Raw genomic sequence first — 51,110 nt, 5'->3', positions numbered from 1 at the left:
CCGATGCCTACCCACACCACCCACGAACACTGCCGAACCTGCGGAAAACCATCAGCCCACACTGCGGAAAAACACTGCCAAACCCGCCGAACAAACATTGAAACAAAACAAGGTGTATGCGATGCTGTTCCCGGGCCGTGGCGTGGTCGAGAGCGTGTATGGGCAGCCGGACCGGGGCATGTGCATCGCGAACTCGGCCGCGTGGGCGTCACGTTGCGGCTGCTGCATGCGGAGTACGTGGATTCATGCCGGACGGGCAGGGTGCCGTTCACGGGGTATGACCGGTTCTGCAAGCTGTACGCGGATTACGTGCGGCGTCCGGGCGTGACCTCCCGTGTGGAGCGCAAGGCCGGGCGCACGGTCGAGGTCGATTGGGCCGGTGCGGCCGTGCCGATCCACGACCCGGCCGCCGGCGTGGAGTCGAAGGCGTGCCCGTTCGTCGGTTGCCTGTCGTCCGGCCGCTACTCGTTCGTGTGCGCGACCGGCGGCATGCGCGAGTCCTCGTGGCTCGACTGCCACGTGCGCATGTTCGGGTATTTCGGCGCGGTTCCGGCCCGGATCGTGTGCGACAACCTCAAGACCGGGGTCATCAGTCATCCCGGGGGACGGCGAGATCGTGTTGAACGACCATTACCGCAACCTCGCCGAGCACTACTCTGCGGCGGTGCCGCCGGGACGGGCGGGGAGGCCGAGGGACAAGGCCAGCGGCGAGAACCTCGTCCTGCATGCCGAACGCGCCGTTGTCGGCGCGATGCGCGACCGGGTGTTCGGCTCGCCCGGCGATCCGGACCGGGCGATCCGCGACTGGCTCGACGCGTACAACGCCGCCCCGTTCCAGAAACGCGAGGGCAGCAGGCTCGCCTGTTCTCGTTCGTGCCGCGCTGCCACGAGGAGTACGGGTCCGCATAGTAGGTCAGCATGCCGAGCGCCTCGTCCACGAGCAGGTGGCAGGAGGACTCGGTCCCGTTGTCCCAGCTCCGGTCGATGCGCGCGGGCACGGGGATCCGGCTGTAGATGTCGTATGTGTGTTCAATTGATAGCGTTCTGAACGACCCTTCAGACAACGAAGTCCAAAAACGTCACCACCCCCGACGCCGGGCCGAGCGCGAACAGCCGACGGGCGTCGACGTGACAGTCCCCGCCGGGGACCGCCGGGCCGACGGACGCGGCTTCATCACGCGGAGCGTCGACGGCACGCGCCGCGCTGTCAACATCGGCAGGCAGAACGCGGGCGGCTCGTGCGACTCGAGGTGATCCATGGCGTGATCAGGATCTTCGATCCCGCCACCGGCGAGCTTCTCGTGGACCAGAAGCTCAACATGTCGCGCGACTACCAGCGCCGCCGACCGTTGCCGGCCGTCAACAACGCCCCGAGACAATGCACCTCAAAAGAGCTCTTCTCTTGCTGTCTCAACGACTCAACCGTGAACAATCGCCCATGGAAACAGCAATAACACCTCAAATGCTACCTGCTCTTTCTTAATGCTTTTAAAGCGAGAACAGTCGGATAGTAGCCAAAACCAACCAACAGGGTCAAGACATTTTCTTTCAAAGGAGCCTTTTTCCTAAGGTAAAAAAAGAATGTAATTAATACTCCATTATTATATTGATGAAAATATTTAGCTTTATCAGATATATTAACCGATTTACAAATATGCACACAAGCCTGTACTTTAGCTTTAATTAGATCAAGCTTAAGAAACTCACGAAGAGATTGAAAATCATAAAGCAGATCAAAAACTTCCCGATGAACCTCAACAGAGTCCCGTATATCGCCAATTCTCATTGTATTTTGTAAACTGTTAGTCCTATCACTAAGATAGTAGTATTTGCAATCCGGACTAAAAATTATCTTCTTAGAATTCAGTAAGGCTTTATAGCAAGGCACAAAGTCCGAGCATGTCTTTTGCAAAGGAAAACTATTGGATTTAAATAGAGATTTTTTAAAGATTTTACCCCAGAGCGAGCCAAGAACGGAATCACATGTTAGCATTTCTTTAAACAAAACTTCTTTATCAACGGAAAAATCTTTACTAAATTTATCAAAATGTGATTCTATGTTTTTGTCGGAAGTAATTTTTACCCAATCACATAATACGACGTCAGCACAACGCTGAATAGCAACATTTGAAAGGTTCTCTATATAATTATCACTAAAAGAATCATCAGGATCAATAAAAATAATATATTCACCTAGCGCAACATCTATTCCAACATTTCGCGCAGCCGCAACACCACTGTTATTTTGATGGATCACTTTAAAAGCATTTCCATCACACATCGTATCCAAAAATTCACCAGATCCATCTATAGAGCCATCATCAATAAAAATATATTCGGTATCTTCTGCCTTCTGCATTCTAATTTGCTCAAACAAATGATGTAAATAATCTCTAACATTGAACACAGGGACAATTACTGAAACTTTCATTTTATTCCTTCTTTATAACTGATTGATATTTTCACAGACTTATAACAGCAAGATCCCTTTATTATAAGGGCACCAAGTCCTGCTGCACAATGCTAATGAATAGAGAGGCGATGTCCTTGTCAAGCACGTCACAGCCAACCTCATGAAGCAGCACGCATTCGGCGAATTATTCTGGTTCGCGGATGACTGCTCGGCACGACTGCTTGGCAATCGTGCCGGCACCGCTGCAGGCAAGCGGGAGCTGGCACAATAGCGAGCATCGGACCAACTTATTTCTGGTACTCCACGCCTGCATCCAGCCACCCCATCGGCGTCTGATCGACGCCGAGCTGGGCGTTGGCAACGGCCTTGGGCGATGTGGTTATGTCAAAGTCATAAGTGACTGACTGACCGGAGGGAATGTAGGCGACACTCGTGAGGAGGCTCTTCCCGTTGAGCTTGGCCTTCTGGGCATTATCGGTCACCTTGCCAGTGCCGGAAGCCTTGAGGTTGGAGATGGAACCGCCTGCTGGACCATAGAAGAGCATTTTCTCCACGGCGGTGCCGGCGCCGGCAATATCTGTATTGCCTCCCACCAGATACCACGAATACCTGCTGAGGTCACTTTCTGGAATGGTATTGGTCATGGTGAAACTGACGTGATAGTTCTGAGACCCATCTGCGTTGGTGCCAGTGCGGGTAACGACGGTCTTGCGCTTGATGTACCAGTCAAGCTTGGAAGGATTCTGCTCGTTGAGGTAAATACCCACCTCCGGGTGCTCTTCACTGGAGGGGGAACTCTTGGCGAAGCCGGCATCCTGGAAATTCTTGGCCTCGTCCTCGTGGAACGTGTACATGTACAAGTGCCGCTGCTGCGCCAAAGACCCCAGTGACTGCACCATCTTCATCATGGTGCTCACCTTCATACTCTTGAACATGTTGTTCATGGCCGCTTTGGCCACGTACTCGAAGTAGTAATCCTGTTTGGAGATCGGCACCGTCTTGTAAATGGTATTGAGCAGGTATTCGGCGGTGTTGTCGCCGGTGAGGGTCACACCGTTGTCCAGCTGGATGTTGCCGCTGATCTTCACCATCTCCTGAATGAAGACGGGATCAATCATCATCACACCGTCAACGGTACCATTCGAATAGGCTGAATAATTCCAGATCTTGCGAATGCGTTCGGCAACCTTGTTGAAATCCGGATTCGCGCCAGTATCGCGGATATCAAAGCTGAAGGCCAAAGGGCCATCGAACACGCTCTGTTCATCAGCCGCACCACCATAATACAAGCTGATGAACTTCGTATTCGGGTGGAAGTCGCCCACCTCGATCTTGCCGCCGTTCGCGGTCATGGTGCCCAGCGACCCCACCAAACCGCCACCCGAACGTGCCTCGGACGTGGTCTGAGCGACCACCACGTATGTACGCGCTCCGTTCACCCCCAGAAACTGCGGCAATATCTGCAAGGTGTTGTTCACATCCTGAATCGTCTGCGCGATCTGCGTGAACTGCCCAACGCTCTGGTCGTAGGCGCTCTTCACCTGCGGCACAGTGGGCTGCGGCAGCGCTTCCAACTGCGCCAACTGCTGCTGGAGCAGCGTATTCGTCTCGTTGAAACCGGCCTGCGCGTCCACAATGGGCTGCAGATTCACCTGACCGTCCCCGTTGCTCAGAGGCGTACCAAGCAGCGTCTTCATCACGTTGGACAGTTTGGGCAGCGTATCCGTCACCACGGCATCCACCACGTCGGTCATGCCCTGCACGGTCTGGATGTCCGTGCCGTACTTGGGAGCCTTGGCGGCATACTGCCACAGGTCGCCGTGCGCAATCTCCTTGGCGGCGGCGGTATGAGCCTTCACCTGAGGAATCAACTGATCCAAGGAGCCCGCGGACTGCAGATCCTTCATGTTCTGCACGTCCTTGAGCAACGCCACGGCCTGCATCTCATGATCCTTCACCTGCATGGCCTGCTGGTAGAACCGGTAGCCCACCCAGCCGGCGGCACCGGCCGCGCACAGGATCAGGAACAGCAGCACCAGCAACGTGTTGCGAATCGGATGATGCTTCCGAAGCAACGGGGAATTGGCGGGAATGCGTGCATGGGAGCCGTATCCACGGTGGGATCCAGAGCTAACCCCTCGAACCGAATGTGCAGCCATACGTTCCTCTCCGGCCTTGCGTTCCTACGTCCAACTTATCCATTGTCCGCGCAGGAGCGGACCGGTAGGGGGAATCCACGGGATTCTCCACAATTCCGCCCGGAACCGCAACGCTCATTCGGGGTTCACCCCACCTGCATGGTGGCGAGGAGGGCCTTGTGATCGGAGCCCGGGACGGTGACGGTTTCCAGATCTCCCATCGTCACGCCACGATCGTGAACGATATGGTCGATCTCGATTACGGACGGAACGGTTACGCCGTGGACCTCCATGCTGGACGGGTACGTGAAATGGTAGCCGCGGCCCGCCTGCTCGGAGGCATCCACGAACCGGTCGCCCAGCAGCTCACGGAAACGGGGATGATCCCACGTGGAGTTGAAATCACCCATGACCACGTAGGTCCAGTCATACTCCTTGAGACTGCCGATGGTACCCAGCCCGGCACCCCACAGGTCCTGCTTGCCGCGCGTAGGCGAGTTCGGATGGGCGGACACAAACCGCACCTGCTTGCCGCCCATGGTGACCGTACCGGCGGGCATGGCAGAGGTGTCGATGGCGAGCAGATTGGAATCCGGCCGAGACATGGCCGCCTTGGTGTACAGCACGTTCACGCCACCGTTGTCGTTCGCGCCCGATTCGCCCACCACACGATGCGGCAGCAATTTGGATATGCCAGCATCCTTGAGCCGTTGCAGCAGATCGTCGTTCACCTCCTGCAACGCCAGCACCTCAACATGCTCGCGCTGCACCAATGCGACGATCGATTCAGCGTCCGCCTTGCCCTCGCGCGTGTTCAGCGTCATGATGCGCGCATATGCGTCTTCCGGGGCTATGGATTCTGCGGCGACGGCAGACCTGGCCGCATCGGACAGCTGCGCCGTCGGAACGAAATAGCCCATATGCCACGTGAGCTGCAACGCCACGCATGCCACCGAGACGGCGGTCAGCAACCAGCGCCGCCACCAGAACGCAAGAACAGCGATCGCGGCGGAAACAAGCCCCGCCACAGGCAGGAACGCGATGAGCTCCGGCAGCGCCTGCCCGTCCATGTCCAGCCCGGGAATGACGCGAATCGACATGAGCGCAGCCAGCGCAGCCGTCACGACCCACAACCAGAACGACAGGAAACCGTGCTTGCCACCGCGCAGGAACCAATTGCGGCGGCGGGGCTTGGCGGCAGTATGGTCGGGGACGGCGGGTGACGGCATGGGGTATTCGCTCGATTCGGCCGGGACCGGAGGCATAGGCACTGCCGCCGGCCGGGACTGTGGGTAGGCAGGCTGCGGCGGGTACGCGGGCTGCGGGGAGGACTGTACCGGAATGGGACGCGTGGGCATGGGGTCCGGCGATGCAGCGACCGGCATGGCCTGTGTGGCTTCTTCATCGGGCGGGACCGCAATGGGCGGCAGCGACTGGGTCTGCGCGAAGTCGTGCACCACCGGCACGGTGGGCTGGTCCGGCAGCACGCGTTCCGTGGGCATCGGCCGCGTCTGCCACACGCCATTGAGCTCGTCGTCGATCGGGGACATGGCACGGGTCTCGGCGATGCCGTCCTGCTCGGCGGACACGCCAGTCTGCGGAGCTTGCTGGGCGGACCGGCGTTCCTCCTGCTCCCGTTCGGCGCGCTTGCGCTGGAAATCGAACTGAAACTCGGTCATTACGCTCCTTGCCGACTCATTCCCCGTGTGAGCGCCAAGCATAGCGCATGCCAGCACATTGCTGCGCGGCCGAGCATGCTTCTTCGCACCATATTTTCGATTCGTGTGGCGGTAATCCTCGCCTTCGGCGAGTACGCCCCTTGCCATTGCGCCGAATACCAAGCCTGCTTATCCCGCAACGACCACAAAACCACCACACGAATCGAAAATATGGAACGGGCCGGATCCCCTTATTGCAGGAATCCGGCCCGTTAGCTCAAGCATTGGCCTTACTTGATGATGCGGTTGTCCGCAACGTCCTTGAGATGCTTGCCGTAGGGGCTCTTGCCATACTTCGCTGCCGCCTCGAGGAGCATGTCCTTGCTGATCCAAGCGTTCTCGTACGCAATTTCCTCCGCCACGGCGATGGGCAGGCCCTGCGCGCGCTGCACGGTGCGCACGAACTCACCGGCCTCATACAGGGAGTCCATGGTGCCGGTGTCCAGCCAGGCATAGCCACGACCGAGCGTCTGCACGTGCAGGGAACCGTCTTCGAGATACATGCGGTTGAGATCCGTGATCTCCAGTTCGCCGCGAGCGGAGGGCTTGACTTGCTTGGCGAACTCCACCACGCGCTTGTCGTAGAAGTACAGGCCTGTCACCGCATAGTTGGATGCCGGATGCTCCGGCTTTTCCACAATGCTCACAGCACACTTCTGGTCATCGAACTCCACCACGCCATAGCGCTCCGGGTCGTCCACATAGTAGCCGAACACCGTGGCGCCCACACCATTCTCCGCCTTGCTGACGGCATCCTTGAGCTGCTTGCCCAAGCCATTGCCGTAGAAGATGTTGTCGCCCAGCACGAGGGCGCACGGTTCGCCGCCGATGAACTCCTCGCCAAGAATGAATGCCTGAGCCAGGCCGTCCGGGGAGGGCTGCACTTTGTAGCTGAAGCTCACGCCGTACTGCGAGCCGTCGCCGAGCAGCTTCTCGAAGTTCGGCAGGTCCTTCGGCGTGGAGATGATGAGGATGTCACGGATGCCCGCCATCATAAGCACGCTCAGCGGGTAGTAGATCATGGGCTTGTCGTACACGGGAAGCAGCTGCTTCGAGGTGACGGTGGTCAGCGGATAGAGACGGGTGCCGGAGCCGCCAGCAAGAATGATGCCTTTCATGGTGTTTTCCTTCAGTCCTTGAAATATCTGCCTATGTTTGCCCGGTTTACTTGCCGAGTTCCCCGTCCACGTATGCCGCGAGGGATTCCTCCCAATCGGCGGGCGTGTAGCCGGCGGCTTCGATCTTGCCGAGGTTCAGCGCGGAATGCACCGGGCGCGGGGAGACCGGAGCCTTGGCGTTGGCAAAGTACTGCTCGGTGGAGATGGGCTCCACCTTGCCGCCGTTGCCGTTCGTGCGTTCAAACACGGCGGCGGCGATTTCTGCCCACGACTTGACCGCGCCGGAACCGGTCAGGTTGTAGGTGCCGTAGGGGGCGACGGAGTCGAGCAGGTGGAAGATGGCTTCGGCCATGTCCCGCGTGAAGGTGAGGCGACCGAACTGGTCGTTCACCACGGTGACGTGGTCGAGCTTGTCGGCCGGGTCAGCCACGCGGTTGGACAGGGCCATCATGGTCTTGACGAAGTTATGGCCTTCTCCGATCACCCAGCTGGAGCGCAGGATGTAGTGCTTCGGCGCGTTGGCAACGGCGATGTCGCCCGCGGCCTTGGTCTGGCCGTAGACGCCCAGCGGCGCGAAGGCTTCGTCCTCGGTGTGTTCCTCGGCGGTGCCGTCGAACACGTAGTCGGAACTGATGTGCACGAGCGTGAGGTTGTGCTCCTTTGCCGTCTTGGCGAGCAGCGCCGGCCCCTGCGCATTGGCCTTCCACGCGATCGGGCGGCCCTCCGCGGTTTCGGCCTTGTCCACGGCGGTGAAGGCGCCCGCGTTGATGATGGTGCCGTACAGCGACCAGTCGTACCTGGCGTAGGCGGCGGGGTCGGAGAAGTCGAACTCGTCGATGTCCGTGTATTCGAAGCCCTGCAGGTTGTGCGCCTCGGCATATTCGCGGATGGCATGGCCAAGCTGCCCGTTGCAGCCGGTCACCAGCGTGCGGCGCGGGGCCATCGGCTTGGCGTCCTTGAGCATGGGGTGGTGCAGATCCGCCTCGGAACGTTCGGACTGCTCCAGCGGGATGGGCCACTGGATGTTGAGTTCGGGGTCGGCGAGGTTCACGAAGGTGTAGGTCTTCTTCTGCTCAAGCGACCAGTGCGCATTCACCAGATACGTGTAGACCGTGCCGTCTTCAAGGGCCTGGAAGCTGTTGCCCACGCCGCGCGGCACGTAGATGGCCTTGGACGGGTCCAGACGGGTGGTGAACACCTGCCCGAACGTTTCTCCCGGGCGAAGATCGACCCACGCGCCGAAGATCGAGCCGGCCGCAATGGAGATGTACTTGTCCCACGGTTCGGCGTGGATGCCGCGAGTCACGCCCTTGACGGCGTTGAAGCTGATGTTGTTCTGCACCGGCCCGAAGTCCGGCAGGCCCAGCGCGGTCATCTTGGCGCGCTGCCAGTTCTCCTTGAACCAGCCGCGGTTGTCCCCGTGCACCGGCAGGTCGAACACCAGCAGGCCGGGGATGTTCGTTTCCGTGACCTTGAGTTCCTTTTCAAAATCCATGTTGCTACCTTCCGCTGTTTTCTGCGATCACTGGCCCTGCGCCTTGTAGCGGGCTTCGGTGGCGGCCTTGGCGGGCTCCCACCATGCGCGGTTCTCGGTGTACCAGGCGATGGTCTTCTCGAGTCCCTTCTGGAAATCCGTGTGGGTGGGCCTCCAGCCGAGTTCGGTCTGCAGCTTGGTGGAGTCGATGGCGTAGCGGCGGTCGTGGCCGGGACGGTCCTTGACCCATTCGAAGTCGTCGGGGTCCTTGCCCATCACGGTGAGGATGTCGCGCAGCACGGTCAGGTTGTTGCGTTCGCCGTTCGCGCCGATCAGGTACGTCTCGCCGATGCGCCCCTTGGTCAGGATGCTCCACACGGCGGAGGAATGGTCCTCGGTGTGAATCCAGTCGCGCACGTTGAGGCCGTTGCCGTACAGCTTGGGCTTGAGTCCGTCGAGGATGTTGGTGATCTGGCGCGGGATGAACTTCTCCACGTGCTGGTACGGGCCGTAGTTGTTGGAGCAGTTGGAGATGGTCATGCGCACGCCGAAGGTGCGGTGCCAGGCGCGCACGAGCAGGTCGGAGCTGGCCTTGGTGGAGCTGTACGGGGAGGACGGGTGATAGGGGGTCTCCTCGGTGAACTTGTGCGGGTCGTCCAGGGCGAGGTCGCCGTAGACCTCGTCGGTGGAGACGTGATGGTAGCGCACGTCGTACTTGCGGGCCGCCTCGAGCAGGCGGAAGGTGCCCTCCACGTTCGTCTTGAGGAACGGTTCGGGGTTGGCGATCGAATTGTCGTTGTGGGATTCGGCCGCGTAGTGCACGATCGCGTCGTGCCCCGGCACCAGCTTGTCCAGCAGCTCGGCGTCGCAGATGTTGCCGTGCACGAACTCAACGCGGTCACCGAGGATCGGGCGGATGTTCTCCAGATTGCCCGCGTAGGTGAGCGCGTCCAGCACGGTAACGTGCACGTCCGGATGGTTGTTGTAGACGTAGTGGACGAAGTTCGAGCCGATGAACCCGCAGCCGCCGGTCACGATGATGTTATGGGGAGTGAATACTTCTTCTGCCATGGCTCGTATTCTACGGCGTCGGGTGCCCACCATGCACCCCTGCCGGGAAGACGAACAATGCGGGAAGATGAACAAATTGTGAAGACGGGACGGGAGAGGGGATTGCGCTTGACGGGGAAGCTCTGCAGCGTAGAGTGGTGAGTACGCAGGATTCAACAAGTGAGTTGTCTGGGGAAACCTGCGCCAAACACTATTCGCAACGAAGAGAAGCAAGAATAAGGGGGATTCCACCCATGAAGCAGACATCGTTCAGCAAACGCGCGGCGGCAATCGTGGCCGCGGCCGCTACCGTGTTCACCGTCGGCATCGGCGCGCAGGCCGCGAACGCCGCCGGCTCCGATGACACCGCCGGACTCAAGCCCGTAGCGCTCAACGCCGCCAACTTCCCGGACGAGAATCTGCGCAAGGCCGTGGCCAAGACCGACTACAACAGCAACAACGTGCTGGATGTCAACGAGGCAAAGTATGGCGTCAGCGTCAGCGTCTATGACGCACCCGTCAAGAGCGCCAAGGGTCTGGAACTGCTGCCCACGCTGCGATACCTCACGCTGAACAGCACAGGCCTGACCAGTCTCGACGTGGCCAAGAACACCAAGCTGGAATCGCTGAACGTGGGCGACAACAAGCTCACCACGCTGAACGTGACCAAGAACCCGGAACTGACCAGCCTCATCGTGGACGGCAACGCGCTGACCGGCATCGACCTGTCCAAGAACACCAAACTGGAACGTTTCTCCGCCTACAAGAACAAGCTCGCCGCACTGGACGTGACCAAGAACGTCAAACTCACCAACCTGTATGTGACGGACAACAAGATCACCACACTCAACGTGGCCAACGCCACCGCGCTGACCGATCTGAGCGTCTCCAAGAACGCCCTGACCTCTCTGGACGTGACCAAGAACGTCAAGCTCACCAACCTTGACGCGACCAGCAACAAGCTCAGCACGCTGGACGTCTCCCACGCGGACGGGCTGAAGTACCTGTACGTCAGCAACAACGTCCTCACCTCGCTGGATGCGGCCAACAGCCCGAAACTCGAATACCTGAGCCTGAGCAACAACCCGCTTGTTGCGCTGAACCTGCCCAAGAGCCTCCAGAACGCCACGAACAAGGTGCACACCAACAGCAATCTCACGCTGAAGCTCCCCTACACCGGCGCTAGCGTGGACCTTGCCAAGGTGGCGCCCGGCTTCGATGGCGCTAAGGCTCAGGGGCTTTCCGGCGCCAAGCTCAACGGCACCACGCTGACCGGCCTGGTCAACGGCTCCGTGGTCTACTACCAGTACGATCTGGGCGGCGACAAGAAGCTGCCCGTGCAGATCACCTTCAGCACCGCCACCAAGACGCCGACCGCCGGCGACTACGTGCCGACCAAGTGGATCTACTTCACCGAGAACCCGACCCTGAGCCTGGACAAGGACGGCAAGCCGGTGGCCGGCAACATCAAGGTCGAGCTGTTCACCGACGGCACGGGTTCCAAGGCCCTGACCGCCGCCGACTACGAAGTGACGATCACTGCCGATAAGTACGGCTACACGCTGACGGTGATCTACAAGGCCGACAAGTCCCTGACCGCCACCCGCTACTTCGAAAAGAAGGACGTCAAGCCGGGCAACAACGGACAGCAGCCCGAGCAGCCGGCCCCGACCACCCCGCAGAATCCGACCACCCCGGAGCAGCCCGCGCCTACTGAGCCGCAGACCCCCGCGGAACAGCCCGCGCCGACCACCCCGCAGACCCCGGCCGAGCAGCCCACCGTCAACAAGACGGACACCAACAAGACGGATACCGTCAAGAAGGACGACAAGGCCAACAACACGACCGTGAAGGTGGAGACCACAAAGACCAAGAAGACGCTGGCCTCCACCGGCGCCAGCGTGGCAGTCTTCGTGGTGATCGCCCTCGCGCTCGTCGCCCTCGGTGCCGGTCTGATCGCCGCCCGCAAGCGTTCGACCCGCCGCTGAACCAGCCGACGGTCGAATAACGCGGCATAAATACCGAAGCAGGTTCTTCCCGATGCGGAAGAACCTGCTTCTTTGCTGCACGGCCGATGCAGAACAGCCCGATTCTCACATCGAATTTGTAAACTTTGAGGAGCTACCCCCCCCGCATTCGACCATGCCGATGAAGTAGCGATATACTCGGGCCTATACCTGTGAGAAGCAACGAAGGGACCCAGAAAGTGACCGGGGAGAGCAATACCGCTCAGCCAACGGCAGAGGCATTGGAAGACATGCCCACCGTTGCCATGCCGCAAAGCAAACCTCGCACGGCAGGCACACCTCCCGCACCGCCGTTCGTACCGCCGCCCACCTTCTTCGACGGTTCGTGGACGGACCCCAACAGCGACTCTCAGGACGCTCAGGGCAAAGCGCGCATTCGTTCCTACCGCCCCTCCGACCGGCCGCAGATCGTGCATTGGAGGTACGTGTTCAACGCGGCGCTGATCATGCTGGATGTCGCCATGATGCTGCTCGCATGCGTCATCAGCATGATCCTGCAGCCCGGCATAGGCAACACGATCGAAGGCGAGTTCGAACGTCACGGATCACTGATCGTGCCCCTCATCTTCGCCGGCGTGTGGGTTGCCTCCCTGTGGGTGGCCCAAAGCTACCGCATCCACACCATGGGCGAGGGCTACGCCCTGTATACGAAGATCCTCAATGCGGCGCTCATCTTCTTCGTGGCACTGTGCACCATCGGATACCTGTTCGGCGTGGACTTCCCACGCCTGTTCTCCGTACTCGCCACCATCTTCGGATGGCTGTTCACCATGGTGGAACGCTGGCTGATGCGACGACTGCTGCACAAGAACCGCATGAGGGGTGAGAACTCCTATCCCACCGTGATCATCGGCTCTCCGGCAGGCATTCGCCGAGCCATCAACAATCTCACCACCACCCCCGGCAACGCCATGGGGTACCGCCCCGTGGCCGTGTGCCCCATCACCTCCATCACGCTGGAGGCCGATCCGGACGCGCCGCAGCATCTGGCGCCGGTGCCGTTCGAGCCGTTGAACGAGGCGAAGGCGGCGCTCAAGGTGCTGCCGCTCAACTCGCGCATGCCGCAGATGGCCAAGAAGCTCGGCGCCAACGCGGTGCTGGTGACGGACGTGATGACCCGCGATTCCGAGACGCTGCGCACTCTCTCCCTGGCCGTGGAATCCATGGGCATCGAGCTGGCCATCGCCGCCTCCGTGGCGGACATCAGCGGCGGGCGCATGCAGCTGCGCAACAACAGCGCCATGCCCATCCTCACCGCATCGCTGCCGCAGTATTCGTGGCCCACCCGCTGCGTCAAGCGCATCATCGACGTCGTCTGCTCGTGCCTGGCGCTGATCGTGGCGGCGATCCCGCTGGCTATCGTGGCCGCGCTGGTCAAGATGGAGGACGGCGGTCCCGTGATCTACAAGCAGAACCGCATCGGACAGTACGGCGTGCCGTTCAAGGTGTACAAGATCCGTTCCATGCGCGTGGACGCGGACAAGATGGACGTGGCGCTGGCCCAGAAGGAGGGTAAGGAGCACGGCATCCTGTTCAAGTCGAAGGACGATCCGCGCATCACCAACATCGGCCGATTCATTCGCAAGACGTCCATCGACGAGCTGCCGCAGTTCGTGAACGTGCTCAAGGGGGACATGAGCATCGTGGGCCCGCGCCCGCAGCAGCAATACGAGGTGGACCAGTACGGCACCCTGTACTCGTCGCGTCTGCTCGTCAAACCGGGCATCACCGGTCCGTGGCAGATCTCCGGACGCTCCGACCTTTCGCAGGAGGAGGCCGAATATCTGGATGTCTCCTACGTGGAGAACTGGTCGGTGACCACGGACATCGCCATCATGCTCAAGACGGCCGGTGCGATCGTGCACGGGTCGGGCGCGTACTGACGGTTCGCCGCCCCGGCGTCTCCGCTTGTAGCGCTTCGCCCGTAGACTTGCCATCCAGTAGCGCATCAGCGCACTAGCGCACGCGCATGGGAGGAAGCATGGAGACCGCCAACACCAGAGCCGCTGTGGACTGGCACCCGAACAGACATCGGATTGCTGCGGTACTTGCCGTCGCCGGCACGCTGCCCGCATGCTTCGCACTGACGGCCTCCTATACGGATGAAACCGCGTTCATCGACCTCGATCACGTCAAGGCGGGGATCTATCCCTATCTGGGCGCCAACGGACCGGCGACGGGCATGCTGCTGTGCTTGACCGTCATGCTGCTGGAATACTGCGGATTTGTGGCGTTCGGACGCTGGAAGGCGAAGGGGACGCCAAGGGGAACATCATCAGGGCAAGGCTGGTCCGTGGCGCTCGGATTGATTCTGGCCCTCACGCTGACGATTCCCCCGCACAACGTGACGCATCAGGCATATTCCCAGCTGGCTTCGGCCGGCTCTCCCCCGGCCGTGGCGTCCGAGTACTGGACCGCATGGTACTGGCTGTATTACGGGCTGCGCTATGCGGGATTCGCCATGCTCATGACGGCCGTGGCGACGCTGGCGCTGCGAGGGGCGACCGGGGCGATTGGGCGCGCGGAGCGGGAGATGGCTCCGGCGGCGGAAACGACCTCCCGTCAGCGCGGGCAGCGGCTCGCCAACCGCGTGCGCACGCTGTTCCGTGAGATGTCCGCACAGCATACGGTGACGCTCGGCGCGATCGTGTTCGCGGGCTGGCTACCATGGACCGTCCTCGTGTGGCCGGCGAACATCGCCGCGGATACGGTGGCGCAGCTCGTCTGGATGCGCACCGGGCAGGCGTGGGATCCGTCCACGCACGACTATCTGCCCGGATACGCGCTGAGCGACCAGCATCCGTGGCTGGATTCGCTGATCTACGGTGCGTTCGACCGATTCGGCCTGTGGATGGGCTCCGAGGCGTGGGGGCTGTGGCTGCTCGCGTTCCTGCAGACCGTGCTGTGCGCTCTAGCGATCGGGCTGACGCTCAACTATCTGGGCGGCGTGATGCGTCTGGACTGGCGGTTCTGCGCGGCGGCCACGGCATTCATGGCGCTGGTGCCGATCTACGGACGGCTCATGATGTCCGTGGTCAAGGATTCGACCGCCATGCCGTTCTTTCTGGTGCTCATGGTGCTGGTCATGGAGTACATTCGCCGCGTGCGCGCAGGGATCCCTCTGGGCCCGTGGCTGATTGTGGGGCTGATTGCACTGAGCGTGCTGTGCGGACAAATGAGGAAAATCTCCACCGAGATTCTGCTCGGCACGTTCATTGTGCTGGCGGTGGTGCTGGCGAAGCGCCGGCTGACGTCGCTGGCCGTGGCAGTGGTTCCGGTGGCGATCGGCATGGTCATCTCCGCCATCGCACTGCCGGCGCTGCACGTGGCACCGGGAGGCAAGCAGGAGATGATCGCGATCCCGTTGCAGCAGACCTCCGCGTTCATGGTGGCCCATCCGGAACGGTTCAGCGCGGGCGACCGGGCCACGTTCGACCGGGTGATCACCTGCTCCGTCACGGATCTGGACAACTACCTGACGTGGAATCCGTGGGACGGCAAGGAAATCGGCGGCTCGGACGCCATCAAGGACCGCTGCTTCAACCGGGATGCCGGCACCGGAGACATCGTCGGTTTCCTCGGCCTGTGGGCGAGACTGACGGCGACCGATCCCGTCACTGCACTGGCCGCCACCCCATGGCTGCGCGACCCGTTCGTGATGGGCCCGGTCTATGACGAAGGCTGGTACGTGCGCTGGGGCTGGGAGGAAATGGGCAGCAACATGATTCTGCCCGAGTACGCGAGCACGTGGACGGAAGCCGAGGTGAGCGGCCCGCAAAAAATCGGATCCGCACTGTACGCGCTGTTCGAGGGAATGCCCGGCATTTCCCTACTCATGCGCGAGAACCTGTACACCGTGTGGGTGCCGCTGTTCGCCGCGGCGTGCTGCTTCGTGGCCGGAGACGGGGAACGGGGCAGGAAACGACGGTGGCGCAATCTGGCGTACCTGACCCCGTGGGTGCTGACCATCCTGTCGCTGCTGGTACTGCCCGGGCACCAGACGCGCTACACGTGGACGCTGGCGTTCGGGGTGGCGATGATCGCCGCGGTACCGCTGATTCAGGGGCCGGAACAGGACGTGCCGTACAGGAAGGAAAGCCCGAATCGGGACGGCCGGAACAGGCTGGAACATCGGGAATCCTGAGCCACAACCGCGCGCGACACGCCCATTTGGCAAGATAGCGATCGCATGTTATCTTAAAGAGGTTGCCCGAGCTTCGGCTCAGTGCACTGGAGGATTCGCCTAGTGGTCTATGGCGCACGCTTGGAAAGCGTGTTGGTGTAACAGCCTCACGAGTTCGAATCTCGTATCCTCCGCCATCGCCCTTTTCCCACCCAAAGGAAAAGGGCTTTTTCATTGTCAGGAAAACGCCAATACCGATTCCGTCCGGCGCAGTGACGGAGGCCTGACACCAGTTACAGGAGATAGCCGCCGGTGGACAGGTAGGCCGTCGCGTCAGCGGTCAGCAGGATGGCAATACCAATCAGCACACCGTGCAGCACGCGGTTGAACATCGTCAGGTTCCGCGCCTTCCACTCGTCCAGTCTGGCGGCGAGCGCGTCGAGGCGATTGCATTGGATGGCGGCGTACACGACCATCGCCAGACATTGACTGACCACGAACCATAGGGTCAGCAGCAGCGCGGCCGTGACGACGCTGCGCGATTCCCCGCCGATAAGCATCACCGCGTAGAACGTGGGATCGGTAAACGAGGTGACCGCGAACACGAAACCCATGGCGACATGCCCCAACACGCCTCTGCGGACAGCCTCCCGCGGTTGTTTCTTCTCGCGCTTGGGGCCGGCGAAGACCCTCTTCGTCACCCATATCAGGATGACGATGGATACGGCGAATTCCGCGATCGCCCAGAACCGGCTGTCGTCATCAGGCAGGATGCTTTGCAGAGCGTCGGCCGCCGCAGCTCCCATCGACGCCGCAAGCACCGTGCCGACAAGGATCGTGGACACCGCGAAGGACAGGAAGAACAACGTGATGCGAGACTTCCTCTCCCCGCGCAGTCTCATCGACATCATGTACACGGCGGTAATGGGATCGATGCCGAGTACCCCCAGCCCGATTGTGTTCAACATCCGGTGAATCAACGCGCTTCCTCCAACTTCTCGACCTTGCGGCGGAAGGAATCAAGATAGCGATTCACCAGTCGCAGTATCGCTTGTCGGTCCTCGATCGGCATCTCGTCGAACACTTCGCTCTCGGCGCGTTCGACCGGCAGCACCTGCTCGCGCATCACGCGCTCGCCCTGCGCGGTCAGATGCATGCGCATCTCCCGGCCCTCACCTTGGCGCAGTTCGATCAGACCGTCCTGCACCATCCTTCTGACGGACGAGTTCACCGTCTGCTTGTTCAGACACGCATACCGGCACACGGCGGTCTGGGTGCACCCCTCCCCCAGAACCAGCATCGCCTGCAGGATGCCGTATGCGCTGTCGGACAACCCGCGAGCGGCGGCTATCTCATGGTAAAGCCCGTCGATCTGCCGGTTCAGCCGATCGAACTCCCGTAAGGTCTCGTTCTGCCTGAATTCCACGATCACGCCTTCCGCTCATATTTCGAGTATGAAATCATACTCACAGAATAGTATGATTTCATACTCGCGTCAACATCCCACCACAATCAGCACCAGCAGCGCAGGAGCCCCGTTCCGGCGCGGCCATGACGACATCCCGCCCAACCGTCATTGCAAATCACGACGTCTTCTGGCAATCTGTGGCATACACAGGTCCGCAGCAATGTGAGACTTCCAAGAGCCGGGGGTAATCCCCCGGCATTTTTCATTTTCGGAGAGATGCTATGGCTGAAAATCTCGATCTTCGCCGACGAGAGCGGCGAGCAGGGATTCCAGTCCAAGTACTACGCGCTGACGCTGGTGTTCCATGATCAATCCGATCCCGTCACCCCCGTGTTCGCCGCATACGAGCAGCCGCTCCGCAATGCCGGCCTGCCGGATATCCCCATGCACACTTCCCCGTTGCTGAACGGGCATGACGACTATCAGCGGCTCGGCATCAGCCAGCGCAAACGACTGCTCGCCTACTTCATGTTCAGCTGCGCAAGCTGCCTGCACAGTATGTGACATTGATCTACCGAAAAGCAGACTATGCGACCTTGGACCAGCTGGGCGCACGCATCAAACGCGATATCGTCAACATCGTGTTCGACCATCTGGCGCTCTTCCAATGTTTCGACGCCATCAAGGTGTACTACGACGGCGGACAGAGTCTCATCACGCAGGCCATTCACGGCGCAATCAAATACGCGCTCTCGAAGCAGGCCATCGTCTATCGCAAAGGCTTGCCGACCGACTACCGGCTTGCACAGGTGGCAGACTTCATCTGCACCATCGAACTGACCGCACTCAAGTACGAGAATCACGAACAGACCGCGACCGACGAACGCTTCTTCGGATCGACACGCACCTTCAAGAAGAACTACCTCAAGAAGGTGCGAAAGCACCGGCTGGCAGCCCGGTAGATCCTTTTTCAATCCGCACTCAGTTCATCGCCATCGTGCCGGAGATCAGCTTGTTGGTCTTCGCCATGGCGCGGGTCACCGGCGTGTAGAGCGTGAACCCGATGAGCAGGGCGATCGCCAGATAGACGCCCATGCGTCCCATCTGCTCCCAGTAGACGTTGCCGTAGAACCCGCCGACGGTCTCCCTCAGCGCGGTGATGCCGTGCGAGAACGGCAGATAGGGGTAGAGCTGCCTGAACCCGCCCGGAAGCATCTCCACGGGGAAGGTGCCGCCGATGCCGGCGAGCTGCGAGACCATGAGCGCCGCGCATACCGCCTTGCCGACCGTGCTGAACACGGCCGCCAGCGTGTAGACGATCGTCGAACTCACCAGTGACGACCACCACAGGCACAGCATGAACAGGAACGGGTTCTCCGCCTGCGCGCGTAGGTACAGCAAATCCCCGAGTCCCAGCACAGTCGTTTGCGCCAGCGAGAACGTGACGAAGGTCAGGCCGCGTCCCAGATACAGCTGCCATGGTTTGGGATGGTCCAGCGAGGCGGCGGTCTTGCCTGAAACGTTCGCCTTGAGGACGATGCCGAGGAACATAGCGCCTACCCAGATGGCCAGCAGCGTGTAGAGCGGGGTCATCGCGGAGCCGTTGTTCGCGATGGGGTACACGGCTATGCGCTTCGTCGTCACTGGCGTGGCCATGGCCAGGGCGATGGTGTCCGTGGGCTGGGAGAGCAGCTTGCGCACCTCGTCCACGCCGCCGGAGGCTAGGGCCTCGTCCAGCTTGTCGGCGGTCTCGCCGAGCTTCTTCGATTGCTCGAGCAACGTGTCATGAGCCGTGTTGATGTTGGCCGTCAGCTCCTTGATATTGGCCAGCGCACTGGTCGAGCCACCGCCGGCCCCACCGGTTCCGCCAGTCACATCGGCGAGCGCCGCGGTGGCGTCGTCGACCAGTGCCTTGGCATCCGCACCGGTCCGCTGGGCGGAGTCGGTCACGTCGGCGAGCGTGGCGACGACGTTGTTCTGATACGACGTGTTCAGATCGCGGATCGACTGCGCGCTGGCCTGTGCCTGGGAGGCGATGTCCTTGCCAGCGTCGGTGATCGATTGCCCTTTGGCTTCGGCTTGGTCCGCGGCTTCGTTGATCTTCGTGTCGGTGTCGTTGAGTCGTTTGAGGGTGCGGTCCACGTCGGCGATGGCCCGGTCGATTGCGGCCTTGGCCGGTTCCGTGTGCAGTGTCTCCCTGATGGAGACCAGTGTGCTGCGGTATTGGGTCAGGCTCGTGATCATCGGTTTGATGCGGTTCGTGGAGATCGCACGCAGGGACGCGGCGGTGTTGTTTGCTCCGTTGGCGGGTTTGCCCAGTGCCTCTTGGGCGTTGTCGCCGACGGTGTCGAAGGCGTTCGCCGCGGAATCGAGTCCGTTGGTCATGTTCGCGTTGATGCGGTCGATCGACGTGGACGCGTTATCAAGCTTGCCGGCGATGCCGTCCGTGTCGACGGCGGAGGATCGCAACGACTGCTTCGTCCGTTCCATCGACTTGCCGGATGCGTCGAGCAGGGATGCCGCGGAATCGGCGAGACCCGCGTAGCTCGAGGCGAGGTCGGCCGCATCGGCGAGGTCGGTCGATTGACGCCGCAGATTGGCGCTCAAGGCGCTGATGGATCGTGTGCTCTGGTCCGTGTCGAGATAGGAGGTCACGGAATCAAGCGTGCCGGCGGCGGCCTGGGCAACGGCCGAGGTGAGGGTGTCGCTGATCTGCTGGCGTACGGTGGAGGCACCCTGGTCGGTGACGGTGGAGCCGATGGGGTTCTTCTTGGGATTGGAATAGTAGACGAGCTGCGCCTGCCGCGCCTTGGTCTCGTCCGCCTTCGCGGAGTCCGCGGCCCCTTCGTTCAACAGGGAGAACAGGTCCGTGCTGAAATCCTCGGGAATCACGATGGCCGCGTAGTATTCGCCGGATTCCACGCCGCTCTTGGCCTCATCCTCGGTCACGAACGTCCAGTCGAGGCTGTCGTTCGCGCGCAGGGCGTTGGCGACCTGATCGCCCACGTTGACCTTCGCCGGCAGCAGGTCGCCCTGATAGCCCTTGTCCGAGTTGGCGACGGCGACCTTCATGCCGCCGGTGTTGCTGTAGGGGTCCCAATTGGCGTAGATATTGAACCATGCGTAGAACGACGGCATGAGAATCAGGCCGATGGCGATGATGAGCGCGATCACGCTACCGCGGATGCGCCGCATGTCGGTACGGAAAATGGTCCATACGTTCCTCATCAGTGGACATCCTTTCCGTTGGCATTGATCTCATTGGTATTGACATTGACATCGTCACCGGCGTTCCCCGCGGCATGCCGGGCGACGCTTCCGCCAGCGTTTCCCATGATGCCGCCGACCATCACGGCACGCCCGGCGGCAACGACGGAGCGCAGCAGGCTTTCGGCACCCATCGTGCTGTCATGCGCCTGTCTTGGCAGGTGAAGGTGGATGTATTCGAGGACTATCAGCGCGACGTCCACCACCAACACCACTGCCAGCCACGCCACCAGGAACCCAATGCTCGGCCCGACGACCATCATGGCCATGAGGAACACGACGGGGACGACCCAGATGAGATGGAATCCGATGCGCACCAGATGCGGGTACAGACGCTCGAACTTCCTCGCCCGGCGTCGTACGCCGGCGCCCCAAGTCGGGTCGGCGAGCATCTTGCGCACGGTGATCATGACGTTGCGTTCGGAGCCGACGATCTCCAGTCGTTGCGCGTTGACCAGATCGGTGTCCGCCAGCTCCCGGTTGAACAGGTCGTTGAGATTGGCGAGCGCCGGACGGCACAGCATCGCCATGAGCAGAAACACCACGGCGAATGTGGAGAGCTGTCCGATCCGCATCCAGAAGTCCATGCCGTGGAAGCCGCCGATCGACTCGCGCAGCGCCTCGACACCATACGTGAACGGCAGCATCGGATACAGCAGCTGGTAGAAGCGGGGCATCATCTCGATCGGGTACATGCCGCCCGCGCCCGGCACCTGCAGGATCAGGAAGATCACGCTCAGCGCCATGCCGATATGGCGGAACATCATGACCAGACTGTAGGCGATCGATATGTAGGTCATCGAGCACACGATGGTGCCGAGGTAGTACGCCCACGGCACGTTGCATTGGATGCCGATGACGAGGTTGCCGGATGCGATGACGATGCCCTGCAGCACCGCCACGACCATGAGCAGCAGCCAGCGTCCGAGGAACGCCTGCCTGGGCGTGAGTGCGTCGATGCCTTCCGAATCGGCGTCGTTGCGTATCAGGGTGAGCGCCACGAACGCGCCCGCCCAGCATGCGAGGTTCGTGAAGAACGGGGCGATGGCGGTGCCGTAGTTCCTCATCGGATAGTACTCGCGGGTCTCCAGTCCAACCGGGGATGCGAGGAACGAGGACACCTGATCGGCGTCCACATGGGCGAGCCCCTTGACGCCGGCCCATGCGTCGCTCGCACGCAGGACAGCGAAATCGGCCTGCGTGCGTCGCACCGATGCGCTCACGCGATCGAGGGCCTTGCCCGTCTGACCCATCACCTTGGACGCCGATTCGAGGGTCGTGTCGAGCTGGGCGAGATCGGCATCGATGCGGTCGAGCGATTCCGCGGTCCTGCCCACGGTCCCGGACAGGCCGACCAGCTGGGTGGAGATGCCGGTGAGAGCGGTATCGGCTTTGGCCAAAGCGTCCGAGGAAAGGCCTGTGAGATTGTCAGCTTTGCCGTTCAATGCGTTCAGGGAACCGGAGAGCTTCGTGCCGGCAGCCTGCATCGCCGAGGGGATGCCGTTGTTCAGTTGCCTCATCGCCTCGATCTGTGCGGCGAGATCGCTCTGATGCTGTTTCGCCTGGGCGAGGGCGTCCGAGCCCGCGAGCTGCGGGTCGGATTCCATCGCCTCGATCGCGTCTCCCAACGCGTCGTTCGCGGATTCGAGCGTGGACAGCGAGGCGTCAACGCGGCCGGAGATGTCCGCCGCATTGCCGTTGACGGTGTCCGACATGCCGTCGATGCGTCCTTTCAGGGAGCCCGCTCCGGACTGCACCTGTCCGATGGTCGTGTTCGTGGACTGCTGGAACGCCGACAACCCGCCGCGCGCGGAGCCGACGGAGGATGCCGTGTCGGAGATGCTCGCGGAAAGGGTGTCGGCCCGTCCGGCGATGCCCGTCATGTTGTGGCGGGCCTTCGCGATCGCCGCCCGCGCATCGGTAATGGAGGACTGCGCGTCATCGGCTTTTCTGCGGGCCGCCGTGATGCTGGATTGGGCTTCGTCCAGTTTGCCGTCCAGCTGGTTCGCGGTCCCGTCCAACTGGGCGTTCATCTTGCCGGCCTCCTTGGCGAGCGTCGTCGTGACGGTCTTGCTCACGGTGGAGACGAACGATGCGTTGATCTGCTGCTCGAGGGCGCTGGCGCCGGACTGTGTCACGCGTGGCGCAAGCGTGTTGACCTTCTCATTGACGTAGAAGGACAGTTCGGGCCGCGTGAACTCACCCTGCAGCACGCTGGTCAGGTCCGCGCTGAAATCCTTCGGAATCACGATGGCCGCGTAGTATTCGCCGGATTTCACGCCGTTGACGGCGGCGGACTCGTCCACGAAGCGCCATCCCAGATCGTGGTTGTCCTTCAGGGCGTCCATGGTCTGGTCGCCCACGTTCATTTCGGAGCCGTTCACCATGGTCCCAGCATCGTTGTTGACCACCGCGATCGGCACGTTGCCGGTGTTCGCATACGGATCCAGGTTCGCCGCGACGTTGAGCCACGAATACAGTCCCGGCACGAAGCACGACGCCAGAACGATGAACACGGCGAAGGGCACCGCGCAGATGCGCTTTACATCGCGGATGAAGACGCGCAACACGTTATGCATGATATCCGTCCGTTCCCTTGTGAATTCACTTGCCGACCGTCACCGCTGCGACGGATTCGCTGGGACCTGCGACGATTCGGAGGCCGATGCGCCGATATTCCTGGCGAGCATGGCCAGCCCTATCGCATGAGTGTTATTGGACGCAATCCTGACCACAAGGTCGATGGATTCCCTGCGCCCGCGCCGATACCATTCCTTGAGCGCGCCGACGATCCCTGCCGTCAGATACACGAAGTGGTAATCCCGCACAGTTTCGGCCGTTCGTTCGTCTGCCGTTGGGCTTTCCAGATTCACCGGATTCGCCTGCGTTGCGGAAAGAGGGTCGATGAGCTCGTTGCAGTACGCGCCTATGGCGTCGATGAGGTCGCCGGAGAGCGCGTCACCGGACTTGCCGACCACCAACAGGGATGTGGATTCGTTGGCCGCGGCGAACTCAAAGACCTCATGGATGAGCGGCTCGTAGTCGTCCTGGAGGATCTCCGCACGATGACGGGCGATGATGTCCTTGTACGAGTCGATGAGTTCGCGTTTGAGCTGGTCGAACAGAGCGTAGATGTCCGTGTAGTGCACGTAGAACGTCGCCCGGTTGACGTCCGCGAGACGGGTGAGCTCCATCACCGAGATCTTGTTGAGCGGCTTGGTCTCCAGCAGCTTGACCAATGCGTTCTGCAGCATCACCCGCGTGCGGCGCGATCGCCTGTCCATGGGCTTGCCGGACTGCCCTTCGCCGGATTCGTCGATGCCCGTCTGAGTGTCCGCCTGCATGCTCACCTCTGCCATTGCGTGCCTCCAATGCTTCAATCCATCACGCCACGCCGGCCGAGGATGCCGGGATCCTCGTTTTGTGCGCGGCCTGTTGTTTAGGCGACATCATAGCGGATGCTCTTCGACAACTGTCGACAAACAATGCAACTGTCGAAAATTAGCGCCTCGCTCATCGGAACAGCATCGCCCCCACGCATCCGGAAGCCGCGGGTCAATCCCCAGACAGCGCTTTCACCACCATGCGACACGCCGAAGAGAGCGGCAATTTGAGCGGTAAGACAACGCAGCCTTCCTGGCACGGCGACGGCGACATTCGGCTGCCGGACTGGGAGCAGGCCGACGTGTCCGCTTTTGCATGATCGGTCCAACCTGTGGGCCCGGATGGATTCACAGGTTGGACCGACCGGACGCGTTGCATAAGCGCCACAACAGCCCCATAGGCGTATCCTCGCGCAAAGGACCCTCGGCCGCGGCTTTCGGCACCGGCCGGGACACCTTACCAGCGCACGGAGATGCGTTCGCCGACGTGCGCGTCCGCAGGCGCGGCCAGCAGCTCGTCCACGATGGCAATGGCATAGTCGGCATAGCTGATGGCGCTTTCTCCATCCGCGTTCGTGGTGAATTCCTCGCCGCCCAGCACGTACTTGCCCGTACGCGGGCCGTCCGCCCGGAAATCGGCGGCGGGAGAGACATACGTCCACTTCACATCGGAGCGTTCACGCAGCTCGGCCAGCGATTCGCCCATCGCGGTGGCAAGCGGCTTGAACGCCTCCGGGAAGCCCTCGGATTGGCTCAGCTGCAGCGTATGCGCCCGATCAAGGTACAGGCTGCCCGCGCCGCCGACCACGAGCAGCCGGACGTCGGTACCGGAAAGGATGTCCGCCAGATGCTTCAACGACGCGGAATGCTGCGGCAGGGTCTCCGGCGCCCACGTACCGAAGGCGTCGACGACCGCATCGAATCCGGCCAGATCATCGGCCGTCAGATCGAACAGATCCTTGGACAGAACATGCTGCGCGACGGTCTTGTTCTCACCGCGCACGATTGCGGTCACGTCGAAACCATGATCGATGGCTTCCTTGACGATGGCTCGCCCGGACTTGCCGTTGGCCGCGATGACTGCGATGCGCTTGCTCATGGTGTGCTCCTTATTCATCAATCAATGCTTTCCGTCCGCCGTGCATCGAGCGATATTGCACGATGCCGCGCCGACATGCTTCACAATAGTGAAGTACCTTCTTTAAAGGAAGAAGGCACTATAAAGTGCTATAGTTACCTAAAAGGAACTATTGGATGATTCCAACGATGAGGGAAGGCACAATCATGGTCGATGTGAACACACTTCCGGCGTGTCCCGTGGAAACGACACTCACGCTGATCTCCGACAAATGGAAGATTCTCATTGTCCGGGACTTGCTGGACGGCACCAAACGCTTCAGCGAGCTGCGCCGGTCGATCGGGCACATCTCGCAGAAGGTGCTCACCTCGAATCTGCGGCAGATGGAGGCGGACGGGCTCGTGCACCGCGAGGTCTACGCGGAAGTGCCGCCGCGCGTGGAATACTCGCTGACCGACACCGGTCGCAGTCTCAAGACCGTCATCGACGCCCTGTGGAATTGGGGCGAAAACTACAAGGCCGGACTCGCAGCATAAGCGCTGCAATGGATTCGCCCGGTTTGCGGATCTGCATGGGCGGCCGCACAGCCGCCCGAAAAAAGAAGAACCCGGCGGGAGGAAAGCCGCCGGGTGAGAGAGAAGAGAGAAGAAGGGTTCAGTTATGGGGTTCTGCGGGAACCTCGCCTGCGGTGCTATCCGCTGACAACATCCATATAACCGCCAGTTCCTTGGCGAAACGATGCGGGAACCTCAAAAAATCCTGAAAATCAGAGACCTTCATCGCAAATTTGTGAATATGCGCACCTGAGCAGTCGAATTCGGCAGAAACCCAGCTCCCAGATGCGCATCATCACAAATTTGCGATGATGCGCATCTGCAAAAAGGCCTACCTGCCTTCCTCCTCGGCGAGCTTGGCCTTCGCGGCGGCAAGACGCTGCGCCTCGGCCTCGCGGCGGGCGGCCAGCGCGGTCTCGAAGCGGTCGAGCTCCTCCTGCACGGCCTCCTGCGGGATCTTCGCAAAGATCGGCGTCGGCTTGGCCACCGGGGCACCCACCTCGATCGGCTCGCTCTTCCACGGGTGCACGTTGACGCCCAGCTTGTAGTCGCCGGTGATGACCGGGTAGCGGAATCCGGGCTTGTCCAGATCCTCCACCTCCTCGAGGCGCGGCAGCGGGGAGAACGTGCCCTTGCCGCCGAGCGCCTCCCACACCTTCTGCGCGGAATGGGGCAGGAACGGGGCGAGCAGGTGGTTGGCGTCGGACACGGCCTGAGCGGCCACGTGCAGCACGGTGCCCAGACGAGCCGGGTCGTCCTTGATCTTCCACGGTTCCACGGCGGAGATGTACTTGTTGATGTCTCCCACGATGCGCATGGCCTCGCCCAGCGCGGCCTTCTGGTGATGCGTCTCGATGGAATGGCCGACCGTCTCGAACGCGGCGGCGGACTCGGCGAGCAGCGCACGGTCCTGATCGGTCAGGGACGCCTCATCCACGGCCGGGATCTCGCCGAAGTTCTTGGCGATGAGGTTGGCCACGCGGTTGACGAGGTTGCCCCAGGAGGAGGCCAGCTCCTCGTTGTTGTGACGCACGAACTCGGCCCACGTGAAATCGGAGTCGGAGGACTCGGGGCCGGCCACGGAGATGTAGTAGCGCACGGCGTCCACGGGGTAGCGGGCGAGAATGTCCTTGACGTAGATCACGATGCCGCGCGAGGACGAGAACTTCTTGCCCTCCATGGTCATGAACTCGCTGGCCACCACCTGCTCGGGCATGTTGAGCGGGCCGAGCGGGCCGGTTTCGCCGCCCTTGGAGCCCTGACCGTTGTAGGCGAGCATCTCGGAGGGCCAGATCTGCGAATGGAAGGTGATGTTGTCCTTGCCCATGAAGTAGTAGGCGGGCGAGGCGGGGTCGTTCCACCACTTGCGCCACGCCTCCGGGTCGCCCTTGCGGCGGGCCCATTCGATGGAGGCCGACAGGTAGCCGATCACCGCGTCGAACCACACGTAGAGCTTCTTGTTCGGGTTGTCGATCCAGCCGTCCACCGGCACGGGGATGCCCCAGTCGATGTCTCGCGTGATGGCGCGGGGCTTGACCTCCTTGAACAGGCCGATGGAGAAGTTGATGACGTTGGTGCGCCACCCCTGACGGGTCTTGAGCCACGCGAGGTTCGCGTCGGCGAGCGCGGGAAGGTCGAGGAAGAAGTGCTCGGTCTCCTCGAAGCGCGGGGTTTCGCCGTTGATCTTGGAGACGGGGTTGATGAGCTCGTCCGGGTCGAGCTCATTGCCGCAGGCGTCGCACTGGTCGCCGCGGGCGCCCTCGGCGTGGCAGATCGGGCACTCGCCCTCGATGTAGCGGTCGGGCAGGGTGCGGCCGGTGGACGGGCTGATGGCCACGCGCTGGGTGCCCTTGTAGATGTAGCCGTTGGCGAGGCACTGCTTGAAGAGCTCCTGCACCACGTGCTCGTGGTTGCCGGTGGTGGTGCGGGTGAACAGGTCGTAGCTCAGGCCGAGGTCGCACAGGTCCTTGGCGATCACGCGGTTGTAGCGGTTGGCGAGTTCCTGGGCGGTGACGCCTTCCTTCTCCGCCTCCACGAGGATGGGGGTGCCGTGCTCGTCGGTGCCGGAGACCATCAGGACGTCGTTGCCCTTCATGCGCTCGTAGCGCGCGTAGACGTCCGACGGCACGCCGAAGCCGGCGACGTGGCCGATGTGGCGGGGGCCGTTGGCATACGGCCATGCAACGTTCACAAGAATATTCGTCATAGCTACCGATTATCGAGCGCGGTGGCGACACGCGAGGGCCGGCAGTTATCCACCGCGACACGAGTTATCCACTTATCCACCGCGAGCGGGGCGCGGCTGGACCGGCGGCGGATTCGGCGTCTACCGTGCTGAGCCATGAGCACCTTCACCGCCAATCCCGCCAATCCATCCATCATCGACTCCGACGAGCTTCCCGGCCCGCTCGGCGCCTCCGCCCTCGCCCGCATGGGCATCCTCGTACCGCTGGACGGAACGGGCGGCTATCTGGCAACCCAAGCGGACACCGTGCACGGGCGCGCGGCCATCATCCAGTCAATGCTGCCGTCCTCCGCGATCGCATGCGCCACGCTCGCCCTCTGGGTATGGATAGGCGGCAACTTTCCGCCAAACCTGCAGATCATCTCCAGCTCGCACTTCCGGGCCACGGTCTACGGGCGACGCATCCGGACGTTCGACCGCAAGCTCGACGAACGCGAACTGTCCAGGCTGGGGCGCCTGTGGATCACATCCCCCGCACGCACCGCCTGCGATCTGGCCTGCGAGAACCCCGCACGGTTCAAGGAAATCAACGTGATCAACTCGATCGTGGAGCTTATCCGCGAATTCGGCGTCACCGTGGACGAATGCCTGCAACTGCTGTGGAACAAACCCCGCTGGCCGGGCCACGCACGGGGCATCGACCTCATGCAGCGCATAGGCGAGACGCAGCCGGACCTGCGCAGGCAAACCTGAGGAGCCAATACCAGCCACCCCAGAGAAAGGAACGACCATGACCGAACCCGTAGCCGTACTGCCGCAACGCGAACGCACCGGCCAGAGCCCCGAGGCACCCGACCGGCGAACAGGACGAGGCCGACACCGCCGCACGCACGGCACCGGCCCCGCCAACGCGCGACTGATGGTGCTGCAGACCAACGCCAACGCAAGATTCTCGGAAGACCGGCCATCCATGGTGGAACCTCCCGCCCCGCCGATGCGATTGACCGCAGCCGTAGCCTGCGACCCGCAGACCGATGAAGCCGTGCTGTGGCACATCGCCCGCACGGCACCGGAACTGCGCCGATGGCTCGTGGCGAACCCAAAATCCAGTCCCGAGCTCCTGGAATTCGTGGCACAGGCGGGAGGACCGGGCGTGCGCGAGGCGATCGAGGTGCTGCTAGATCTGCTGCGGCGGGCGTAACGGCAAGTGCAACGCAGCTAGGCCTTCATCTCCAGCACCGCGGAATACACCTGCTTGCGGTTGGCGAGCGAACCGTCCGGCAGCGGATGCTCCTCGATCACCTGGCTGATGGCCTCCTTGATGCGCAGGCCGTCCTCCAGCGCACGATCGATCGACAGCACCGCCAGATCCTCCACGCTGAGCGAACTCGGGGCGGAGGCCCGGGCTTCGTCGTCGGACGCGCCCGCGATGACCAGCACCATCTCGCCACGCGGCGGATCGACCTGCACGGATTCACGCACCGAGGCGATCGTTCCGCGGCGCACCTGCTCGTAATCCTTCGTCAGCTCACGGCACAACGCCATCAGCCGGTTCGGGCCGAACACCTCCAGCAGGTCGTCCATGGATTCGGCGATGCGGTGGGGCGTCTCGTAGAACACGATCGTGCGGCGCTCCGGCTGCAGCATGCGCAGATGCTGCATGCGCTCGGAATGCTTGCGCGGCAGGAATCCCTCGTAGCAGAAACGGTCTGTGGGCAGGCCAGAGATCGCGAGCGCGTCCAGCACAGCGCTCGGGCCCGGCGCGCAGGTGACCGGCAGGCCGCGTTCGATGGCCCGGCGGACGATCGCCATGCCAGGATCGTTGATGGTGGGCATGCCTGCATCGGACACGACGGTCACGCACGCGCCGGCGGCAACCTGATCGAGCAGCGCATCCGCCTTGCCACGCTCGTTATGGTCGTGGTAGGCGACGACCCGGCCACTCACATGCACGCCGAGCCGATTCGCCAAATCGTACAGGCGACGGGTGTCCTCCGCAGCCACGATGTCTGCATCGGCCAGCAGCGCAACCAGACGGGCCGAGGCATCCCCCACATTGCCGATCGGAGTCGCAGCCAGCACCACCGTCCCGCGGGGAACGGTGACACCGCGGGAATTCGCAGGGGATCCGGCGGGCTCGGCGGATTCGGCCGCGGGCTCGGCGGCACAGTCCTCGCCCATCTCCGGGACACTGGATTCGGCTGTAATTTGTAATGATTGCTCGGCTACGGTCTGCATGATTCCTAGTATCCCCTAATCTGGGGTCTGATGAAGTTAGGGCGCGTTAATTCTTGGAAAACCTCGGCATCCGCCGCTCAGGCGCGGATATTCGGCTGGGTGCTGCCGCTGCTCATGGCCGCGTTCGGCGGGCTGCTGCGATTCATCCGCTTGGGCGAACCGCGGGCGGTCGTGTTCGACGAGACCTACTACGTCAAGGACGCCTACACGATGCTCATGACCGGCGAGCCGCGCGACTGGCCCAAGGACATGGGCACCACCGCCAGCGGGGAAAACCGGATCAACGCGATGTTCGCCGCCGGAGACACCGACCACTGGCTCAATTCCGCCGAATATGTGGTCCACCCGCCGGTGGGTAAATGGTGCATCGCACTGGGGCTCAAGATGTTCGGCGGGGCCGGCAACCCGTTCGCCTGGCGTGCGGCGACGGCCATCGCAGGCACGCTCGCCATCCTGGTCCTATGCCGGGTGGCGCTGCGACTGTTCCATAACCTGCCGATCGCGCTCATGGCGGGATTCCTGATGAGCGTGGACGGGCTGGGCATCACCATGAGCCGCACCGGGCTGCTGGACGTGTTCATCATGATCTTCACGCTGGGCGCGCTCTCGCTGCTGCTCATTCACCGAGACTGGGCGCGGCAACGACTGCGGGACGCCTACGAGCGGGACAGCCGTAGCCGGGACGCGCACTGGATTCCGGGGCGCGGCGACCGCTGGATACTCGACGCGCACGGGCCGTTCATTGCCCTGTCGCCCTGGCGCGTGGGAGCGGCCGTGCTACTGGGACTCGCCACCGGCGTGAAATGGTCGGGCACATACTTCTTCGCCGTGTTCTGCGTGATCTCCGTGCTGTGGGACGCGTGGGAGCGCCGGCAGGCCGGCTACCGCGACTGGCTCGCCACCGGCATATGGAAGGACGGTCTCGCCGCAGCGCTCTACATGGTACCGATCTACGGGCTGACTTATCTGGCCGGCTGGACGAGCTGGTTCATCCACCCGGACTCCTACATGCACAACTGGGCGGCCACACACCCCGGGCGAGGCGTCTCCTGGCTGCCGGAGGGGCTGCGGTCCTTCGTGGAATACCACCGGCAGATGTGGGAGTTCCACACCACACTCACCGCGCACCACGACTACATGGCCAACCCGCTCACATGGCCCCTGCAAGTGCGGCCGACCAGCTTCTACTGGGAGGACCATCTGCGCGGTAATCCAGGACTGTGCGCACTCAATCCGAGCGGACGCTGCGTGGCGGCGATCACGTCCATCGGCAACCCCTTCCTGTGGTGGCTTGGAACGCTGTGTGCGGTGATCGGCATCATCGTGGCCGTGTTCGTCAAGCGCGGGGACTGGAAGATCTGGGCCGTGCTGGCCGGGTTGCTCGCGGGCTGGCTACCGTGGGCGCAGTATCTCAACCGCACCACATTCACGTTCTACGCGATCGTGATCCTGCCGGCCATGATTCTCTCGATCTGCTACGTGGCTGACTGGCTGCGCGGCATGCTCTCCGCACGGGCGTACCGGGTGACGTGCGGCGTGGTGCTCGCCGTGATCGCCGTGGCCTCCGTGTTCTGGTACCCGATCTGGACAGGCATCCCGGTGCCGTACGAGTTTTGGCTGTCCCATATGTGGTTCGACTCATGGATATAACGATCCACGAGTCGAACCACATATGGGACCGTCGTCGCCTTGGTGGCGACTCATGGACCTGACGACGCCAATGCCCGGTCTTCCGGACCAAGCCCGATTCCCGAGCCAAGGCACGATCGGTCTCCGTTGCGCGTTCGGGCGCACCCCGACCATGCCGCGGTCCAAGACGCCCCGCGGTACGCCTTTTCTGCACTCGTGGGGGACTTTTCGTCGTCTGCGGGCAGGTATCTGCGTTCGTGGGGGACCTCCGCACGTCACAGGAGTGCACTGATCGAGGAGGATCCCGCTAAAACCGCACTGCTGCGTGCATAGCGCATCCAGCCAACCCCACTTCGACGCGAACGAAGTACCCCATGAACACAGATACCTGCCCGCAATGCGCTGAATCTTCCCCACGAAAGCAGATGCCCAACACGGACGACGGCTGCCCAGTGCCACCGGGCCGCTCTATGCCTGCATTAAGGTTTGTGAGGATTTGGGTGGGCCAGCAGGACGCGATTGAGCCCGGACCCGACGAACTGCTAGGGTGGTGTCCGGTTTAGGACAATCACACAATCAAATAGCAAGGATCTGCACAACTCATCATGGGATTCGTCAACTTCATCCTCGAACTGCTCAAGGACCCGCGCGCCGCCATCGCCAGCTGGATCGCGATGGGCGTGGCTCCCACGCTCGGCTTCATCTTTCTGATCGTGTTCATCGAAACCGGCGTGGTATTCTTCCCGTTCCTGCCCGGCGACTCGTTGCTGTTCGCTGCCGGCTTCTTCGCGGCCCCCGACGCGGCGACCGGCGCACCCGGCTCGCTGCCGCTCATGTTCCTGCTGCCAACGGTCTGGCTCGCCCCCATTATCGGCGACCAGTGCAACTACTTCATCGGCCACTTCTTCGGCCGCCGCATCATCGCCTCCGGCAAGGTCAAGGCCATGACGCCGGAGCGCATTGCCAAGACCGAGGGCATGATCGAAAAGTGGGGACCGCTCGCCGTGTTCCTGGGCCGGTTCTTCCCCTTCATCCGCACGTTCATGCCGTTCATCTCCGGCATCTCCGGCATGCGCTGGAGCCGCTTCACCCCGTTCTCGGTGCTCGGCGGCCTGACCTGGTCCACGCTGTTCACGCTGCTCGGCTACTTCTTCGGCGGCATTCCGGCCGTGCAGGAGCATTTCGAGCTTGTGATCGTTCTGATCCTCGTCATCTCCCTGCTGCCCACCATCATCGGTCTGCTCAAGGCGAAGTTCGGCAAGAAGAAGTCGGCCGATGCGGGCGACACGGCCGCCGGCGTCAAGCCTTCCACGGTCGACTCCCAGCTCGACCTCATGCAGGCCGGCATGACGAACCTCGAAGGTGACGGCATCGGTGCGGACATCGGCAAGACCGCACGCCACCGTCGCTGAACCGACCGGGACCGCAGTCTCCCGCGCAGGCGGTTTCGGCATTATGAGACACGCCGAAACCGCTTGTTTTCCGGCGTGTCTCGCAAATTGCCAAACCGAAGACGCTGTACTAAGCTAGCGAGAGTTGTCCTGCGAAGCAAGGCAACATCCAATGGGGCTGTAGCTCAGTTGGTAGAGCGCTTCGTTCGCATCGAAGAGGTCGTGGTTTCGATTACCATCAGCTCCACGAAGAACCCTCCGGATTCCACCCCGGAGGGTTTTTCTTTGCCCGAAAACGGCTCGAGTTGCGCCGGTTCGAGCGTCAGCGGTACTTGTAGAACCCCTCGCCGGCGTTGATGCCGGTTTTGCCTTCGTCGATGTACCGCTTGAGCATGGCGGCGACCTTGCCCTGCACGGTGGTCGGATCGGCGGCGCGCGGGTCCAGACGGCCAATGTTGTAGGCGGTGGTCAGACCCACCACGTCGAGGATGCGGAACGGGCCGAGGGGCGCGCCGGTGGCCAGCTGCCAGGTCTTGTCGATGGTTTCCACGTCCGCAACGTCGTTGGCGAGCAACGCTTCGGCAGCGGACAGGAACGGCACGAGCATGGAGTTGAGGATGTAGCCCGGCTGCTCCTTGCGCAGTTTCAGCGGAATCATGCCGATCTGCTCGGCGAAGGCGACCACCTCGTCAAAGGCGGCGGGGTCGGTGGCGGGAACCTCCTCGGCGCCCGGATGGCCCATGATCTCGGCGGTGTTGTTGCGCCAGATCTCGTTGGCGAAGTGCAGCGCCAGATACTTGGCCGGGCGGCCGGTGTACTTGGCGAAGGCGCTCGGCAGCATGGTGGACGAGTTGGTGACCAGCACGGTTTTCTCCGGCAGGTGCTTGGCGAGTTCCGTGTAGAAGGCGATCTTCTCCTGCGGGTTCTCGGCAATGCATTCGATGACCAGATCGGCGTCGGCGGCCGCCTCGTCGTAGCTGGTAGTGAGCGTCAGGCTCTCGTACGCCCGCTCGACCCACTCCTTGAGCGCATCAAGTTCCTCCGGCGTGGCGTCCTTGGGCGCCAGACCGCGGCAGTAGGCGGCGGGATTCGTCTTCATGGCCTCGAGCGTATTGAGGTAGATGCCCTTAAGCCGCTCGAACTTCGGCCTGGCGCGATCGATCGAGCCTTCCGAGCGCAGCCATACCTTGACGTTGCACCCCTTATATGCGCTCTGGAAGGCAATCTGGCTCCCCAGCACGCCGCCGCCTGCGACCACCACATTCTTGATGCCCATAGCTATCCTCCTTTGGATTCGGACACGGGCGACGGATCCCTGTTGATCCGGGCGTCCCGCTACCTACAGGCTACCCGCGGAGGCAAGACATGCCCAGCGTGTTTCCACGCGTTGTTGCGGCAGCCCGTCCGTCCGGCAGTTCGGTCGCCCGGTCGCGGCGGCGACGGGGAAGTTGCACGCCTTACAGGGTTGCAAGCCTGCGCGTCACGAACCCGTCGAGCGTGGCCGGAGTCACATCGTCGTAGTCGTGGATCGAGGCGAACTGGGGGCCGCCGGTCGAGTCGGTGCGCGTGTAGCCGGTCAGCGCGATGGTGGTGGCGCCGGACGCGGCACCGGCCTGAAGTCCCACGCCGGAATCCTCGAGCGCCACGCAGCGGGACATGGCATCCGCATCCGCCGGGTCGATGCCGAGCTTGCGGGCCGCCGCCTGGTACGGCTCCGGGGAGGGCTTCTTGGCGGTGTTGTCGTCGCCGCACACGTAGGCTGCAAAGACGCCGTCGCCCGCCTGCCGCAGCACATTCTCCGCCATCATGCGCGGGGATGCGGTGACCAGCACGTTGGGCACCCCGGCGGCCGCGAGCGCCTTGACCAGTTCGAGTGCGCCCGGGATCCACGGCAGTCCGGCGAATTCGCGTTCCTTGACGTATTCGATCATCTGCCGGCCGATCTCCTCGACGGGCAGCCTCGTGCCCGCCTCCACGAGCATCTGGGCGACCTTGGGCACCGGCGTACCGGACATCTTCCAGCCCAAGTCCTCGCTCCACGTGCCGCCGTTGGCCGTGGCGATGGAGATTTCCGCCTCATGCCACAGGGGTTCCGAGTCGATCAGAGTGCCGTCCAGGTCCCAAAACACCGCGCGAAGCTCCATCGCATGCTCCTTCCAGTTCACGAGTTGAACGGCTCGAAATCTTGTGAACCGGACTGCGTGTTCGTTTTTCCGGGCCGTTGCGCAAGATCAAGCCAATATCGAGTATCGCATATGTTCGACTGTGGGCGATTCCCGGTTCACACGATCGTTCGGCAAAAATCTCGTGAACTGGAAATGAAGTAGTACGGCACTTCGAACAGCAACATGCAGGCCCAACCGATCGCGCAGGCAAAGCTGATGCCGTACATCCCAAGATGCGGGATGAGCAGCCACGTGAACGCCGCGCGCAGGGATGCCTGGATGAACGTGGAAACCAGCGTGACGGACATGTTGCCCATGCCGCGGAAGAATCCCTGAATGCCGTTGGTGAACGAGGGGAACAGGTAAAACAGTGCCATGGTGGTGAGGTACTGGCAGCCGAGATCCACCACGCGCGTCTGGTCGGCGGTGACGAACAGGCGCATGATTGGCCGGTTGAGCAGCAGCACCGTAAGGCCGATGATCACCCAGTAGGCGAATTCGAGACGCAGTCCGGCGCGGAAGCCTGGACGGATGCGGTCGGCCTTGCCGGCGCCCCGGTTCTGCGCCACGTAGGTGGTGATGCCGTGGGAGATGCTCTGCTGCGGCGTGAACGCGAAGTCGTCCACGCGGGTGACGGCATTGAAGGCGGCGATCACGTCCACGCCGAGCGTGTTCACCGCGCTTTGGATGATGAGCTTGCAGACGGGTTGAATGGACTGCTGCAATGCGGTGACCGAGCCATACTTCCAGATCACGCCCAGCAGCGTGCGGTCCACCCGCCATTCGTCCCGACGCACCCGGAAATGCGGCATGCGGCGGATCATGGCCGCGGCGGTGGCGAGAGCGGCGAATCCCTGGGCGAGCACGTCCGTCAGGGCGGCCCAGTCGATGCCGAAGCCGAGCCAGCCGATGCACACCGCGTCCAGCGCGGCGTTGAGCCCGATCGTCACGCTCAGGTAGGTGAGCGGCGTCCTGGAGTCGCCCGCGCTTTTGAGGGCGGCGGCCAACGCGTTGTAGCAGTAGGTGAACGGCACGCCGAGGAAGACGATGCGCATGTAGGTGCCGGTCATGGCGAACGCCTCGGACGGCACGTTGAGTACGGTGAGCAGCGGACCGGCGAAGGCGATGCCGGCCGCGGCGATGAGGACCGAGGCGATCAGCCCGGTGATGAGCGTGGTGGCGAGCGCACGGCGGAAACGCCCGTAGTCGCGCGCGCCGAAGCATTCGCTCATGAGCACGCCGGCACCCATGGTCAGTCCGGAGATGCCCAGAATGAGGAGGTTCATGACGGGGCTCGCCATGCCGGTGGCGGCGAGCGCCTCCTTGCCGATGAACCGGCCGACGATGATCGCGTCGAACGCGTTGTACGACAGCTGCAGCACGTTGCCAAGCACCAGCGGCACCGCGTAGCTGACAAGATGCCCGGTGGGTTTGCCGGAAGTCATGTCGATGACAGCCATGCGCGCCCTCCATCCGGTACGTCCATACAGTCCTTGCTTCCCTTACGGCACATGAGCGTAGGCGCGGTTGCCTTCGGGAGCGCCGGCGTTGCCCGGATTTTCACGAGAAAGCCGGAGTCCCCGCCACGAAGGGTGAAACGCGGCGGGGACTCCGGCTTATATGTTCCGTTGGGAACGATCCCGGTCTGGCAGGAGCCGGGAGGCGCAATCCGCGGTTACTTGGCCGTGGACTCACCGAGCTCGGCGGCGTCCTTGGCGTGACGCTCGGCCAGCTCGGCCTTGATCTGCGGTTCCATCTTCTCGAAGCGACGGTAGAAGCACATGATCACGCCGACGATGACGTAGACGATGACCGGCAGCCAGATGAAGCAGAAGCTGATGGCGTCCTGCGCAGACTGGGACTGCTGCTCAAGGTTGGCATCGTAGCCGGCCGCGCCCATGATCTCCAGCGGCAGGAAGGCGCCGAAGCCGGAGCCGACCTGAATGCAGAAGGCGGAACCGACGGCGGTCAGGAAGCCTGCCGCGTGGATGCCGGTCTTCCACTCGCCGTAGTCGACCGTGTCGGCCAGCATGCCGAACGGCATGCCAATGGCGATAGCGGCGCCGATCACGCCGACGGTCCAGAAGGCCACCAGCAGCGGGACGTTGGTGCCGGCGAGCGGCATGAGAGCCTGGCCGAGACCGCCGATGATGAGGCCGATGAGCATGGTGAGCGTCTTGTTCTTGGTCTTGTTGGCGATGATCGGCATGGCGATGGTGCCGAGCAGGCCGATGACCTGCACGCCGTTGAAGATGGAGGTCAGGTCGCGGTTGTTGAGCACGTACTGGGCGTAGTAGGTGGACACGCCGTTACGGGTGGACTGGGCGATCCAGTAGATGAGGAACGCGATCACGAGGATGATCCACGGCCAGTTGCCCTTGGCGGCCTTGAGGGAGTCCTTCAGCGGGATCGGCTTGTTGAGTTCGGGGTGGTAGTTGTGCTCGGTGAGGTTCTTGAAGGAGAACAGGAGCAGGATGATGGCGACGATGCCCCAGATCGCGGTGACGATCATGAAGCCGGTCTTGTCGCCGCCGCCGAAGTGCACGCCGAACCAGCCGACCAGCGGGATGGTGAACGACGAGGTGATGAAGGAGCCGATCTGGCCGCCGGCCATGCGGAAGGAGTTGGCGTTGTTGCGCTCGGTCGGGTCGTCGGTGAGGTTCGGCAGGATGGCGGTGATCGGGGTCTGGATGCCGGTGTAGACGGCGCCGGCGGCCAGGATGTAGGTGATCAGCGCGTACCAGAACTTGGGGGCGCCGTCAGGCAGGCTCGGCGCGGTGAACGCGATGAACACGGTCACGGCGAACGGGACGCACAGCCACAGGAACCACGGGCGGGACTGCCCCCACTTGGTGTTGGTGTGGTCGACGATGGAGCCCCACACCACGGCGGAGATCGCGTCGGCGAAGCGGGCGACCAGCAGGATGGTGCCGGCGCCCAGCGCACCGGCGGCCGGGATGTGGAACACGTTGGTGTAGAAGTACATGATGTACGAGGAGATCGTCACATACAGCAGGTTGCCTGCCATATCGGTGAAGGAATATGCGACCTTCTCCTTCGTGGTGAGTTTGATCGCCGAAGCGGTCTGGGTTGCTGCGCTCATAATTCCCTTCTTCGTTGATTGCCGGTTTATGAGATTCGGTTGGATTTGGCTGGATTGTGGTTATAGGGCCCCTTACCCCGTGGAGGAGGGGTTCCATGACACGGGGGAAGGGGGACGAATCTTGATTTGTCGGGGCCTAAGGGACGGCTCAGAAGTCGGAGTCGAACCAGACCTGCATCTGGCCCACCTCGCGGTTGGCCCACGCGTAGTACGGCACGAGCTTGAGGTCGTAGGACTTCTCCCCCACCGGATGCTCGCTGACGTCCGCGTACAGCGGGAAGTCGGCGTCGTCATGCGTGCGCTTGACGGCCGGCAGCGTGATGACCTCCACGCCGTCCAGCTCGCCGAAGTGGTATTCGGCCTTGGCCTTCTCCGCGCTGTGGCTGTCGAGGCGATAGTTCCACAACGGGGCGGAGTTGTCCGCCTCCTCGGCGCAGAACACGATCGGCCCGCGCATCACGGCCACCTTGCCCACGTCGTGGCGGGCGAGGGTCTTGGAGCGCATGAACTTCACGGCCATGTCCAGATCGAGCGCGATCTCGGTGGTGCCGGCGGTCACCTCGATGGACACGAAGCCGTTGTCGACGGGCAGGCGACGGGCGTCCTCACCGTTGACGGTCATCTCGTGCTTGGAGGCGGACCAGGACGGGATGCGCACCAGGAACTCCACCGGATCGGCGCCTTCCGGCACGGTGACGGTGAACTCGATGTGGCCGTCCCACGGGAAGTTGGACTTCTGGGACACCTTGACGCCGTCGAAGAACTCCGCGTCGTTGGCGATGAACTGGTGGGCGACGATCTCGCGGCGGTCCTCGTGCACGGTGTACAGGTAGCGGTCCACGGAGGCGATGAGACGCGCGATGTTGGCCGGGCAGCAGGCGCAGCCGAACCATTCGGCGCGGTGCATGAGCACGTGGGCGCGGTCCGGGTTGTGACCGGACGCCTCGGGGTCGGCCTCGAGGGCGTTGACGTAGTAGAAGTGCTTGCCGTCGAGCGCGATGCCGGCGATGGAACCGTTGAACAGCTCCTTTTCCAGCACGTCGGCGTATTCGCCCTTGGTTTCGAGCTCGAGCATCTGGCGGGCCAGGAAGCTCATGGCCACGGAGGCGCAGGTCTCGCCGTACATGGTGTCGTTCGGCAGGTCGTAGTCGTAGGTGAACGCCTCGCCGATATGGGTGGAGCCCACGCCGCCGGTGATGTACATACGACGGCGCACGATGTTGGCCCACAGGCGCTTGGCGGTCTCCTCGAGGTCCTTGTCGCCGGTCAGGCGCGCCACGTGGGCGACGCCGGTGAGCATGTAGCCCACGCGCACGGCGTGGCCTTCCGCGGTCTGCTGCTCGCGGATCGGGCGGGCGGTCTGCGTGTATTCGTGGGTCCAGCCGCGCATCTGCGGGAAGATGTCGGTGGAGCCGTCGCCGATGGCGGCGTTCTGCTTGTCGTAGAAGCTCGGGTCCTTGCCGCGCACGTCGATGAAGAACTTGGCGAGGTCGAGGTACTTCTGCTCGTGGGTGGCCTCGTAGAGGCGGGACAGGGCGAGTTCGATCTCCGGGTGTCCATCGGCGCCGGGGATCTTGCCGTCCTCCTCGCCGAAGTTGGCGTCGAGGCAATCGGCCATCTTGCGTGCCACGTCGAGGGCCTGCTCGTTGCCGGTGACCTCCCAGTACGCCACGGCGGCCTCGATGTAGTGGCCCATGACGTACATTTCGTGGGACTGCTGGATCTGGCTGAAACGTTCGCGGTTCGCGAACGCGCCGGACTTGATGATGTACGGGGTGTCCAGATAGCCGTCCTCGCGCTGGGCGCGGGCGATGAGGTCCACCAGATTGTCGCACAGCGCCTTGAGCTGCTCGTCGGGCTCGTACGCCAGAGAATAGGCGGCCTCCTCAAGCCACTTGTACACGTCGGAGTCCTGGAAGACGAAGCCCTTGAAATCGCCCTGCTCGTCGCCGGCGGCGATGCGCAGGTTGCGCACGGCGCGGCTGTAGTTCGGGTCGATGTCCTGCTTGGCCCCGGAGGGATCCTGGGGGATGTCGATCTTCTGTTCGTCGTTGATGACCGCCCACTGGTAGGGGATCACTTCCTTGGCGACGTTTTCGCGATACCTGCGCCAGAATGGCGAGGTCACTGTCACCTTGGTGCTCATCCGTGCCGTCCTTTCCACGTCGATCGGTAGCGTTGCATGTTTTTCGCTCGGGGCCGGCTCCAAGACTTGCAGCTGCGCAACTCCTTGCCCCTGAACCGGCTTACGTTGACGATGATATGGAGGCGGTGCGCGGCGCATTCGCAGGTCGCGCGAATGGGAAAATTTTCCCTCCGCGTGTGCGGAAGGTGTATGCTTCACGGCATGAAGGGGACACGATCGAACACGGAACCGAACATGCAGGCGGACGCCGCGGCCGCGGCCCCGGCCGGCAGACGGCCCACGCTGGCGGACGTGGCCGCCGCGGCAAACGTATCCGTCGCCACCGTCTCGAAGGCACTCAACGGCACCGGGCGACTGTCCGCACAGACGCGGCGCGAGGTGCAGTCGGCGGCACGCGCACTGGGATACCGCAAATCCACGGCGGCCGGGGAACGCCAGCGCTCCGGGCTGGTGGGACTCATCACCTCGGACTACAACGGCCGTTTCGCGCTGCCCCTGCTCACCGGCGCGGAAAGCACGCTGGGCGCTTCCAACCATGCGGCGCTGCTCATGAGCTCGCACGGACGGCCGTCGCTGGAGCGCAGCCACATCGACCAGCTTGCGGCCCGTGGCGTGGACGGACTGATCGTAGTGGGCAACACGTCGAACCCCCGCCCGCCGCTCAGGCCGGAAACCACGATGGGGTTGCCGGTGGTATACACGTACGATCCGTCCACGGACCCAAGCGACTGCAGCATCATCTGCGACAACATCGGCGCAGGGGCGCAGGCGATCGAATATCTGCTCAGCCTGCGCAGGCGGTACATAGCGGTCATCGGCGGATCGGAGGATTTCCGCGCCGCCCAGGAACGCGCGAAAGGGGCCTGGCGCACGTTCACGCTCTACGACTTCCGGCCCGTAGCGGTGCTGTTCGATTCATGGAGCGAGGAATGGGGCGAACGGGCCGCAAAGCTCCTGACGGAACGTTACCCGCATCTGGACGCCATCTACTGCCTGAGCGACGAGATCGCCCGCGGAGCGGTACGCGGACTGCTCGGCGCCGGCAAGCGCGTCCCTCAGGATGTGGCGGTGATCGGGCACGACAACTGGTTCGTGTTCTGCTCGAACTCGCATCCCACACTCACCACGTTCGACAACAACATCGCATTGATCGGCAAGACGGCCGCGCAATACCTGCTGGACGCGATCCGCGGCAACCCGCATCACGGCATCACGGCCGTGGAATGCCCGATGATCGTACGTGAATCGACCGAGGTGACCCGTAAGACGGCCTTGGAAAGCACCGACCGCATCTTCCGGCGCAAAACCGCGTAGCGAGCGCCACCGATGGGCCGGCCGGGCGGGCACGATGCGACCGTAACGCCCCTCTAGCCGCGCCAGACGACCATGGCGGTCGCTGCCTCGCGCTGCAGACCGCGCACGGCCGGCAGCATCGGCTCGCCGCCCGCGGCCGGCCCCGCGGTGATCTCGCGGGCGTGTGCGTGGATCTCCCGCCTCCACATGCGGGCGCGGCGGGAGCGCTGCACCTCCACGATGTCCCCGTCCGCATCCGCGGCGAAGATGGACGACCCCGCCGGCTTGCGCAGGCGTCGGACCTGCCGGCGCAGTTGTCGGTTCTCCTCCTGCAGGGCGAGGATGCGCGTGATGCCCGCCAGATTGATGGATTCGTCCTGACTCAGGTGCTGGGCCTGCACCAGACGGTCGAGATCGCGCAGGGAATAGCGCCGTGCCCCGCCGCCCGTGCGGTGCGGGGTGACGAGGCCCACGCGATCGTACTGGCGCAGGGTCTGCGGGTGGACGCCCGCAAGCTCGGCCGCCTGCGAGACGGTGAAGACGGGCAGGTTGAGGTCGAAGCCCATGTCGTCGAGCTCGTCTAGCTCGGCACGGCCCTCCACGAGCAGCTGGGCGCACAGGGCGTAGGCCTTGCGAATCTGCTGTGCTATGCGTGCCATCGTCCAAGCTCCTTTCTCAACAATGCCCGGTAGAACCGTGCCGGATATGCAACGAAAATGCGCATCCCGGGCGGGGCACAGGCCCAACGCCCGGGATGGCCGGAGAATTCACCGCTTACCGTTCGGCGGCGAGCTGCCCGGCGAGGTCGCCGGACGCCTTGTCGAACTCCTTGGCGGCATGCTTGACGCCCAGTCCCGGCTTGGCGGGCACCTGAATCATCACGCGGCCCACCAGATCGCCCGGCGTGTTGCCGCGCTGGACGCCGGCGCCGCCGATGCGCACCTCGGTGCCGGAGGAGGAACCGGCGGGCACCTTGAAGGTGACCTCGTTACCGTCGATGTCATGCGCGGTCACCTTGGCGCCGCACACGGCCTCGGCGACGGTGACCGGCAGGTCCATGACGATGTCGCGCCCGCGCATGGCGAACTTCGGGTCCGCCTTGACGCTGACGGCCAGATACAGATCGCCGTGCGCGCCGCCGTTGATGCCGGCATGGCCCTTGCCGGCCAGACGGATCTTCTGGCCGTCCTTGACGCCCGCGGGAACGTGGGTCTTGAACTTGGAGCCGTCCACGCTCAGCGAGACGGTCGCACCCTTGATCGCCTGACGCAGGGTCAGCGTGATCTTGGAGTTGCGGTCCTCGCCGCGCTGCGGGCGGGCGGGTTCCTCGTAGCCCTGCCCGCTGTAGCCGCCGAAGCCGCCGGTAGTCTGGGGACCGCCGGCCGCGCCCGCGCCGCCGAACATCGAGAAGATGTCGTTGAGGTTGGGATTGCCGCCGCCGGTGGTGGTGAAGCGGATGCGCTGGCCGCCGTTGCCGCCCGCGCCGCCGAACATGCCGCCGAACATGTCGGCGAAGCTGGAGGCGTCGAACCCGCCTTGGCCGGAGCCGCCGGTGAAGCGGGCGCCGCCCATGCCGAACTGGCGGATCGCATCGTACTTCTGCCGCTGCTCCTTGTTGCTCAGTACGTCATAGGCTTCGGAGATGTCCTTGAACTTCTCCTCTGCCTCCTTGGTCTTGTTGAGGTCCGGATGGTACTTGCGCGCGAGCTTGCGGTACGCCTTGGTGATCTCCTGCTCGGACGCGTCCTTGGAGACACCGAGGACCTTGTAGAAATCCTTGCTCAGCCATTCATTCTCAGCCATCCCATGTCTCCTTTCCTGTCAGTGTTCATTCAGTCCTTACGAAAGGCTCCCCTCGGTTGGGAGGGGAGCCGATGTGCGAATCAGTTCTGCGGGGAGGCCACGACGACGCGGGCGGCGCGGATCACGCGGTCACCGATGCGGTAGCCGGCCTCCACGACCGTGTCGACGGTCTCCTTCTCAGCGGACGCGTCCGGCTTGTGCAGGATCGCGTCGTGGCGAGTGGGGTCGAAGTCCTCGCCCTTCTCGCCGAACTTCTCGACGCCGAACTTCTCGAACGCCTTGTCGATCTTCGCGGCGACGGCGTTCATCGAATCGTTGAGCTCGCCGTGCTCACGGATGCGGTCGATGTCGTCCAAAGCCGGCAGCAGGGCCGTGAGCACGTCGATGATGCCGTGCTGGCGGAACCGCTCCTGTTCCTTGGACGCGCGGTTGCGGAAGTTGATGAACTCCGCGCGTTCGCGCTGCAGCGCCTCGAGGTAGTCGGCGGCCTCCTTCTTGGCCTTGCCGAGGGGGGTCAGCTCGTCCTTGTCCGCCTCGGGCTTGGCGCCCGTGGCGTCGGGTTCGGGCTTGGCGTCCGTTCCCTCGGCGGGCTTGGCGGACCCGGCCGTCTGACCGTCGGCCGCGGCGGCCGCCGCATCGGCACCCTCGGCGGGAGCCTTGGCGGCGGCATCGTCGGCGTTCGGCAGGTCGTTCAGGTAGTCGTCCTTGTTGAACTCAGCCATGGCGGGAGACCTTACTTGTTGTCCTTGTCGTCGTCGTCCACGACTTCGGCGTCCACCACGTCGTCGTCGTTCTTCGGGGCGGAGCCGGCCGCACCGGCACCCGCGGCTCCGGCCGCACCGGCGGCGGCACCCGCGTCGGCGGCACCGGCCTGCGAGTACAGGGCCTGACCGATCTTCTGGGCGGAGGTCATGAGCTCGCTCTGCGCGCTCTTGATCTTCTCGATGTCCTCACCCTTCAGGGCCTCCTTGAGGGCGTTCACCTTGTCGGTGACCTCCTTGGCGACCTCGTCGGACAGCTTGTCCTTGTTGTCGTTGACGAGCTTCTCGGTCTGGTACGCGAAGGATTCGGCCTGGTTGCGGGTCTCGGCGTCCTCCTTGCGCTTCTTGTCCTCTGCCTCGTGGGCCTCGGCCTCCTTGACCATGCGGTCGATCTCGTCCTTGGGCAGGCCGGAACCGCCAGTGATGGTCATCGACTGCTCCTTGCCGGTGCCCTTGTCCTTGGCGGACACGTGCACGATGCCGTTGGCGTCGATGTCGAAGGTGACCTCGATCTGCGGGACGCCACGCGGAGCCGGCGCAATGCCGGTCAGTTCGAAGGTGCCCAGCGGCTTGTTGTCGCGCGCGAATTCACGCTCGCCCTGATAGACCTGAATCAGCACGGACGGCTGGTTGTCCTCGGCGGTGGAGAACACCTCCGAACGCTTGGTCGGGATGGCGGTGTTGCGGTCGATGAGCTTGGTCATGATGCCGCCCTTGGTCTCGATGCCGAGGGACAGCGGGGTCACGTCGATGAGCAGGACGTCCTTGCGGTCGCCCTTGATGACGCCGGACTGCACGGCGGCGCCGACGGCCACGACCTCATCCGGGTTGACGGACTGGTTGGCTTCCTTACCGCCGGTGAGCTCCTTGACGAGCTCCTTGACGGCGGGCATACGGGTGGAGCCGCCGACCAGCACGACGTGGTCGATGTCGCTCACGCCGATGCCGGCGTCATGCAGCACGTTGTTGAACGGGGTGCGGCAGCGATCCAGCAGGTCCGCGGTCATTTCCTCGAAGTGCGCGCGGGTCAGGGTCTCGTCCAGATGCACCGGGGTGCCGTCCGGGGTCATGGCCAGGTACTGCATGGAAATGGACGTGGAGGTGGAGGAGGACAGCTCCTTCTTCGCCTGCTCGGCGGCTTCCTTCAGACGCTGCAGGGCGATCTTGTCCTTGGCGAGGTCAACGCCGTACTTGTTCTTCACTTCGCCGACGAGCCAGTCGATGATCTTCTGATCCCAATCGTCGCCGCCGAGGTGGTTGTCGCCGTTGGTGGCCTGCACCTGAATGGTGGAGAAGCCGTCGTCGTCCTTGCCGATCTCCAGCAGGGAGACATCGAAGGTGCCGCCGCCGAGGTCGAAGACCAGAATGCGCTCATCCTCCTTGCCCTTCTCCAGACCGTAGGCCAGAGCGGCCGCGGTCGGCTCGTTGATGATGCGCAGGACGTTCAGGCCGGCGATGGTGCCGGCGTCCTTAGTGGCCTGACGCTGGGCGTCGTTGAAGTACGCCGGGCAGGTGATCACGGCGTCCGTGACCGGCTCGCCCAGATACGCCTCGGCGTCCCTCTTGAGCTTCATGAGGATCTGTGCGGAGACCTCCTGCGGGGTCCACTTCTTGCCGTCGATCTCCACGGTCCAGTCAGTGCCCATGTGGCGCTTCACGGACGAAATGGTGCGGTCGACGTTGGTGACGGCCTGACGCTTGGCCACCTCGCCGACGAGGATCTCGCCGGACTTCGAGAACGCCACCACGGACGGCGTGGTGCGAGCGCCCTCGGCGTTCACGATGACGGTGGGCTGGCCACCTTCCAGCGTGGCGATGCACGAGTTCGTAGTACCCAGATCAATGCCTACTGCGCGTCCCATAATGTGCTCCTTTGTTGGTTGTCCGTTCTTACGTTCTTCGCTCAAGTTCCGGCCGGCCGTCGCCTTGCGGTTCCGCCCGGTTCCTTCGCTTTCCAAAACTTGAGCCTACATCACTCAACTTTGGTTTGCAACTTTTTATTCCCGCCACGCCCGAAATCGCGCGCCCCAAGACAATGCGCCGAAAACAAAAAAGCGATTTCCGGCCCCGCCGCCTAGCCGTCCCGCCCGAACACCGGAAGGGGCCGGCGGAATCATTCCGCCGAATCCCCGTCCCGGCTCGGACGGATGGCTCAATGCGTAGGGTCAGAAATCGCTATGGATTGCAGAGCTTGAACGCTCAGCGCTTGTTGAAGGCGCCCTTGCGAACGGCGACCATGAGGCCACCGGCCACAAGCAGGGCGGCCGCGGCGAGCACAACGCCCATCACGGCGGCACCGGTCTTGCCGAGCTTGCCGGCCACGGGGGCGGGCTGCTCGACCTTACCGGAGGCGACCGGCTTGTTGGACTGGTTGTCGTTGGCGCCCGGGGTCACGTCGTTGGACTGGTTGCCCTCGGTGCCGGTGGGGCCGGCGAAGTTCTTGATCGTCACGGTCTTGCCGGACTGGCGGCCGGTGACGGTCAGGGTGTACTTGCCGTTCTGCTTGACGTACTGGCTCAGGTCGAGGGTGGTGGTGCCGGCGGTCTGGACGCGCACGCCGGACAGGCCGGTGGTGTCGGAGGAGGCCGCGACGGTCTTGCCCTGATCGTCCTTGAGCTCGTAGGCGAGCACCGCGTCACCGTTGAAGCCGGTGGCGTTGAAGACCTGATTCTTGTTGTCCTGAGCCTTGACCTCGGCCTTCGCGGAGAGCTCGTCCTGGGCGGCCTTGTCGGTGGCCAGGCCAAGCGCCTTGGCGATGGTGTAGAAGTTGTCGGTCTGGTCGGTCAGGCCGTCGACGCGAGAGGCGCCGGGGCCGGAGGCGGCGATGCGCAGCTGGGTGCCGGTGTGGCTCATGTTGCCCTGGGCGCCGTCAAACTTCTCCTCGGTGTTGGCGTCGCCGTTCTCGCCCTGCTTGTACTCGTCGTTGTCGATCGGATCGCCGTTCTCGTCCTGGTAAACCGGAGCCTCGGAGGTGCCGTAGGAGACGACCATCTTCTCGCCGAGCTTGTTCTTGAGCACGGTGCTCAGCGCGTAGTACGGCTGGGATTCCACGATCTGGGAAGTGTGGGCGTGGTCGGCGGTGACGATGATCAGGGTGTCCTTCAGGTCAACCTTCTTGAGGGCGGCGGAGATGGCCTTGTCGAGGTCGTCGGTCTCACCGATCTGGCCGCAGGCGTTGGCGTTGTGATCCTGCTTGTCGATGGACGCGCCCTCGACCTGCAGGAAGTAGCCGTTGTTCTTGCCGTTCTCGTTGCCCTGCAGCAGATCCAGAGCCTTGTTGGTGAAGTCGGCCAGAGAGGCGCCCTTGTTGCCGAGCCACTTCTCGTTCACGGTGCAGGTGGTCGGGTTCTCGTCCTTGGCCGGATCGGCCTTGGATGCGACGGTCGGGTTGTACTGGGTGGGCAGGTTGCCGTCGCCGAGGAGGGCGAGCACCGGGCTGTTCTGGTCGGCGGACTTGAGGTTCTTGAAGCCGTTCACGTCACCGGACTGGACGGTCTGGAAGCCGCGGTCGGCGGCCTGCTGCCACAGGGTCTTGTTGTTCTCGTCGAGCTGGTTGAAGTACTTGGCGCCGCCGCCGATGGTCACGTCGGCACGGGTGTCGAGCAGCTGCTCGGAGATGGAGCCGATGCCGCCGTTGACCTTGAGCTGGTCGGCGAGGCAGCGCTTGGCGGCTTCCGCGGCACCGTCGGTGGCGTCGATCTTGCCGTCGCCGTTGGTGTCGGTCTTGCCGTCCCACTTGCCCTGCGGGCCGTAGCAGGCGCGCTCGGAGGAGTGGGATTCGAGGACGGCCGGGGTGGCGTCCTGGATCTCGGAGGTGGTCACGTTGCCGGTGGCCTTGCCGGCGGCCTTGGCGAGCTCGATGAGGTTGAGCTGCGGGTTGCCCTTGACGTCCACGTCCACGGCGTTGTTGTAGGTCTTGGTGCCGGTGGCCCAGCCGGAGCCGGAGGCGGAGGAGTCGGTGACCGGGGTGATGACGCCGGCGGTCTTGGAGCCGGCCAGCTTGCCGGTCTTGTCCTTGGCCACGAGGCTGTCGTCGGAGCTGGCGCCCAGCGAGAAGGTGGTGTACTGGCCGGTGCCGACCTCGGTGTCGCCGAGCTGGCCCGGCTGGCCGATCTTGTCGAGCCCGTCGAAGGTACCGTTCACGCCGTGCAGGTAGTTGCGGGCGACGGTGATCTCGGAGTCGCCCATGCCGTCGCCGATGAAGAGGATGACGTTCTTTGCGGTCTTGGAGCCGATGGTGGCAATGCGCTGGGCGCCGCCGTGCACGGAAAGCGCATCCACGCCCTTGCCGTCAGCAGCGTTGGCCATGCCCGGAAGCGCCGCCAGCATGGCGAGCGACGCGACGGCCGCGCAGGCCGCCTTGAGTCCCTTGTGTTGCTTCACTTCAGTTTCCTTTCAACGCTGAGCACGTGCCGTCCCCGAAGGTGCCGACGGTGGATGCCGTATCCAGCAGCATCCGGCCCAGACATGGCCAGCTTCGACCCGCAACGCAACCTGCAGGCAACATCCGATAATCGTGTTCGGTAACTTCCGGTGAACTTCCAGCAAACACTTGGGATAACAACAATCGTTTTCAAAACAGTACGTACTTTTCGTCTGCGGAACGAAGGTGCATGGCGCCGTGTACGTGGGATAATGGGGGCATGACCGATTACCGTTACGACGGCGCTCCCTCCGGCGCGGACCAAGTGGTCGCACAGCTGGAACGCGTCAACGCGAAGGTGGATGAGATGCGCAAAAAGATGGAGCAGGACCCGGATTCCATGGGAGACAAGATCCTCAAGGCAGCGTTGCCGTCCATTGCGGGACTGGTCGCCGGCAAGCTGTTCGACATGGCGTGGAATCGCGGGACCGCAAAACGGTTCGGCAACGTCCGGCAGGAATCGGTTCAGGGGCTGCTGCTCTCCGTGGCGTTCGCCGCACTGTCCGCCGCCGTGGGAGCCGCCGTCGCCACGCTGTCCGACCGCAGCTCGCAGGCCATCGTGGACCGCCGTCACCGCAGGGCACGCCGATAGGCCACATTTCATCCCGCCGTTTCAGCGCCGTGCGCAAGCACTGGACACGGCCTGCGCGCGGCGGGATACTGATGGCATGACACTAATTTCCAATGGCACCATCGATGCCTTGCTCAACCGTCGTTCCATCCGCGCATTCGCCGCCGACCCCATCGACGCCGATACCGTCGAGACGCTGGAAACCGTGGCACAGCACGCCGCATCCAGCCAGTACCTCAATGACTGGTCCGCGATCCGCATCAAGGATCAGGCCCTCAAGGACCGCATGGCGCAGATCGGACGCCAGCCGTACATCGCCACCGCTCCCTGCTGTACGTGTTCGTGGCCGACGAGCATCGCAACGCGCTGATCGCGGACGCCAAGGGCGTGCCCACCGATCCGGACACGTACGGGCTGGCCGCAAGCTACCGATTCACGCAGGCGCAGAACGATGCCGTCCTCGCCCTGCATGCCATGGAAACCGCCGCCTACTCGCTCGGGCTCGGCTGCGTGATTCTCGGCTCCCTGCTCAACGATGTTCCCGGACTCGTGGAAGCACTGCACCTGCCGCAGTACACGTACCCGGTGCTGGGACTCGCCATCGGCAAGCCGGCGCAGGATCCGGCCGTCAAACCGCGCATGCCGCGCGACCTGCAGTTCTTCGATGACGTGTATCCGACGGACGACGAGGCCAACACCGCCATCCGCGCACGCATCGCCGACTTCGACGCCACCGTGCACGAATACTACGATCTGCGTCACGCCGACCGTCCCGTGGATGCATTCAGCGATCAGATCGCCAAGCTCGCGGCCCAGCAGATGGACGAGGCGCACCGCGTCCTGCCGCTTGCCAAGGCTCAGGGATTCCGGTTGGAGCGGTAGATTCTCCGCCTTCTACGGCCAAGCTTCGCCGCCCGGCCACGCATTGCAACGCTGCGGCGCTAGCGGCGGCGGGGCTTGTAGCCCTTCTTGCGGCTATGCGGTTTGATCTGCTGGTTCAGCGGCACATAGGCGTGCGCGCTGGAAGGATCGTGACTGGTGAGATGCCATGCCCCGCAATATTGGCATCGGTAGACCCACAGCTCCGAGCCACGCTCCACGAAGCACTGGTCGGCGGCATGCTGCGCCTGCGCCTTGTCGTGATACATGATCTTGTTCGACGAGGCGCAGCGTTTGGGAGTGAAGTAATGGGCCATAGCAAAAGTTGAGTGTAGCCAGTCCTCGTGACGCGCATTCGGGCCATGGATGACCGTGTGGCGTACGCGATTGGTCCAACCTGTGCCGTCTCTGATGCGGGTTGGACCGATCGTGCGATTTTCGGCCCGTGAAGCGGCCGTTTTTTCGCATGATCGGTCCAAGCTGCAAAAATGGGCGCACAAGTTGGACCGATCGCGCAAAGCCAGGCCCGTCCCACGAAGCGCCGGAAGAAAATCGACATCGTGGCCGCGGGAAACAGTCCTGACGACATGCTGTTGCGAATGCCTATGGCACACGTTCCGAATGGCATGAAGAAACTGGAGACGCCGTGTGAAACAGCTTCCGGGACGAGACCGTAACGCTTGTGTCATTCAGCGAGATGGACTGAATACGATTCGGGCCTGTTTCCCGCCTGCCGGTCAAGGCAAGCGGGGAACAGGCCCGAATGTTGGCT

Annotated in this window: 38 protein-coding genes, 2 tRNA genes and 2 pseudogenes; 16 read left to right on the top strand and 26 right to left on the bottom strand. The window is 63.0% G+C overall.

The features are described from left to right. The coding region (locus AC1AZA_RS09865) for an IS21 family transposase (RefSeq protein WP_476514488.1) at positions 1–909 on the top strand (909 nt) is incomplete at its 5' end. Here AC1AZA_RS09865 and AC1AZA_RS09860 read toward each other — a convergent pair. The 7 genes and pseudogenes from AC1AZA_RS09860 to rfbB form a co-directional block, all read right to left on the bottom strand. Beyond that, positions 861–1,022, bottom strand: a pseudogene (locus AC1AZA_RS09860) (IS30 family transposase); the annotation flags it as partial. The gene AC1AZA_RS09865 and the pseudogene AC1AZA_RS09860 overlap by 49 nt on opposite strands. Positions 1,023–1,465: 443 nt before the next feature. After that, positions 1,466–2,431, bottom strand: a complete 966-nt coding sequence (locus AC1AZA_RS09855; protein WP_476514486.1) for a glycosyltransferase family 2 protein — start codon at positions 2,429–2,431, stop codon at positions 1,466–1,468. Positions 2,432–2,700: 269 nt separating this feature from the next. Beyond that, positions 2,701–4,449, bottom strand: coding sequence for a DUF4012 domain-containing protein (locus tag AC1AZA_RS09850; RefSeq protein WP_476514487.1), 1,749 nt, complete (start codon positions 4,447–4,449; stop codon positions 2,701–2,703). A 248-nt stretch (positions 4,450–4,697) separates the two neighbouring features. Then, the gene (locus AC1AZA_RS09845) at positions 4,698–6,230 is read right to left on the bottom strand and encodes an endonuclease/exonuclease/phosphatase family protein (protein ID WP_476514485.1); all 1,533 of its coding nucleotides are present in this window, start codon (positions 6,228–6,230) and stop codon (positions 4,698–4,700) included. 269 nt (positions 6,231–6,499) lie between these two features. Further along, positions 6,500–7,387 carry a glucose-1-phosphate thymidylyltransferase RfbA gene (gene rfbA / locus AC1AZA_RS09840; RefSeq protein ID WP_476514484.1) on the bottom strand — a complete coding sequence of 296 codons (888 nt, stop codon included), beginning with the start codon at positions 7,385–7,387 and terminating at the stop codon, positions 6,500–6,502. Between the two features lie 46 nt (positions 7,388–7,433). Continuing rightward, positions 7,434–8,882, bottom strand: coding sequence for a sugar nucleotide-binding protein (locus tag AC1AZA_RS09835; protein ID WP_476514483.1), 1,449 nt, complete (start codon positions 8,880–8,882; stop codon positions 7,434–7,436). Between the two features lie 27 nt (positions 8,883–8,909). After that, positions 8,910–9,932: a dTDP-glucose 4,6-dehydratase gene (gene rfbB, locus AC1AZA_RS09830; protein ID WP_476514482.1), complete on the bottom strand. Its 1,023-nt coding sequence runs from the start codon at positions 9,930–9,932 to the stop codon at positions 8,910–8,912. Between the two features lie 233 nt (positions 9,933–10,165). On the opposite strand from rfbB, the gene AC1AZA_RS09825 reads away from it, so the two are divergent. The 4 genes from AC1AZA_RS09825 to AC1AZA_RS09810 all read left to right on the top strand — a co-directional run bounded on the left by AC1AZA_RS09825 (position 10,166) and on the right by AC1AZA_RS09810 (position 16,258). Then, the gene (locus AC1AZA_RS09825; RefSeq protein ID WP_476514481.1) at positions 10,166–11,899 is read left to right on the top strand and encodes a leucine-rich repeat domain-containing protein; all 1,734 of its coding nucleotides are present in this window, start codon (positions 10,166–10,168) and stop codon (positions 11,897–11,899) included. Between the two features lie 269 nt (positions 11,900–12,168). Then, on the top strand, positions 12,169–13,821 hold the full coding sequence (locus AC1AZA_RS09820; RefSeq protein ID WP_476514480.1) for a sugar transferase: 1,653 nt from the start codon (positions 12,169–12,171) through the stop codon (positions 13,819–13,821). Between the two features lie 98 nt (positions 13,822–13,919). Then, positions 13,920–16,082: a DUF6020 family protein gene (locus tag AC1AZA_RS09815; protein ID WP_476514479.1), complete on the top strand. Its 2,163-nt coding sequence runs from the start codon at positions 13,920–13,922 to the stop codon at positions 16,080–16,082. An 88-nt stretch (positions 16,083–16,170) separates the two neighbouring features. Then, a tRNA-Ser gene (locus AC1AZA_RS09810) sits at positions 16,171–16,258 on the top strand. 96 nt (positions 16,259–16,354) lie between these two features. On the opposite strand, the gene AC1AZA_RS09805 is transcribed toward AC1AZA_RS09810, so the two are convergent. Together AC1AZA_RS09805 and AC1AZA_RS09800 are read right to left on the bottom strand one after the other, a co-directional pair. Further along, positions 16,355–17,029, bottom strand: a complete 675-nt coding sequence (locus AC1AZA_RS09805) for a hypothetical protein (protein ID WP_476514478.1) — start codon at positions 17,027–17,029, stop codon at positions 16,355–16,357. 8 nt (positions 17,030–17,037) lie between these two features. Beyond that, a complete protein-coding gene (locus AC1AZA_RS09800) occupies positions 17,038–17,493 on the bottom strand; it encodes a MarR family winged helix-turn-helix transcriptional regulator (protein WP_476514477.1) in 456 nt (151 codons plus the stop codon). 252 nt (positions 17,494–17,745) lie between these two features. On the opposite strand from AC1AZA_RS09800, the gene AC1AZA_RS09795 reads away from it, so the two are divergent. Both AC1AZA_RS09795 and AC1AZA_RS09790 read left to right on the top strand, forming a co-directional pair. Next, complete coding sequence (locus AC1AZA_RS09795; protein WP_476514476.1) at positions 17,746–18,033, top strand: hypothetical protein; 288 nt, start codon at positions 17,746–17,748, stop codon at positions 18,031–18,033. A gap of 77 nt (positions 18,034–18,110) precedes the next feature. Then, positions 18,111–18,431, top strand: a complete 321-nt coding sequence (locus AC1AZA_RS09790; RefSeq protein WP_476514475.1) for a hypothetical protein — start codon at positions 18,111–18,113, stop codon at positions 18,429–18,431. A 19-nt stretch (positions 18,432–18,450) separates the two neighbouring features. Here AC1AZA_RS09790 and AC1AZA_RS09785 read toward each other — a convergent pair whose 3' ends face one another. The 4 genes from AC1AZA_RS09785 to AC1AZA_RS09770 all read right to left on the bottom strand — a co-directional run bounded on the left by AC1AZA_RS09785 (position 18,451) and on the right by AC1AZA_RS09770 (position 25,218). Beyond that, the gene (locus AC1AZA_RS09785) at positions 18,451–20,697 is read right to left on the bottom strand and encodes a YhgE/Pip family protein (RefSeq protein WP_476514474.1); all 2,247 of its coding nucleotides are present in this window, start codon (positions 20,695–20,697) and stop codon (positions 18,451–18,453) included. After that, complete coding sequence (locus AC1AZA_RS09780) at positions 20,697–23,315, bottom strand: YhgE/Pip domain-containing protein (RefSeq protein WP_476514473.1); 2,619 nt, start codon at positions 23,313–23,315, stop codon at positions 20,697–20,699. The genes AC1AZA_RS09785 and AC1AZA_RS09780 overlap by 1 nt, the downstream gene beginning before the upstream one ends. 39 nt (positions 23,316–23,354) lie before the next feature. Then, positions 23,355–24,095 carry a TetR/AcrR family transcriptional regulator gene (locus AC1AZA_RS09775; RefSeq protein ID WP_476514472.1) on the bottom strand — a complete coding sequence of 247 codons (741 nt, stop codon included), beginning with the start codon at positions 24,093–24,095 and terminating at the stop codon, positions 23,355–23,357. Between the two features lie 481 nt (positions 24,096–24,576). Further along, entirely contained in the window at positions 24,577–25,218 is a 642-nt protein-coding gene (locus tag AC1AZA_RS09770; RefSeq protein WP_476514471.1) for an SDR family oxidoreductase, read from the bottom strand. 185 nt (positions 25,219–25,403) lie between these two features. On the opposite strand from AC1AZA_RS09770, the gene AC1AZA_RS09765 reads away from it, so the two are divergent. Beyond that, positions 25,404–25,733 carry a winged helix-turn-helix transcriptional regulator gene (locus tag AC1AZA_RS09765; RefSeq protein ID WP_476514470.1) on the top strand — a complete coding sequence of 110 codons (330 nt, stop codon included), beginning with the start codon at positions 25,404–25,406 and terminating at the stop codon, positions 25,731–25,733. A gap of 349 nt (positions 25,734–26,082) precedes the next feature. On the opposite strand, the gene metG is transcribed toward AC1AZA_RS09765, so the two are convergent. Beyond that, positions 26,083–27,957, bottom strand: coding sequence for a methionine--tRNA ligase (gene metG, locus AC1AZA_RS09760; RefSeq protein ID WP_476514469.1), 1,875 nt, complete (start codon positions 27,955–27,957; stop codon positions 26,083–26,085). A gap of 135 nt (positions 27,958–28,092) precedes the next feature. Between metG and AC1AZA_RS09755 the strand changes: the two genes are divergently transcribed. Next, complete coding sequence (locus AC1AZA_RS09755) at positions 28,093–28,689, top strand: hypothetical protein (protein WP_476514468.1); 597 nt, start codon at positions 28,093–28,095, stop codon at positions 28,687–28,689. A gap of 37 nt (positions 28,690–28,726) precedes the next feature. Further along, on the top strand, positions 28,727–29,137 hold the full coding sequence (locus AC1AZA_RS09750) for a variant leucine-rich repeat-containing protein (protein ID WP_476514467.1): 411 nt from the start codon (positions 28,727–28,729) through the stop codon (positions 29,135–29,137). 17 nt (positions 29,138–29,154) lie between these two features. Here the strand turns inward: AC1AZA_RS09750 and rsmI are convergent, their stop codons facing one another. Then, positions 29,155–30,174: a 16S rRNA (cytidine(1402)-2'-O)-methyltransferase gene (rsmI, locus tag AC1AZA_RS09745; RefSeq protein WP_476514466.1), complete on the bottom strand. Its 1,020-nt coding sequence runs from the start codon at positions 30,172–30,174 to the stop codon at positions 29,155–29,157. Between the two features lie 30 nt (positions 30,175–30,204). Here rsmI and AC1AZA_RS09740 point away from each other — a divergent pair, with 30 nt between their 5' ends. The 3 genes from AC1AZA_RS09740 to AC1AZA_RS09730 all read left to right on the top strand — a co-directional run bounded on the left by AC1AZA_RS09740 (position 30,205) and on the right by AC1AZA_RS09730 (position 33,441). After that, complete coding sequence (locus AC1AZA_RS09740) at positions 30,205–31,824, top strand: dolichyl-phosphate-mannose--protein mannosyltransferase (RefSeq protein WP_476514465.1); 1,620 nt, start codon at positions 30,205–30,207, stop codon at positions 31,822–31,824. 584 nt (positions 31,825–32,408) lie between these two features. Next, positions 32,409–33,215, top strand: coding sequence for a DedA family protein (locus tag AC1AZA_RS09735; protein ID WP_476514464.1), 807 nt, complete (start codon positions 32,409–32,411; stop codon positions 33,213–33,215). 153 nt (positions 33,216–33,368) lie between these two features. Then, positions 33,369–33,441 (top strand) — tRNA-Ala (locus AC1AZA_RS09730). A gap of 75 nt (positions 33,442–33,516) precedes the next feature. Here the strand turns inward: AC1AZA_RS09730 and AC1AZA_RS09725 are convergent. The 5 genes from AC1AZA_RS09725 to AC1AZA_RS09705 all read right to left on the bottom strand — a co-directional run bounded on the left by AC1AZA_RS09725 (position 33,517) and on the right by AC1AZA_RS09705 (position 40,608). After that, positions 33,517–34,470, bottom strand: a complete 954-nt coding sequence (locus tag AC1AZA_RS09725; protein ID WP_476514463.1) for a 3-hydroxyacyl-CoA dehydrogenase — start codon at positions 34,468–34,470, stop codon at positions 33,517–33,519. 181 nt (positions 34,471–34,651) lie between these two features. Continuing rightward, positions 34,652–35,338: an HAD family hydrolase gene (locus AC1AZA_RS09720; protein ID WP_476514462.1), complete on the bottom strand. Its 687-nt coding sequence runs from the start codon at positions 35,336–35,338 to the stop codon at positions 34,652–34,654. 137 nt (positions 35,339–35,475) lie between these two features. Next, positions 35,476–36,819, bottom strand: coding sequence for an MATE family efflux transporter (locus tag AC1AZA_RS09715; RefSeq protein WP_476514461.1), 1,344 nt, complete (start codon positions 36,817–36,819; stop codon positions 35,476–35,478). Between the two features lie 215 nt (positions 36,820–37,034). Further along, entirely contained in the window at positions 37,035–38,462 is a 1,428-nt protein-coding gene (locus AC1AZA_RS09710; protein ID WP_476514460.1) for an MFS transporter, read from the bottom strand. 148 nt (positions 38,463–38,610) lie between these two features. After that, positions 38,611–40,608: a glycoside hydrolase family 127 protein gene (locus tag AC1AZA_RS09705; RefSeq protein ID WP_476514459.1), complete on the bottom strand. Its 1,998-nt coding sequence runs from the start codon at positions 40,606–40,608 to the stop codon at positions 38,611–38,613. A 201-nt stretch (positions 40,609–40,809) separates the two neighbouring features. Between AC1AZA_RS09705 and AC1AZA_RS09700 the strand changes: the two genes are divergently transcribed. Continuing rightward, complete coding sequence (locus AC1AZA_RS09700) at positions 40,810–41,922, top strand: LacI family DNA-binding transcriptional regulator (RefSeq protein WP_476514458.1); 1,113 nt, start codon at positions 40,810–40,812, stop codon at positions 41,920–41,922. Between the two features lie 53 nt (positions 41,923–41,975). Here the strand turns inward: AC1AZA_RS09700 and AC1AZA_RS09695 are convergent, their stop codons facing one another. The 5 genes from AC1AZA_RS09695 to phoA form a co-directional block, all read right to left on the bottom strand. Continuing rightward, positions 41,976–42,560 carry a heat shock protein transcriptional repressor HspR gene (locus tag AC1AZA_RS09695; RefSeq protein WP_476514457.1) on the bottom strand — a complete coding sequence of 195 codons (585 nt, stop codon included), beginning with the start codon at positions 42,558–42,560 and terminating at the stop codon, positions 41,976–41,978. Positions 42,561–42,675: 115 nt separating this feature from the next. Continuing rightward, positions 42,676–43,704 carry a DnaJ C-terminal domain-containing protein gene (locus AC1AZA_RS09690; protein ID WP_476514456.1) on the bottom strand — a complete coding sequence of 343 codons (1,029 nt, stop codon included), beginning with the start codon at positions 43,702–43,704 and terminating at the stop codon, positions 42,676–42,678. An 80-nt stretch (positions 43,705–43,784) separates the two neighbouring features. Then, on the bottom strand, positions 43,785–44,426 hold the full coding sequence (gene grpE / locus AC1AZA_RS09685; protein WP_476514455.1) for a nucleotide exchange factor GrpE: 642 nt from the start codon (positions 44,424–44,426) through the stop codon (positions 43,785–43,787). Positions 44,427–44,437: 11 nt separating this feature from the next. Then, entirely contained in the window at positions 44,438–46,327 is a 1,890-nt protein-coding gene (gene dnaK / locus AC1AZA_RS09680) for a molecular chaperone DnaK (protein WP_476514454.1), read from the bottom strand. Between the two features lie 337 nt (positions 46,328–46,664). After that, positions 46,665–48,848, bottom strand: a complete 2,184-nt coding sequence (gene phoA, locus AC1AZA_RS09675) for an alkaline phosphatase (RefSeq protein WP_476514453.1) — start codon at positions 48,846–48,848, stop codon at positions 46,665–46,667. 260 nt (positions 48,849–49,108) lie between these two features. On the opposite strand from phoA, the gene AC1AZA_RS09670 reads away from it, so the two are divergent. Beyond that, positions 49,109–49,480, top strand: coding sequence for a DUF4235 domain-containing protein (locus AC1AZA_RS09670; RefSeq protein ID WP_476514452.1), 372 nt, complete (start codon positions 49,109–49,111; stop codon positions 49,478–49,480). A 76-nt stretch (positions 49,481–49,556) separates the two neighbouring features. Continuing rightward, positions 49,557–50,341: pseudogene (locus AC1AZA_RS09665) on the top strand (nitroreductase family protein). A gap of 59 nt (positions 50,342–50,400) precedes the next feature. Here AC1AZA_RS09665 and AC1AZA_RS09660 read toward each other — a convergent pair. Next, entirely contained in the window at positions 50,401–50,655 is a 255-nt protein-coding gene (locus AC1AZA_RS09660; RefSeq protein WP_476514451.1) for a hypothetical protein, read from the bottom strand. Positions 50,656–51,110 lie beyond the last annotated feature (455 nt).

This window comes from Bifidobacterium sp. LH_389, assembly GCF_056357235.1.
The sequence above is the reverse complement of the archived record's forward strand: the minus strand, read 5'-3'. Positions and strand labels throughout refer to the sequence as shown.

Excerpts from the sequence above, each read along its gene's own strand:
- AC1AZA_RS09855 (WP_476514486.1), bottom strand. The coding sequence starts at position 2,431 with ATGAAAGTTTCAGTAATTGTCCCTGTGTTCAATGTTAGAGATTATTTA.
- AC1AZA_RS09845 (WP_476514485.1), bottom strand. The coding sequence starts at position 6,230 with ATGACCGAGTTTCAGTTCGATTTCCAGCGCAAGCGCGCCGAACGGGAG.
- rfbA (WP_476514484.1), bottom strand. The coding sequence starts at position 7,387 with ATGAAAGGCATCATTCTTGCTGGCGGCTCCGGCACCCGTCTCTATCCG.
- AC1AZA_RS09835 (WP_476514483.1), bottom strand. The coding sequence starts at position 8,882 with ATGGATTTTGAAAAGGAACTCAAGGTCACGGAAACGAACATCCCCGGC.
- rfbB (WP_476514482.1), bottom strand. The coding sequence starts at position 9,932 with ATGGCAGAAGAAGTATTCACTCCCCATAACATCATCGTGACCGGCGGC.
- AC1AZA_RS09825 (WP_476514481.1), top strand. The coding sequence starts at position 10,166 with ATGAAGCAGACATCGTTCAGCAAACGCGCGGCGGCAATCGTGGCCGCG.
- AC1AZA_RS09820 (WP_476514480.1), top strand. The coding sequence starts at position 12,169 with ATGCCCACCGTTGCCATGCCGCAAAGCAAACCTCGCACGGCAGGCACA.
- AC1AZA_RS09815 (WP_476514479.1), top strand. The coding sequence starts at position 13,920 with ATGGAGACCGCCAACACCAGAGCCGCTGTGGACTGGCACCCGAACAGA.
- AC1AZA_RS09805 (WP_476514478.1), bottom strand. The coding sequence starts at position 17,029 with ATGTTGAACACAATCGGGCTGGGGGTACTCGGCATCGATCCCATTACC.
- AC1AZA_RS09795 (WP_476514476.1), top strand. The coding sequence starts at position 17,746 with ATGCTATGGCTGAAAATCTCGATCTTCGCCGACGAGAGCGGCGAGCAG.
- AC1AZA_RS09785 (WP_476514474.1), bottom strand. The coding sequence starts at position 20,697 with ATGAGGAACGTATGGACCATTTTCCGTACCGACATGCGGCGCATCCGC.
- AC1AZA_RS09780 (WP_476514473.1), bottom strand. The coding sequence starts at position 23,315 with ATGCATAACGTGTTGCGCGTCTTCATCCGCGATGTAAAGCGCATCTGC.
- AC1AZA_RS09775 (WP_476514472.1), bottom strand. The coding sequence starts at position 24,095 with ATGGCAGAGGTGAGCATGCAGGCGGACACTCAGACGGGCATCGACGAA.
- AC1AZA_RS09770 (WP_476514471.1), bottom strand. The coding sequence starts at position 25,218 with ATGAGCAAGCGCATCGCAGTCATCGCGGCCAACGGCAAGTCCGGGCGA.
- AC1AZA_RS09765 (WP_476514470.1), top strand. The coding sequence starts at position 25,404 with ATGGTCGATGTGAACACACTTCCGGCGTGTCCCGTGGAAACGACACTC.
- metG (WP_476514469.1), bottom strand. The coding sequence starts at position 27,957 with ATGACGAATATTCTTGTGAACGTTGCATGGCCGTATGCCAACGGCCCC.
- AC1AZA_RS09755 (WP_476514468.1), top strand. The coding sequence starts at position 28,093 with ATGAGCACCTTCACCGCCAATCCCGCCAATCCATCCATCATCGACTCC.
- AC1AZA_RS09750 (WP_476514467.1), top strand. The coding sequence starts at position 28,727 with ATGACCGAACCCGTAGCCGTACTGCCGCAACGCGAACGCACCGGCCAG.
- rsmI (WP_476514466.1), bottom strand. The coding sequence starts at position 30,174 with ATGCAGACCGTAGCCGAGCAATCATTACAAATTACAGCCGAATCCAGT.
- AC1AZA_RS09740 (WP_476514465.1), top strand. The coding sequence starts at position 30,205 with ATGAAGTTAGGGCGCGTTAATTCTTGGAAAACCTCGGCATCCGCCGCT.
- AC1AZA_RS09735 (WP_476514464.1), top strand. The coding sequence starts at position 32,409 with ATGGGATTCGTCAACTTCATCCTCGAACTGCTCAAGGACCCGCGCGCC.
- AC1AZA_RS09725 (WP_476514463.1), bottom strand. The coding sequence starts at position 34,470 with ATGGGCATCAAGAATGTGGTGGTCGCAGGCGGCGGCGTGCTGGGGAGC.
- AC1AZA_RS09720 (WP_476514462.1), bottom strand. The coding sequence starts at position 35,338 with ATGGAGCTTCGCGCGGTGTTTTGGGACCTGGACGGCACTCTGATCGAC.
- AC1AZA_RS09715 (WP_476514461.1), bottom strand. The coding sequence starts at position 36,819 with ATGGCTGTCATCGACATGACTTCCGGCAAACCCACCGGGCATCTTGTC.
- AC1AZA_RS09710 (WP_476514460.1), bottom strand. The coding sequence starts at position 38,462 with ATGAGCGCAGCAACCCAGACCGCTTCGGCGATCAAACTCACCACGAAG.
- AC1AZA_RS09705 (WP_476514459.1), bottom strand. The coding sequence starts at position 40,608 with ATGAGCACCAAGGTGACAGTGACCTCGCCATTCTGGCGCAGGTATCGC.
- AC1AZA_RS09700 (WP_476514458.1), top strand. The coding sequence starts at position 40,810 with ATGAAGGGGACACGATCGAACACGGAACCGAACATGCAGGCGGACGCC.
- AC1AZA_RS09695 (WP_476514457.1), bottom strand. The coding sequence starts at position 42,560 with ATGGCACGCATAGCACAGCAGATTCGCAAGGCCTACGCCCTGTGCGCC.
- AC1AZA_RS09690 (WP_476514456.1), bottom strand. The coding sequence starts at position 43,704 with ATGGCTGAGAATGAATGGCTGAGCAAGGATTTCTACAAGGTCCTCGGT.
- grpE (WP_476514455.1), bottom strand. The coding sequence starts at position 44,426 with ATGGCTGAGTTCAACAAGGACGACTACCTGAACGACCTGCCGAACGCC.
- dnaK (WP_476514454.1), bottom strand. The coding sequence starts at position 46,327 with ATGGGACGCGCAGTAGGCATTGATCTGGGTACTACGAACTCGTGCATC.
- AC1AZA_RS09670 (WP_476514452.1), top strand. The coding sequence starts at position 49,109 with ATGACCGATTACCGTTACGACGGCGCTCCCTCCGGCGCGGACCAAGTG.
- AC1AZA_RS09660 (WP_476514451.1), bottom strand. The coding sequence starts at position 50,655 with ATGGCCCATTACTTCACTCCCAAACGCTGCGCCTCGTCGAACAAGATC.